Source organism: Corynebacterium sp. MSK158, from assembly GCF_030229085.1.
Classification (GTDB): Bacteria; Actinomycetota; Actinomycetes; order Mycobacteriales; family Mycobacteriaceae; genus Corynebacterium.
In genome coordinates this window covers 169,576-227,038 of sequence record NZ_JASPHJ010000002.1, presented here as the reverse complement: position 1 = coordinate 227,038, position 57,463 = coordinate 169,576, and the positions used below count along the sequence as shown (strand labels likewise).

Annotated in this window: 56 protein-coding genes and 1 tRNA gene (2 of these 57 running past the window's edge); 17 read left to right on the top strand and 40 right to left on the bottom strand. The window is 60.4% G+C overall.

Translation table 11 applies throughout. The annotated features are described in order from the left end of the window. On the bottom strand, positions 1-111 hold the beginning of the coding sequence (ftsE, locus tag QP915_RS03170; RefSeq protein WP_284767986.1) for a cell division ATP-binding protein FtsE. Its footprint begins 579 nt before the window's first position; only the first 111 of its 690 coding nucleotides appear in the window; the start codon lies at positions 109-111; its stop codon lies beyond the left edge, outside the window. 109 nt (positions 112-220) lie between these two features. On the opposite strand from ftsE, the gene QP915_RS03165 reads away from it, so the two are divergent. After that, on the top strand, positions 221-1,840 hold the full coding sequence (locus QP915_RS03165; protein WP_284767984.1) for an AbgT family transporter: 1,620 nt from the start codon (positions 221-223) through the stop codon (positions 1,838-1,840). A gap of 83 nt (positions 1,841-1,923) precedes the next feature. On the opposite strand, the gene prfB is transcribed toward QP915_RS03165, so the two are convergent. Further along, positions 1,924-3,027, bottom strand: coding sequence for a peptide chain release factor 2 (prfB, locus tag QP915_RS03160; RefSeq protein ID WP_284767982.1), 1,104 nt, complete (start codon positions 3,025-3,027; stop codon positions 1,924-1,926). 60 nt (positions 3,028-3,087) lie between these two features. On the opposite strand from prfB, the gene QP915_RS03155 reads away from it, so the two are divergent. Together QP915_RS03155 and hisN are read left to right on the top strand one after the other, a co-directional pair. Beyond that, a complete protein-coding gene (locus tag QP915_RS03155) occupies positions 3,088-3,924 on the top strand; it encodes an inositol monophosphatase family protein (protein WP_284767981.1) in 837 nt (278 codons plus the stop codon). Next, positions 3,917-4,699 carry a histidinol-phosphatase gene (gene hisN / locus QP915_RS03150; RefSeq protein ID WP_284767980.1) on the top strand — a complete coding sequence of 261 codons (783 nt, stop codon included), beginning with the start codon at positions 3,917-3,919 and terminating at the stop codon, positions 4,697-4,699. Before QP915_RS03155 ends, hisN begins: the two co-directional genes overlap by 8 nt. Here hisN and QP915_RS03145 read toward each other — a convergent pair. From QP915_RS03145 to QP915_RS03130, 4 genes are all read right to left on the bottom strand, one after another. Beyond that, positions 4,696-4,956, bottom strand: a complete 261-nt coding sequence (locus tag QP915_RS03145) for a MarR family transcriptional regulator (RefSeq protein ID WP_284767979.1) — start codon at positions 4,954-4,956, stop codon at positions 4,696-4,698. The genes hisN and QP915_RS03145 overlap by 4 nt on opposite strands. Next, entirely contained in the window at positions 4,953-6,875 is a 1,923-nt protein-coding gene (feoB, locus tag QP915_RS03140; RefSeq protein ID WP_284767978.1) for a ferrous iron transport protein B, read from the bottom strand. Before feoB ends, QP915_RS03145 begins: the two co-directional genes overlap by 4 nt. Continuing rightward, complete coding sequence (locus tag QP915_RS03135; RefSeq protein ID WP_284767977.1) at positions 6,875-7,120, bottom strand: FeoA domain-containing protein; 246 nt, start codon at positions 7,118-7,120, stop codon at positions 6,875-6,877. The genes feoB and QP915_RS03135 overlap by 1 nt, the downstream gene beginning before the upstream one ends. A gap of 262 nt (positions 7,121-7,382) precedes the next feature. After that, a complete protein-coding gene (locus tag QP915_RS03130) occupies positions 7,383-8,471 on the bottom strand; it encodes a S1 family peptidase (RefSeq protein WP_284767976.1) in 1,089 nt (362 codons plus the stop codon). Positions 8,472-8,620: 149 nt separating this feature from the next. Here QP915_RS03130 and QP915_RS03125 point away from each other — a divergent pair, with 149 nt between their 5' ends. Beyond that, entirely contained in the window at positions 8,621-9,061 is a 441-nt protein-coding gene (locus QP915_RS03125) for a DUF1990 family protein (protein ID WP_284767975.1), read from the top strand. A 304-nt stretch (positions 9,062-9,365) separates the two neighbouring features. Here the strand turns inward: QP915_RS03125 and QP915_RS03120 are convergent, their stop codons facing one another. The 7 genes from QP915_RS03120 to QP915_RS03090 all read right to left on the bottom strand — a co-directional run bounded on the left by QP915_RS03120 (position 9,366) and on the right by QP915_RS03090 (position 17,174). Continuing rightward, positions 9,366-10,187, bottom strand: a complete 822-nt coding sequence (locus tag QP915_RS03120; protein WP_239208864.1) for a kinesin — start codon at positions 10,185-10,187, stop codon at positions 9,366-9,368. 24 nt (positions 10,188-10,211) lie between these two features. Continuing rightward, the gene (locus QP915_RS03115) at positions 10,212-11,024 is read right to left on the bottom strand and encodes an ABC transporter ATP-binding protein (RefSeq protein ID WP_284767973.1); all 813 of its coding nucleotides are present in this window, start codon (positions 11,022-11,024) and stop codon (positions 10,212-10,214) included. Between the two features lie 2 nt (positions 11,025-11,026). After that, positions 11,027-12,010: a FecCD family ABC transporter permease gene (locus QP915_RS03110; protein ID WP_284767971.1), complete on the bottom strand. Its 984-nt coding sequence runs from the start codon at positions 12,008-12,010 to the stop codon at positions 11,027-11,029. Continuing rightward, positions 12,000-12,932: a FecCD family ABC transporter permease gene (locus QP915_RS03105; RefSeq protein ID WP_284767970.1), complete on the bottom strand. Its 933-nt coding sequence runs from the start codon at positions 12,930-12,932 to the stop codon at positions 12,000-12,002. The genes QP915_RS03110 and QP915_RS03105 overlap by 11 nt, the downstream gene beginning before the upstream one ends. Before the next feature lie 29 nt (positions 12,933-12,961). Next, entirely contained in the window at positions 12,962-13,837 is an 876-nt protein-coding gene (locus tag QP915_RS03100) for an ABC transporter substrate-binding protein (protein WP_284767968.1), read from the bottom strand. 151 nt (positions 13,838-13,988) lie between these two features. Further along, positions 13,989-14,065: transfer RNA gene (locus QP915_RS03095), tRNA-Met, on the bottom strand. A 151-nt stretch (positions 14,066-14,216) separates the two neighbouring features. After that, positions 14,217-17,174 carry a UPF0182 family protein gene (locus QP915_RS03090; RefSeq protein WP_284768010.1) on the bottom strand — a complete coding sequence of 986 codons (2,958 nt, stop codon included), beginning with the start codon at positions 17,172-17,174 and terminating at the stop codon, positions 14,217-14,219. A 123-nt stretch (positions 17,175-17,297) separates the two neighbouring features. On the opposite strand from QP915_RS03090, the gene QP915_RS03085 reads away from it, so the two are divergent. Both QP915_RS03085 and QP915_RS03080 read left to right on the top strand, forming a co-directional pair. Continuing rightward, positions 17,298-17,834, top strand: coding sequence for a PPA1309 family protein (locus tag QP915_RS03085; protein ID WP_005322346.1), 537 nt, complete (start codon positions 17,298-17,300; stop codon positions 17,832-17,834). Between the two features lie 46 nt (positions 17,835-17,880). After that, a complete protein-coding gene (locus tag QP915_RS03080) occupies positions 17,881-18,552 on the top strand; it encodes a beta-N-acetylglucosaminidase (RefSeq protein WP_284767967.1) in 672 nt (223 codons plus the stop codon). 5 nt (positions 18,553-18,557) lie between these two features. Here QP915_RS03080 and QP915_RS03075 read toward each other — a convergent pair whose 3' ends face one another. Next, positions 18,558-19,622, bottom strand: a complete 1,065-nt coding sequence (locus QP915_RS03075; protein ID WP_284767966.1) for a YlbL family protein — start codon at positions 19,620-19,622, stop codon at positions 18,558-18,560. 93 nt (positions 19,623-19,715) lie between these two features. Between QP915_RS03075 and QP915_RS03070 the strand changes: the two genes are divergently transcribed. Beyond that, positions 19,716-21,137 carry a zinc-dependent metalloprotease gene (locus QP915_RS03070; RefSeq protein ID WP_284767964.1) on the top strand — a complete coding sequence of 474 codons (1,422 nt, stop codon included), beginning with the start codon at positions 19,716-19,718 and terminating at the stop codon, positions 21,135-21,137. Here the strand turns inward: QP915_RS03070 and QP915_RS03065 are convergent. Then, complete coding sequence (locus QP915_RS03065) at positions 21,134-21,655, bottom strand: M48 metallopeptidase family protein (protein ID WP_284767963.1); 522 nt, start codon at positions 21,653-21,655, stop codon at positions 21,134-21,136. The genes QP915_RS03070 and QP915_RS03065 overlap by 4 nt on opposite strands. A 62-nt stretch (positions 21,656-21,717) precedes the next feature. Between QP915_RS03065 and QP915_RS03060 the strand changes: the two genes are divergently transcribed. Next, positions 21,718-22,605, top strand: coding sequence for a hypothetical protein (locus QP915_RS03060; protein WP_284767962.1), 888 nt, complete (start codon positions 21,718-21,720; stop codon positions 22,603-22,605). Here QP915_RS03060 and QP915_RS03055 read toward each other — a convergent pair. From QP915_RS03055 to QP915_RS03020, 8 genes are all read right to left on the bottom strand, one after another. Further along, positions 22,583-24,640, bottom strand: a complete 2,058-nt coding sequence (locus QP915_RS03055; protein WP_284767961.1) for an ATP-dependent DNA helicase UvrD2 — start codon at positions 24,638-24,640, stop codon at positions 22,583-22,585. The two genes, QP915_RS03060 and QP915_RS03055, sit on opposite strands and share 23 nt — an antisense overlap. Continuing rightward, positions 24,633-25,364: an NAD(+) diphosphatase gene (locus tag QP915_RS03050; RefSeq protein WP_284767959.1), complete on the bottom strand. Its 732-nt coding sequence runs from the start codon at positions 25,362-25,364 to the stop codon at positions 24,633-24,635. Before QP915_RS03050 ends, QP915_RS03055 begins: the two co-directional genes overlap by 8 nt. Beyond that, positions 25,365-26,480 (bottom strand): potassium channel family protein, encoded by a 1,116-nt coding sequence (locus QP915_RS03045; protein WP_502869311.1) that lies wholly within the window; start codon positions 26,478-26,480, stop codon positions 25,365-25,367. It abuts the gene before it with no gap. Between the two features lie 72 nt (positions 26,481-26,552). After that, positions 26,553-29,732, bottom strand: coding sequence for an ATP-dependent helicase (locus tag QP915_RS03040; RefSeq protein ID WP_284767957.1), 3,180 nt, complete (start codon positions 29,730-29,732; stop codon positions 26,553-26,555). Next, positions 29,725-32,832 carry an ATP-dependent helicase gene (locus QP915_RS03035; protein WP_284768008.1) on the bottom strand — a complete coding sequence of 1,036 codons (3,108 nt, stop codon included), beginning with the start codon at positions 32,830-32,832 and terminating at the stop codon, positions 29,725-29,727. The genes QP915_RS03040 and QP915_RS03035 overlap by 8 nt, the downstream gene beginning before the upstream one ends. 32 nt (positions 32,833-32,864) lie before the next feature. Next, positions 32,865-33,650: a hypothetical protein gene (locus tag QP915_RS03030; protein ID WP_284767955.1), complete on the bottom strand. Its 786-nt coding sequence runs from the start codon at positions 33,648-33,650 to the stop codon at positions 32,865-32,867. Positions 33,651-33,659: 9 nt separating this feature from the next. Then, complete coding sequence (locus QP915_RS03025; RefSeq protein ID WP_284767953.1) at positions 33,660-34,598, bottom strand: DUF3152 domain-containing protein; 939 nt, start codon at positions 34,596-34,598, stop codon at positions 33,660-33,662. 61 nt (positions 34,599-34,659) lie between these two features. Continuing rightward, the gene (locus QP915_RS03020; RefSeq protein ID WP_284767951.1) at positions 34,660-34,884 is read right to left on the bottom strand and encodes a DUF3107 domain-containing protein; all 225 of its coding nucleotides are present in this window, start codon (positions 34,882-34,884) and stop codon (positions 34,660-34,662) included. A 71-nt stretch (positions 34,885-34,955) separates the two neighbouring features. Between QP915_RS03020 and QP915_RS03015 the strand changes: the two genes are divergently transcribed. Next, positions 34,956-36,281: a DEAD/DEAH box helicase gene (locus QP915_RS03015; protein ID WP_284767950.1), complete on the top strand. Its 1,326-nt coding sequence runs from the start codon at positions 34,956-34,958 to the stop codon at positions 36,279-36,281. Further along, positions 36,278-37,516, top strand: a complete 1,239-nt coding sequence (locus QP915_RS03010) for an Rv3212 family protein (RefSeq protein WP_284767948.1) — start codon at positions 36,278-36,280, stop codon at positions 37,514-37,516. Before QP915_RS03015 ends, QP915_RS03010 begins: the two co-directional genes overlap by 4 nt. 72 nt (positions 37,517-37,588) lie before the next feature. Here the strand turns inward: QP915_RS03010 and QP915_RS03005 are convergent, their stop codons facing one another. Beyond that, positions 37,589-38,077 (bottom strand): hypothetical protein, encoded by a 489-nt coding sequence (locus QP915_RS03005; RefSeq protein ID WP_284767947.1) that lies wholly within the window; start codon positions 38,075-38,077, stop codon positions 37,589-37,591. A gap of 497 nt (positions 38,078-38,574) precedes the next feature. Here QP915_RS03005 and QP915_RS03000 point away from each other — a divergent pair, with 497 nt between their 5' ends. Together QP915_RS03000 and QP915_RS11770 are read left to right on the top strand one after the other, a co-directional pair. Next, a complete protein-coding gene (locus tag QP915_RS03000; RefSeq protein WP_005322377.1) occupies positions 38,575-38,835 on the top strand; it encodes a WhiB family transcriptional regulator in 261 nt (86 codons plus the stop codon). Positions 38,836-38,918: 83 nt separating this feature from the next. After that, entirely contained in the window at positions 38,919-38,993 is a 75-nt protein-coding gene (locus QP915_RS11770; protein ID WP_100067784.1) for a 50S ribosomal protein bL37, read from the top strand. A 266-nt stretch (positions 38,994-39,259) separates the two neighbouring features. On the opposite strand, the gene QP915_RS02995 is transcribed toward QP915_RS11770, so the two are convergent. Both QP915_RS02995 and QP915_RS02990 read right to left on the bottom strand, forming a co-directional pair. Beyond that, positions 39,260-39,532, bottom strand: coding sequence for an anti-sigma factor (locus QP915_RS02995; RefSeq protein ID WP_284767946.1), 273 nt, complete (start codon positions 39,530-39,532; stop codon positions 39,260-39,262). After that, a complete protein-coding gene (locus QP915_RS02990; RefSeq protein ID WP_284767945.1) occupies positions 39,532-40,134 on the bottom strand; it encodes a sigma-70 family RNA polymerase sigma factor in 603 nt (200 codons plus the stop codon). The genes QP915_RS02995 and QP915_RS02990 overlap by 1 nt, the downstream gene beginning before the upstream one ends. A gap of 37 nt (positions 40,135-40,171) precedes the next feature. On the opposite strand from QP915_RS02990, the gene ybaK reads away from it, so the two are divergent. Continuing rightward, the gene (gene ybaK, locus QP915_RS02985; protein ID WP_284767943.1) at positions 40,172-40,675 is read left to right on the top strand and encodes a Cys-tRNA(Pro) deacylase; all 504 of its coding nucleotides are present in this window, start codon (positions 40,172-40,174) and stop codon (positions 40,673-40,675) included. Here ybaK and QP915_RS02980 read toward each other — a convergent pair. Next, positions 40,661-41,308, bottom strand: a complete 648-nt coding sequence (locus QP915_RS02980; RefSeq protein ID WP_284767941.1) for an SOS response-associated peptidase — start codon at positions 41,306-41,308, stop codon at positions 40,661-40,663. The genes ybaK and QP915_RS02980 overlap by 15 nt on opposite strands. On the opposite strand from QP915_RS02980, the gene aroA reads away from it, so the two are divergent. Beyond that, the gene (gene aroA / locus QP915_RS02975) at positions 41,307-42,608 is read left to right on the top strand and encodes a 3-phosphoshikimate 1-carboxyvinyltransferase (protein ID WP_284767940.1); all 1,302 of its coding nucleotides are present in this window, start codon (positions 41,307-41,309) and stop codon (positions 42,606-42,608) included. The two genes, QP915_RS02980 and aroA, sit on opposite strands and share 2 nt — an antisense overlap. After that, on the top strand, positions 42,601-43,626 hold the full coding sequence (gene rsgA / locus QP915_RS02970; protein ID WP_269954201.1) for a ribosome small subunit-dependent GTPase A: 1,026 nt from the start codon (positions 42,601-42,603) through the stop codon (positions 43,624-43,626). The genes aroA and rsgA overlap by 8 nt, the downstream gene beginning before the upstream one ends. Here the strand turns inward: rsgA and QP915_RS02965 are convergent. Genes QP915_RS02965 through QP915_RS02955 form a run of 3 tightly spaced genes read right to left on the bottom strand, consistent with a single transcriptional unit; the run spans position 43,623 to position 44,814 of the window. Continuing rightward, a complete protein-coding gene (locus tag QP915_RS02965) occupies positions 43,623-43,871 on the bottom strand; it encodes a hypothetical protein (RefSeq protein ID WP_239278752.1) in 249 nt (82 codons plus the stop codon). The two genes, rsgA and QP915_RS02965, sit on opposite strands and share 4 nt — an antisense overlap. A gap of 17 nt (positions 43,872-43,888) precedes the next feature. Beyond that, positions 43,889-44,404 (bottom strand): DUF6912 family protein, encoded by a 516-nt coding sequence (locus QP915_RS02960; RefSeq protein ID WP_374048912.1) that lies wholly within the window; start codon positions 44,402-44,404, stop codon positions 43,889-43,891. Next, positions 44,404-44,814: an HAD-IA family hydrolase gene (locus QP915_RS02955; RefSeq protein ID WP_239278750.1), complete on the bottom strand. Its 411-nt coding sequence runs from the start codon at positions 44,812-44,814 to the stop codon at positions 44,404-44,406. The genes QP915_RS02960 and QP915_RS02955 overlap by 1 nt, the downstream gene beginning before the upstream one ends. A gap of 176 nt (positions 44,815-44,990) precedes the next feature. Here QP915_RS02955 and QP915_RS02950 point away from each other — a divergent pair, with 176 nt between their 5' ends. Beyond that, entirely contained in the window at positions 44,991-45,374 is a 384-nt protein-coding gene (locus tag QP915_RS02950) for a hypothetical protein (protein WP_239278749.1), read from the top strand. A gap of 22 nt (positions 45,375-45,396) precedes the next feature. Here QP915_RS02950 and QP915_RS02945 read toward each other — a convergent pair whose 3' ends face one another. The 9 genes from QP915_RS02945 to QP915_RS02905 form a co-directional block, all read right to left on the bottom strand. Further along, a complete protein-coding gene (locus QP915_RS02945) occupies positions 45,397-46,215 on the bottom strand; it encodes a hypothetical protein (RefSeq protein ID WP_284767937.1) in 819 nt (272 codons plus the stop codon). Between the two features lie 141 nt (positions 46,216-46,356). Further along, positions 46,357-48,942: a preprotein translocase subunit SecA gene (gene secA / locus QP915_RS02940; protein WP_284766733.1), complete on the bottom strand. Its 2,586-nt coding sequence runs from the start codon at positions 48,940-48,942 to the stop codon at positions 46,357-46,359. Positions 48,943-49,167: 225 nt separating this feature from the next. Next, positions 49,168-49,812: a ribosome hibernation-promoting factor, HPF/YfiA family gene (gene hpf, locus QP915_RS02935; RefSeq protein ID WP_284766734.1), complete on the bottom strand. Its 645-nt coding sequence runs from the start codon at positions 49,810-49,812 to the stop codon at positions 49,168-49,170. A 144-nt stretch (positions 49,813-49,956) separates the two neighbouring features. Beyond that, a complete protein-coding gene (locus QP915_RS02930) occupies positions 49,957-50,583 on the bottom strand; it encodes a ComF family protein (protein ID WP_284767934.1) in 627 nt (208 codons plus the stop codon). 36 nt (positions 50,584-50,619) lie between these two features. Next, the gene (gene lpqB / locus QP915_RS02925) at positions 50,620-52,353 is read right to left on the bottom strand and encodes an MtrAB system accessory lipoprotein LpqB (protein WP_284767933.1); all 1,734 of its coding nucleotides are present in this window, start codon (positions 52,351-52,353) and stop codon (positions 50,620-50,622) included. A 2-nt stretch (positions 52,354-52,355) separates the two neighbouring features. Beyond that, positions 52,356-54,134, bottom strand: a complete 1,779-nt coding sequence (gene mtrB / locus QP915_RS02920; protein WP_350309420.1) for an MtrAB system histidine kinase MtrB — start codon at positions 54,132-54,134, stop codon at positions 52,356-52,358. Positions 54,135-54,202: 68 nt separating this feature from the next. Next, on the bottom strand, positions 54,203-54,895 hold the full coding sequence (mtrA, locus tag QP915_RS02915; RefSeq protein ID WP_284767931.1) for an MtrAB system response regulator MtrA: 693 nt from the start codon (positions 54,893-54,895) through the stop codon (positions 54,203-54,205). A gap of 3 nt (positions 54,896-54,898) precedes the next feature. Then, a complete protein-coding gene (locus tag QP915_RS02910; protein ID WP_239193477.1) occupies positions 54,899-55,513 on the bottom strand; it encodes a dTMP kinase in 615 nt (204 codons plus the stop codon). 81 nt (positions 55,514-55,594) lie between these two features. After that, a complete protein-coding gene (locus QP915_RS02905) occupies positions 55,595-55,948 on the bottom strand; it encodes a DUF4259 domain-containing protein (RefSeq protein ID WP_179387511.1) in 354 nt (117 codons plus the stop codon). A 247-nt stretch (positions 55,949-56,195) separates the two neighbouring features. Between QP915_RS02905 and QP915_RS02900 the strand changes: the two genes are divergently transcribed. After that, a complete protein-coding gene (locus QP915_RS02900; protein ID WP_284767930.1) occupies positions 56,196-56,984 on the top strand; it encodes a hypothetical protein in 789 nt (262 codons plus the stop codon). Between the two features lie 242 nt (positions 56,985-57,226). Here the strand turns inward: QP915_RS02900 and manA are convergent, their stop codons facing one another. After that, positions 57,227-57,463: the 3' end of a mannose-6-phosphate isomerase, class I gene (gene manA / locus QP915_RS02895; protein WP_284767929.1), read on the bottom strand. It continues 993 nt past the right edge of the window; the window shows 237 of its 1,230 coding nt (coding positions 994-1,230); its start codon lies beyond the right edge, outside the window — the gene reads right to left on this strand; the stop codon is at positions 57,227-57,229.

Genomic DNA, 57,463 nt, shown 5'->3' with positions numbered 1-57,463 from the left:
CGGACCAATAAGGAAGGCGAATTCGCCATCCGCAATCTCGAAGGACACCCCGTCGAGCGCTGGGCGAGACTCGGCGGAGTAAGCCTTAGTCACGTTGTCGAATCTAATCACGCGAATCACTGTAGCAACTAAAGTTGACACCACGCTGTGAACTGTATTTAAGTAATGTGGTCTAAGACACTAATTTGTTCCGACCCAATCGACAGAAAGTGCCGATACAATGGCCGAAACCGAAACTAAAGAAAAACCACGTTCTGCAAGCGGCTTCCTGGGCACTGTAGAAAAGATTGGCAATAAGCTACCGGATCCATTCTGGCTCTTCGTCATCCTCGCAGCCATCGTCGCTGTGACCTCTTGGCTAGGACACCTCGTCGGCATGACCGCCGAGGACCCCAAGACCGGCGACACCATCGAAGTAGAATCCCTGCTGACCACCGAGAATATCTCGCGGATGGTTACTGATGCAGTGGAGAACTTCACCAGCTTCCCGCCGCTCGGCGTCATCCTTGCCGTCATGCTCGGCGTGGCCGTGGCGGAGCAGTCTGGCCTGCTTTCCGCTTTGGTGCGCGCGATGGTGACCAAGGTCAGCGCGAAAATGCTGACCTTCGTGGTGGCGCTGGCCGGTGTGACCGGCTCTGTGGCCTCTGATGCCATCTACGTCATCCTGATCCCGCTGGGCGCAATGGCCTTCCACGCCGTGGGCCGCTCCCCCATCGTCGGCGCGATGGTGGCCTTCGCAGCATCGTCTGCCGGCTTCAATGCCTCGCTGATTCTGAATATCACCGACCTCCTGCTGGCGGGTATTTCTACCCCGGCTGCACAGTTTGTGGACCCCGAATATGAGGTCAGCCCGCTGGCCAATATCTTCTTTGTCATCCCATCCGCAGTGGTGCTCTCCCTCATCATTACAGCGGTCACGGAATTCCTCATGGTCAAAAAGGCCCGCGAGCTCGTGGACCACGACCACATTAATTATGAAGAGGTGTCCTTTTCCAAGGCCGCCGGTGGGGCCACCGCGGACACAGAAGAGGATGAGGAGTACGACTTCACCGATGATGAAGAGGCAATGCGCATCAAGCCCAACGAGCAGCGTGGCCTGATCGCTTCCGGCATCGCGCTCGTGCTCTTCCTTGCCGCCTTCTTTGCCTTGCTATTTATTCCTGGCTCCCCGCTGGCGAGCCAAGGGGATAGCTTCATGGAATCGCCTCTGATTAGCGCCATCGCGGTGCCGATTGCCCTGGCTTTCTTGGTGTGCGGCATTGTCTACGGCCTGGCGGCAGGCACCGTGAAGTCAGCTGCTGATGTGCCGGAGTTTATGGCCAAGGGCATCGAGACCCTCGTTCCCATGCTGGTCCTCTTCTTCGCGGTGGCACAGTTCCTGGCCTGGTTCGAGTGGTCGAACTTGGGCGTGTGGACTGCGATTAAGGGCTCCGAATTGCTCCAACACTGGTCTTTGCCGCCACTAGTCATGTTTGCGGCATTGGTGGCCATGGTCGCACTGCTTAACCTCTTCATCACCTCCGGTTCCGCCCAGTGGGCCCTGATGGCCCCGGTCATCGTGCCGATGATGATGTATGTGGGCGTCTCGCCTGAGGTCTCCCAGATGCTCTTCCGTATCGGTGACTCCCCGACAAATATCATCACCCCAATGTCGCCTTACTTCGCCTTGGCGTTGACCTTCCTGCAGCGCTATTACAAGCCAGCAGGTGTGGGTACTTTGATGTCGCTGGCGCTTCCTTACTCGCTGTCCATGTTGGTGGGCTGGTTCGCCTTCTTCGTCATCTGGTATCTCATCGGCATTCCGCTGGGACCAGGCGCACCGATGGACTACGCGGGTTAAGTCCATAGAGATCAGGCCGAACTGAGGAGTTTCTCCCCTCAGTTCGGCCTTTTCGTGTTCAATTCAGCCCGATCAGTATGGACCTAATCTTGGTCTTCTTGCTGCTGCATGCGCCAGCGGATACCGGATTCAAGAAAGCCATCGATATCGCCATCGAGCACCTTGGAGGGATCGCCCACCTCGAAATTGGTGCGTAAGTCTTTGACCATCTGATACGGGTGCAGCACGTAGGAGCGCATCTGGTTGCCCCAAGAGGCGTTACCACCGGCGCCCAACGCATCGAGCTCAGCTTGTTCCTCCTGACGCTTGCGCTCCAGTAGCTTTGCCTGCAGCACGCGCATGGCCGAGGCCTTATTTTGGATCTGCGACTTTTCGTTTTGGCAGGTCACCACAATGCCGGTGGGAATGTGGGTCAGGCGCACCGCCGAGTCGGTGGTATTGACGGACTGGCCGCCCGGACCAGAAGACCGATAGACATCGACGCGCACGTCATTGTCCGGGATATCGATGTGGTCGGTCTGCTCCACCACCGGCAAAACTTCTACCTCGGCGAAGGAGGTCTGGCGCCGCCCTTGGTTATCAAAGGGCGAGATGCGCACTAGGCGGTGCGCCCCCTGCTCCACGGAAAGCTGGCCGTACATGTATTCACCGTGGACGACAAAGGTCGCGGACTTGATACCGGCCTCCTCTGCATAGGAAATGTCATAGACGTCAACCTTGTGGCCGTGCTTTTCTGCCCAGCGCGTGTACATGCGCATGAGCATTTCGGCCCAGTCGGCCGCGTCCACACCGCCGGCGCCGGAGCGGATATTGATAACCGCCTCACGCGGGTCATATTCACCAGAAAGCATGGTGGTGACCTCCAGCGATTCGATGGCCGACTCCAGGGAATCGAGCTCATCATCCGCCAGGGAGGTATCCCCCTCTTCTTCCGCGAGTTCGTACATCACGGGCATGTCCTCTAAGCGCCCGCGCAGCGATTCCAGCTTGCGGACCTTAGCCTGCGCTGCGGAAAGCTCGGAGGTGACTTGTTGCGCGTAGGCGGGGTCGTCCCACAAGGACGGGTCTCCGGCCTGGGCCTCTAGTTCCCGAATGCGGGCAGCCAAAGCCTCCGGGTCCATAACCTTCTCAATGGTGGTCAGGGTGGTTTCCAATTGCTTGAGCCGTGCTGTTACTTCGGGACGCATAGGCCCCAATCCTACCCACCCGGACTGCATAATTAGCCATCGGCCGCGTTTAGGGTGACAATGGTGGGCATGGATCAAAAGCCGAGCTTGCAGGAGATGATCGATGCGGTCATCAAGACCTTCATTGTCGCGCACGCGGATGACGGGGATGCGCACCTAGCGCAGGCCCTTGTCTATAACGCCGGCCGCCTGGCCTGGCGCTTGCGCGAGATGGGCGTCGACGTAGAGCACAAGACTTCTATCTCGGACGTTGTTACGGATGCGGACAGGGCGGCCGAGCGCTTCGTTGCGGGCGTGCTCGAGGCCGTGCGCCCAGAAGACGGCATCCTCGGCGAAGAGGGTGCGGCCCGCGAGTCCCAGTCCGGCCGCACCTGGGTCATTGACCCGGTTGATGGCACCTACAACTTCTCTTCCGGCTCCGATTATTGGTGCTCTGCCCTCGCGCTTACCGACGCCACCGGGATCATCCTCGGCGCCGTCCACCGCCCCGCCATGGGCTATACCTGGTTCGGCGGCCGGGACTACCCCACTTCCCTCGACGGCAAGGAGGTAGCTCGCCTGCAGGAGAAGCCGGCCGAACAGATTTCTCTATCCACGTATCTGCACCCAACCTCGCTGGTAGATGCGGATATCCGCGGGGCATGGCAGCGCGTGGCGGAAAACTTTGCTACAGTCCGTATGCTCGGTGCCGGTTCTGTTGACCTGTCCTCCGTGGCCGATGGCACATGGGGCGCATGGATGCAGCATTCGGTGGCGGATTGGGATTGGTTCCCCGGCAAAGCCCTCGTGGAGGCGGCCGGCGGTGCTGCCCGCAAGGTAGAAGCCGGCGGTGTCGAATGGTGCCTGGCCGGCAATAAACAGGTAGTGGATCAGATGGAGGATTGGCTCCGTGGGTAAGTTCAAAGAAGACTTGGGCCTCGCGCTCGAGCTGGCGGGCCATGCCGATGTAGTGACCATGCATCGTTTCGAGGCCTCAGACCTTTCCGTCAAGGAAAAGCCAGATATGTCTCCCGTATCGGATGCGGATCTCACCTGTGAGAAGCATATCCGCGAGTCCCTCAAGCGCTCCCGCCCGCGCGATGAAGTGCTGGGTGAGGAATACGGCGGCGAGGCCTGCTATAAGGGTCGCCAGTGGGTCATCGATCCCATCGACGGCACCAAGAATTTCGTGCGTGGCGTCCCCGTATGGGCCACGCTCATCTCCCTTTTGGAAGATGGCGAACCGGTAGTCTCGGTGGTTTCCGCACCCGCCCTGCGCCGCCGTTGGTACGCCGCCAAGGGCGCTGGTGCCTTCCGCGTTTTCGGCGGCGAGCCGAAGCGCTTGAGCGTATCCCACGTGGAAAAGCTCGCCGATTCTTCGCTGGCTATGAGCTCGCTGACCGGTTGGGCCGAACGCGGCCTGCGCGATCAGTTCCTCGCGCTCACGGACAAGACCTGGCGTCTGCGCGGCTATGGTGATTTCTGGTCCTACTGCCTCGTGGCCGAAGGCGCGGTAGACATCGCCGCCGAACCCGAGGTGTCCTTGTGGGACCTCGCCGCGCCTTCCCTCATCGTGACCGAGGCCGGCGGTACTTTCACGGACCTGGGCGGAAACCCCGGCCCGCACGGTGGATCCGGCGTCGCCTCCAACGGTCTGCTCCACAAGCACGCCCTTGCCGCATTGCAGGGCTAGGGATTTCTCCGCAGCTGGAGCAGAACTGGGCCGCGGCGCTCGGCAACCGCACCCGAACAACCACCCGCCTGCGCGCAATTCCCGCAGCCACCGCTAGGGCACGAGGTCAGCGATTCTTTCACTAGCTCCTCGCTGCGCTCGAGGTAGGCCAAGATTACCTCCACGGTCCCCTGCCCCAACCCCGCCGCCTGTGCAATGTCGGCAGGATTGGATTTTCCCTGTGTGATGGCCTCCTTGACCTTCTCCGTGGGGCTCATAGGAAGACCTTGAGGATTTGAAATACTCCTACCGCAAGGATCCAGGCGGTTGCTAGCTGCAGCGCAAACCCGATGAGGGTCCACTTCCAACCTATTTCTCGCCGCTGTGCGGCCACCGTGGCCACGCAAGGGGTATAGGCCAGAAGGAAGACCATATACGCCCACACCGCAGCCAGCCCGTGCCCGCCAGAGGCCGCATCGAAGTCGGCGCGAATATGGCTAGCCAACGGAGATTCTGCTTGCTCCTCTGGTGCATCGTCAGTGACGTCTTCTACCGCATACGTCTGAGCCCAAGTGGAAATGAGAGTCTCCTTCGCCACGAACCCGGTGACAAGCGGCCCGGTGAGGGACCAAGAATCAAACCCAGCAGGTGCAAAGACCGGGGACATCGCTTTAGACACCGCACCGTAGGCGGAATCTTGCGGCGCTACCGCCTCTTCGTTGAAGGAGTGCCCACCAGTGACCGGAATAGACATCAACAACCAGATGACCACGACCGTAGCCACAATGATGCCTCCGGCGGTGTGCAAAAATCCTTTGAGTCTTACCCACATGACCGACACGGTGAGTTTAAACGTAGGCAACTGATAAGCCGGAAGATCGATAACCAGGGCTTCGGATGGCATGGCGCGCCATACCGTGCGGCGCAAGGCGAGGCCTACCAACACCACCAGTGCGATAGACAGCACGTACATGGCGAATACCGCGGAACCAGCATGAGCGGGGAAAAAGACCTGCGCCAGCATCATAAACACGATGAGCCGGGCCGAACAAGAGGTGAAGGGGATAAGCAGGCAGGTGAGGATGCGATGGCGGACGTCGCCAAGCACGCGCGTAGCCGAAATCGCCGGGACATTGCAGCCATAGCCCACCACAATGGGGATAAAGGCCTTGCCGGGCAGGCCGATGGCGCGCATGACGCGGTCAGTGACCACCGCCGCGCGCGCCATGTAACCGGAATCCTCTAGCACCGCCAAGCACAGAAACATCAGCGCGAGGAGCGGCGCAAAGGTGAGCACCATGCCCACACCACCGATGAGCCCATCTACCAGTAGGCCCGTTACCAGCCAATGGTCTGGGAGGATACTGCGCGCTGCATCGGATACAGGGCCGGTAATGAACGCCTCCAATCCGTCCTGCAGCGGCCCTGCGACCGTAGTGGTGATAAAGAAGACGGCCCACATCACCGCCAGGAATAGAATCGGTCCGAGCACTGGGTGCAATACCAAGCGGTCTACGCGCTGGCTAAGTGGCTCCCCCACATTTTCATGGCTGACTGCAACTTTCTCGGCCGCATCCAGATCCGCAAAGCGCTGGTCCACATCGGCGTTGGGGCGGATAGTCTGTGGCTCCGTCTGCATTGCTTTTGCAACGGCGCCCTCCAGCGCATCGAGGTTTTCTCGGCGGCGACCATTGACGCTGACCACCGGCATGCCCACGGCGCGCGATAGCGCGGAGGTATCGATGCTAATGCCCTGCTGCTTGGCGACGTCCTCTTTAGTAACCCCCACCACCACTCGATACGGGTATTCCGCAATTTGGAATGCGAGGTTAAGCCCTCGCGCCGGCGCAGTGGCATCCACCAACACCACAACCACATCTGGGCGCTCACACGGTGGGCACTCAACGAGCATATCTCGGGTGAATTCCTCGTCCGGACTCATTGGTTCCAAGGAATAAGCACCGGGCAGATCGATGATGTCGAAGGCCTCTGGCCGCGCATTCCACAAACCACGGCTGACTTCTACGGAAGTGCCCGGCCAGTTGCCGGTCTGGACCTTCGCTCCGGTCAACGCGTTGAACAAGGTAGATTTGCCGGAATTTGGAGCCCCGACCAAGGCTAGGACAGGCGTTCCCTCCGCGGCGATACGCATGGAGGATGCGGAATGACAGCTTGGCGCTGCGGTTTTGCGTGCCATTATGCTGACACCGGGATAACTTCGAGCTGGCGCAGCGTATGCGCATCTACCGCATACCGAGCACTGCCGATAGTAACCAAGCGCGCCCCACCGGCCACCTTACGCCCGATCTGCACGCGCACCCCTGGCCGGAATCCCAGTTCACGCATACGCAGCGCCAACGCCGGCTGCGACTCAATCGCATGCCGCAGGCAGCATTCAGGTAGTTCTACCAATGCGTCCACTGGGGCTTGATCGGCACGCATACATTCAGACCTTTCGCCGGTCTGCTGGGTGCGGGTGCGGGACAATAAGGACAGCTGCAACATCGCGCGGTCACCTCGGTTCTCTCGGTCCGGCTCACGCCGGTGATGTTAGCCACACCTAAGTAGCTTCTAGATAAGCCTAACCTTAGTCCGCAAAAGGGTTTCACACAAGCGCCGATTAGTTGTGATTATCAGCACTAGACAGAGACATAAAAGTGCCCGCTCCCAGTACATCGGGAGCGGGCAAAGAGCAGGGACGAGGTTAGTCCTGCGGTAGCGCGAAACCAGCGCCTACGCCGCCACGGCGATTCATATCCTCCAGGACTGCATCCATGGTGGTTGCGGCGGTTGGGTTATGGACCGGCCCCTGCAATGGGGTACGGCACGGGAAATTCACCGGCAGGAAACCACCGGTAATCGAGCCAACTAGGCGGCCATTGACCAACAATGGAGCGCCGGAATCGCCCATCATGGCACACACCTGGTTAACCTGAATCTTCTTTGCCTGCTGATAGGTCATGCCGCAGGTCTTGCCGGTAGCGACACCCTGCTTGCACACCTGCTGCCCCGGCTTAACGCCACCACCCAACTCATTGACGGTCACGCCATTATACGAACGGGATACCTTGGCCTTAGAGCCGAACTCAATGACGGCGTAATCCAGGTCCTCGTTCTTAGACACTACGGTGCCCGTCGGGCCGATCTGCTCCGAATCGGCGGAGGTAACAGGATCTCCCACATTGCCGCAGTGCGCGGCGGTCAGACCCACCTTGCGGCCAGCATTATCCTTGCCCGCCACGGTCAAGGTGCACATCGATTCCTTATTGACATAGAGCGGGGTGCCTGGGCCGTAGAGCGACTCGCCCTCATTCATGGCCGCAACAGATTCTTCGGGAATGCGTGGGGCATCAAACATAGAGCCCGGAACGCGGTGCAATACGTAGTCAGCCTGTGGCTTGCCCGCAGCTACCTTGGAAAATCCATCATTTTTCCACTTGTAGTTCGGATTGGTGCCCTTAGGTTTAAATTCCGGCTGGGTAGCCTGCTCCGCTAGGCCGATGGGATTCGGGTTGGTCATTGGCTCCGCGTACTGCGCCTGCTGGGCCGTATGCTGCACGGCTTGCTGCGCGTTGTGCACAGAGGAATCTACGGCGTCGGTGACGTTCTTATCCACCTGCGGGGTTTGGATACCAACCCCCGCCAGGCCATCTCGGACCTGGTTAATAATCCCTGCGGAGTCGAAATCCGGTTGGGGCAATTCCTGGGCGCCTGCGGCCGGGGAACCCAGGAAAAACGCACCAGCGAAAGCCGAGCCCACCAGGACTTTCTTGAGGTGCGGTATGCGAAGCATCAAGGTACCTACTTTCAGTTGTCAACATCGTGCAAGCTCGATACTGGCACGAAAAAATTGTGGAAACAGCAAACTGCTGTGACTGTGTCCAAGCCGTTATATTTCTTCCAGAATTCGGGGGTGATCACCCCTCCCCTATCATTGGCCACATGGTCACACCGCTGTCTTATTCCGATACTTCTGACTTCCCGCAGCTGCACATGTCACGAGTCATCGACTCTGATTTTGATACCGCCGCACACCGGCTATTCCGCTGGTCAATCCAACGCAGCGGCCTTTTCCGCGTGCGCCCCACCCATGAGGTGGTAGAGCTCGGCGCGGAGGTCACCATGGGCCTCGGCCCATGGGATTTTCGCTGTCGCGTAGTCGATGTCTTCCACGAAGACGGCCGCTGCGGGTTCACCTACGGCACCCTTCCCGGACACCTCGAGCGCGGCGTAGAAACCTTTACCCTTGAGCGCCTGCGCGACGGTCGCACCCTGCTGCTTATCGACGCCGCCTCCGAGCCCTTCCTCCCCTTCCTGCGCCCACTCGTGGACGTGCCAAGGCGCCTGCTTATCAGCCGGCTATATCTCCACGCGCTGGACTAAGCGGCAACGATAGCCGCATTCATCTCGCCTTTAAGCTGTCCGTTCTACCTTTTGTGGTGCTCACCAGGAATTGAACATCAGGTCATGCTGGGAGCGGCAGCGGCTTAGGACAGCCGTGGGTTCGTTGACAAGCAGCACCTGTGGATCCTCTACTAAGGGTGCAACCTCTTCTCCCCCATCACGTTAAGAGAACTTTTTCCTCTACGGTATCCACAAAAGATCGGATGATTGCCGAGTATATTTCGATCAAATAAAGCCGCCTCCCTGTAAGGAGACGGCCCTTTAATCCGAAGAAAACGTGGATCTAATTCTTGCGTTTATCTTCGATGGATTCGCGTGCGTCACGAACAGCGCCCTTGACGCGATCGAAGAATCCGCCCTTCTTCGTGGTCTCTTCTTGGTACTCGTGAGCCTTATCTTCCACAAAGCCCTTAGCACGCTGGAAGGCATCACCTACGGCGCTACCTGCCTCCGATGCCTTCCCCTTCAGCTGGTCCAAACGCTCATTGCCAGCCTCGCCGGTGACGTCATCTGCTTCGTCTCGGTCATCGCCAGACATCTCTGGATCTACATCCAGATCATTGACAGAGGTTGGGGTCTCACCAGCAGCTTCTAGATCAATGTCTGGCTGCTGCGGGGCAGTTCCAATGTGCTCTTCTTTTGCTTCACCCACGATGTGCTGGCTAGGCGCGTAATCCGCGTTGTTCTCATCCAGCGCTTCCTGCAGGTCCGGCTGCTGTGGGGCGGAACCAATGTGCTCTTCCTTTGCCTCACCCACGATGTGCTGGCTAGGCGCGTAGTCTGCATTGTTCTCATCCAGCGCTTCCTGCAGGTCCGGCTGCTCGGCAGCCTTAGCCACATGTTCTTCCTCCGCTCCAGCGACAACGTGGTTCTGCGGCTCATACTTGCTTGCGGTGGACTCATCGCCATCCGCAGATGGCTTACCGACCGGCTTGGACAGGCCGGCAGCGCCTGCGGCACCCGCAGCAACTGCACCAGCAGCGGCACCTGCAGCCGCCCCAGAGGACTTGTCAGACTTAGCAGCTGAAGACACAGAATCCTCAGAAGCTAAGTACTTGTATTCGTTACGGTCCAAGTCGACCTCGTGGCCTAGATCGTTTGCCATTGCTACTTACTCCTTTTAATAGATTTATCTTCTTCCTTCTAGGGTTCCAGAAAGTTCAGGAGCGTGCACGGAAATGGGTATGGGAAAGCGTCGACCGGTGGATGGATCAGTCATCTCTAAACACTCAACATAGAAGGTTTCGCGTACGAGTTCAGCGGTCATTACCTCCTCGGTAGGCCCTTCGGCCACAATGCGTCCCTCACGCATGGCTACGATTCGATCGGCATAACGCGCGGCATGGACCATATCGTGGACCACCATGACCACTGTGGTCCCAGCGCCATTGAGGTCTCGAATCAGATCCAAAATGGACAATTGGTGCGCGGGGTCGAGGTAAGTAGTTGGCTCATCAAGCAAGGTAATTGGTGTTTCTTGGGCCAAGGTCATGGCGAGGAAGACGCGCTGGCGCTGACCGCCGGAAAGGTCTGCCGCAGGGGCGTCGAGAAGCTCGCTCACCCCAGCACGCGAGGCAGCACGCTCAACCGCTGCATGATCTCCGGCCCGCATCGTCGCTAGCGCCCCTGTATAGGGATAGCGGCCGTAACCGATGACGTCGCGCACTAGTACCCCTTCCGGAGCCACGGGATGTTGTGGCAGAAAAGAAACTTCACGGGCAAAGGCACGCGAGGAATACTTGCTGATATTTTGGTCCGAGAGGTACACCGCGCCTGCGCTGGGCGTAAGCTGGCGGCCCAATGTCTTGAGAAGCGTCGACTTGCCGCAGCCATTCGGCCCGATCAGAGCGGTTACTTGACCACTGGATAAGTGAAGATTTACATCCTTGACCACATCGGGGCCACCGTAGCCCACGGTTAATTCGCTACACGTCAGGGTCATGTCTAGCCTCCGTTTCGCACTCGGGTCAGCCGAGTCAATAGGAAAATGAAATACGGTGCACCGATCAGCGCGATGAGCGCGCCAACGGGGATTTCCGTGGGGGCGAAGGCCCAGCGACCGAGCGTATCGCATGCGGTCACAAGGACCGCGCCGCCCAGGGCCGCCACGGGTATTTGCCGGCGCAGGTTCGCGCCAACAACCAAGCGAGCAGCATGTGGGACGATGAGTCCGGCGAAGCCCAAGACTCCGGCCGCGGCGACTCCCGCGGCGCCGAGGATGACGGCTAATGCTACTGCTATTAGGCGCCACATCTTGGTGCTCACGCCGATGCCGGCCATGGTCGAATCATCCAGCGCGAGCATATCCAGGTGTCTTGCCACCACCATCGAGACGGTTAGGGCGAGAAGGATAAAAGGGGCGACAATGGTGGCATCGCCAAGCGAGCGGGCGTAAAGCGAACCTTTCAACCATGTCATGGCCGCTCCTGCCTCTGGGGCGGCCCGCACCAAGAGCAATTCGGTGATGGCGCCCAGCCCAAAGGATACCGCCACCCCGGTAAGCGGCAGGCGCACCGGATCACTTGCCCCGCGTCCGGCGAGGAGAAGAACCACCCCAGTTCCCGCCAACGCGCCAATAAAGGCAATAAAAGTCAGCAGGTGGGCCGGCAGGGCACCTGCTCCCATAAGTACCGCAACGGCCGCGAGTCCGCCGCCGGAGGTAATACCCACCGTATCTGGTGCGGCCAGAGGATTGCGTAGCGCGGATTGCAATAGACAGCCAGAAACGGCCATGGCAATACCTGCGTAGATTCCCACCAAGATCCGCGGGGCGCGGTACTTCCAGATAAGCGGCTCTCCGGTAACGAAGGCGGTAATCACCTCGCCCGGCGGTTTCATCACCGCACCGACGCCCATGCCGATTATTGCGCTCAACGCCAACGCCAAGATGAGTCCTACTAGCACGCCAACAAATCTCTTATGCCGCATGCTTCCTCCTCCCCAACGCATGGACGGACCACAACACTAATGGCATGCCAGCCAAAGAAGTCACGATGCCCACTGGGGTCTCGGCCGGCGCCCAGATTGCCTGGCCAACCGAGTCGGCCACCAGAAGCACCGCTGCTCCAACAATTCCAGCTACGCACAGCCCCATGCGGTGGTGCGGGCCGCACACCCGCCACGCTACGGTCGCGGCCATCAACCCCAAGAAGCCAATCGGCCCAGTTGCAGCTACGGCCGGAGCAATAAGCACTACCGCCGCCACAATGGCAGCCAACCGAATGCGCTCCGGCTTCGCGCCGACAGCACCGGCCACGGCATCGCTTGCTACGAGCAAGTCCAGCATTTTTGCACCGACTAAGGTCAAGGGAACCACGACCAGCACGGCAATCAGCGCGGGCATAATATCGCTTAGGCGTGCACCGGCAAGCCGGCCAGAAAGCCACGACATCACCGTCGCCAGTTGAGCTTCATCCACCACCAGGAAAATGGAGGTCAAGGCACTACACAGTGCGGAAACGGCAACGCCAACGAGTACCATGCGCTGGATCGCACCGCTCTTGCCGACGCCCACCGTCACCCCCACAGCAATCCCCGCACCCAGCAGCGCACCGGGCAGCTGGTCAACGCTCGAGGTTTCGCTTCCTAAAAACATTGCGGTTGCGACTGCACCGAGTGCCGCACCGGAGTTCACACCAGTGATGGACGGATCGGCGAGCGGATTCGCGGTTGCCGTGCGCAGCAATAACCCACCTACACCTAGTGCAATACCGACCACCGTGGTAGCAAGGAGACGGTCAAAAGCCACGCTATGCAGCTCTTCTTCTAACCACGGGGTATCAACTGGCACCTGAACATGGCGGAGCCGCCACCACCACACAAAGGCAGCGGCAGCGGTTGCAAGGACCAAGCAGACGCTGGCTTTAGTTCGAGGTGCCACTACTTTTCAGCGGCGATAATGTCATCGAGCATATGCTCGGCAGATAATGGCCCGCGGGCGCGCGACCAGATATCTTGGTCTACCTCTACGATGTCACCGCTGCCCTTGGCATAGGGCGTCTTTTTAAACGCTTCGACGTCCTTGTACATAAAGACTCGGTCAGCCTTCATTCCAGGGAGCTTATCGCCGGTCAGTTCCGCTACATCAGTCTTAGATTCGATAGAAGACTTCTCGCCGTCGAAGGCATAGTCATAGCCCACTTTACTCAGTAGCGACTGAGGGAAAGAGGGGTTGACCCAGGTATAGAGCATCTCGCTGGACCAGCCAGCCACGACCGCACGACTCCCCGGCTTTACCGTGTCCTTGGTCTGAGCAATCTTGGCCTCGATGCGCTGACGGACTTCTTTAGCCTTTTCCTCTTTGCCGAGTTTGGCCGCGATCTCATCCATCGAGTCCAACACGTCCGAGTAGGTTTCATCTGGGTAGGATTCCGTCTGCGCAATCTCTTCCAGTTGCGGCATGATATCAGCTTGACGGGTAGGGCTAGCCAAAATCAGATCTGGTTCCAAAGACTGGATAACTTCTAGGTTCGGCTGCTTGGCTTGGCCCACGGAGGTCGCCTGACCTAACTGTCCCTTCAACGTAGTTGGTGCCTCCGACTTACCGATTTCCACGATTCCCACTGGGTCCACATCGAGGGCCTTGAGAATTTCCTCGTAGCGCCAATCAAGCGCCACAACTCGCTCGATCTTCTTTTCTCCGTTTCCTTCCTTAGAAGAAGAATCAGAAGAACACGCAACAAGGCCTGCGCCTAGGGCTAGAGTGGCTACGAGTGCGATAACTGCACGCACATTCATGAAGTCTTTCTTTTGCATAGGCTTACCTTACCTAGGTAAGGGTTTGCTGTCTAGAGCCTGATTGCTACTTTCCCGCTACAGACCATGTCGCCGCACGTTCACTAGATTCCGCCCAGTAAGCAAAAATAAAAAATGGCCCTCACCGGCGAACCGATGAGGGCCTGGAAGTTGGTAGCGGGGGCAGGATTCGAACCTACGACCTCTGGGTTATGAGCCCAGCGAGCTACCGAGCTGCTCCACCCCGCGTCGAGATGACTTCCATCATCTGCGCTTTAACAGTGCGTTAACACAAAGTGTATTCGCTCTGTCCTGGCGACTCATGTAACTATACATAGAGAAAGGCACCTACCCAAATCCGCTGGGCAGGTGCCTAATCCATCGCGATTATAAGCCGGAACTACTTCTCCGTCGACTGGTAGGACTCGACTGCTTTGTCGAGCTCATCCAAGGCGCGTCCGTATTCCTCGAAGGAACCATCGCGTGCATCCTCAAGGCCCTTCAAAGCCTTGTTGATGTCATCGATGGCGCCGGCCTGGTCGGAAGAGGAAGGCGCAGAGGCCGGGGCCGAAGGCTTGTCCTCCTTGGCATCCTTCTTATTCTTGTCGTCCTTGGCGCCATCCTTGTCCTCGGAATCGCCCTCGACTTCCTCAATGTTTTGGGCAGCCTTGGCATCGATTCCAACTTGTTCAAGCGCATCACCAATAGTCGGAGCGTAGCCTACGCGGCCCTTATAGGACACGAGCACGCGCAACAGCTTCGGGAAGGCAGAGGCCTGGTCCTTGCGCTGCGAGTAGATCGGCTCGAGGTACAGGATTTCGCCGCCACCTACTGGCAGGGCTAGCAGGTTGCCATTGTGCAGGTCGTTAGTGCCCTCCCACAGGGTACGGTCGCGGGCGACCTGGTCGGAGGACATCATCGCATCCTGGGCCTGCTTCGGGCCCTGGGTCTGCGTATTGGTGGGCAGCACTCGCACGGTGATATCGCCGTAGTTTTCCGGATCGGAGGATACGGCCATGTGCGCAGACAAGAACTCGCGGTTGAGGCCACGATAGGACGTGGTTAGCTGGAAGGTCGGCTTGCCGGTCTTCGGATCTGCGGCCATTACGTAGTACGGCGGCTGATTGAGCTGGCGGGATTCCTCCGCAGTGGGGTCATTCGGCACGGACCAGAAAGCATCGTTATTGAAGAAGACGTTCGGGTCATCCACGTGATAGCGGGCCAACAGGTCACGCTGCACCTTGAACATATCCTCCGGGTAGCGGAAGTGCTCGCGCAGCTCATCGGAGATCTCCGCCTCAGGCTTAACGACGTCCGGGAAGACGCCCTGCCAAGCCTTGAGCACCGGGTCATTCTTGTCGAACTCGTACAGGTCCACAGTGCCGTCATAGGCATCGACGGTGGCCTTGACCGAGTTGCGGATATAGCCGACCTTGTCATTGACCAAGCGCTGGGTGGTGCCATCGGGATTGAGGGTGTCCTGGGTGGCGTCGGAAAGCGAGGCACGCTGGGAGTAAGGCAGGGACTCCAAGGTGGTATAGCCATCCACAATCCACTTCAGGCGGCCATCAACCACTGCCGGGTAGGTAGCAGAATCGGTGGTCAGCCACGGAGCAACCTTTTCCACGCGTTCGCGCGGGTCGCGGTCATACAGCAGCTTCGATTCGCTGCCGACGCGATCCGAGAGCAGGAAATTCAGCTCACGGTACTTGGCGGCGTACATGGTGCGGTCAAAGATATTGCCAATGTCAACGCCGCCCTTGCCGTCATAGGTGTAGGTGGAGCTATCGGTGTCATACTCGACCGGATTATCGCCGGTCTGGCCGGTGATCGCGTAGTCCATTCCGTCGGCCGCGCCGGCAATGACCGGGCCGTAGTAAATGCGCGGCTGGTCTACCTTAATGCCAAGGGACTTCTCTGCGTCCTGGGTCTCGCCTTCGCCCTCAGACTCGCCGGCCTGGGTCTGTAGGTCAGACACGGTAAAGATGGGGAAGCCACCGCGGGCAGACCCTGCATCGCGAGCTACCTCGTCGACCTTATTGGCCTGGGCTGCCACAAAACCGTTGCCGTGGGTGTAGACGGTGTGGCGGTTAATCCAGTCTGACTGGTTCTCTCGCAGCTCGTTCGGATCCAGCTCGCGGGCGGCGACGACGAAGTCGCGCTTCTTGCCGTCGATCTTGTAGCGGTCCATCGACAACGTCTCTGGGAAACCATAGAAGTTCTTCAGCTGCTGCATCTGAGTAAAGGTAGGAGAAAGGATCTCCGGATCCAGCAGGCGGAGGTTATTGATGGTGGCGTTATCAGAGGCCACCTTGTCATCGGAGACATCATCTCCGCCCCAGTTGTCTTCATAGGTGACGTGTTCATCCGTGAGCCCATAGGCAAAGCGCGTGGCCTCGATATTGCGGGCGATGGATTCTTCTTCCTTAGCCTGGCGGTTGGGCTGGACGGAAAAGCGTTCCATCAGCAGCGGCCATGCCTGGCCAATGACCAGCGAGGACAGCAGCATCAGCACCACGGCCAGGCCGGGGATGCGCAGGTCCTTGATGACAACGGCCATAAACAGGGCCACGGCCACAAAGACGCCAATGATCATCAATATGATCTTCGCCGGCAAGTAGGCGTGGATATCGGTATAGGAACCACCGGTGAAGAGGTCGTGCTGGGTATTAAGCAGCTCATAGCGCTCCAACCAGTAGCCAATGACCTGGGCTACCATCCACAGGCCGGCGGTTACCGCCAGCTGCAGGCGGGCTGGGTGGGAAATGGATCCGCGCACACCGGCGGCCTTATTGCCAATGCGGATGCCGCCCAGCACGTAGTGGCCGAAAAGCGCGATGAGGAAGGCCAGAATCAACAGGATGGATAGGGTGCTCACCACCATCTTCAGAACTGGCAACGTGAAGGCATAAAAACCTAGGTCGTGGTGGAACTGGGCGTCTTGTTCGCCGAATTCCTGGCCGTTGAGGAAGAGCAACACCGTGCGCCAATTGGCCTGACCGATGAAACCGGCGATGACGCCCACGACGGCGGGGATGACCTTGAAGAAGACGCCCATGGACTTCTCAATGGACTTGCGGTATTGATACACCGGCGAGTTCAGGTCCCCAAGGTCGAGCGAATCCGGGCGCCCGCGCCAGGCAAAGTAGCCGGCGGCCCACACCACTGCGGCGGCAATAAGGCCAAAGATGATAAAGAGGACTATTCGCGCAATAATCGCGGTGGTGAAGACGTTCCGGTATTCAATCGCACCAAACCACCTCCAATCCGTGTACACGCCCACGAGCATGGGGCCGAAGAACAAAAGGACGGCAATGATGGCCGCAATGATTGTCGCGACCCGCGGGGGCCGCTTCAACGGGGCGGCTGGTGTGGATGACCCTAAGGACAACGCCAGCTCCAATCAACTAGTGCGAATTTAAAACCTGTAGACTTCTTCCAGCTTAAGGAAGCAATACACAGATAACGAATAAGGATGTTCATGAGTTCCCCCGAATTATCACAGCCAGCTTTAAACCGCGCGATGACCGAAGCCGTGGAATTCGTCCACGCGGAAGGCTGGGACGCTCGGCCCACCATCTTCGCGCTGGTTCCCACCCACTTGGTAGCCGATCAGCTTGCCGCGCTCGATGAAGAGGACGCGGCGCCGCTTACCCTCATCGTGCAAGATAATGTGCCCGAAAACATTGAGCCCGGTTCTGAACAGCTGGCCGATTATGTCTCCCGCCTGGCCTGGCCCCGGGAGGTTGCCGGCGTCATCTTGGCCCAAGAAATTAAGTTCCGCGATACCTCTAGCGAGGACCCCTCCCCTCGCCCGGCGCGCCTTTATTCCGGGGCACTGCGAGAGGAAGGCATCGAAACCACCTTGCTGCAGCTGCGCCCCACCGAGGAAGAGCTGGAAGCGGCCGGACCGTTCGCAGAAGATGACATCCAGCTGCGCGGCGGCCCCCAGGTAGCTCCGGGGGTCATTGCGGCCTTGCGCTATGGGCTGAACCAAGACCCGGATGAGCTAGATTAGACTGAAGTGACAATTCTCGCCTGCGACTAAGGAGCATTTTCCTACCGTGCGACGCATTACTCTCACTCGCCTGACCGCCACCCGCGCCACCGCAGCAGCGCTTCTGCTGGGTGTAGGCGTGAGCACTGCCGCTTGTTCCTCGGACGATGCCGCGCCTGCCGACGCCCCCGCGGAGACCTCCCCTGCCGGCGCCGAGTCCACCGTCCCTGCGGCGGATACCGCTGAGGAAACCAGCACCGCCTCTAGCTCCTCTTCCACCGTTGCGTCCAGCGCGGAATCGAGCGCGGCGGAAAGCTCGGAGGCGTCTGAGGGGGCGTCGGCAAGCAAGGAGCCCGGCAACGAAAAATTGGAAAAGTCGGTGGCCAAGGCCTATGACATCTTTGCGCCGGTAGCGCCCAAGGAGCTCTTCGCGCACTTCGACCGCTGCGATTCCACGGGCGGGGACGATTCCTATAACTGCTCTGGGCCGGAGGTAGGCCAGTTCCAGTTCTTCCGCTCGCATTCCAAGGCCAAGCAAACCACGCAGGTGCTCACCGAGCTGCGCAGCTCGCAGGTCATTGAGGATGACGGCGACCGCGTCGTAGGCTGGTCCACCTTGGGAACCACCGCGGTTATCACCGTGGTGGACAACAAAGAAGGCATGGTTATGCAGCAGATGATCTCCTCCGACCAGGAGGACCCGGAAGAGAAGATCAAGGAGCTGGGCCTAGCTAAGTAGGCCGGCTACTGGCAGGTTTTAATATCCTTGCCGTCCGCGAAGTCCTTCATCGTGGACACCGCCTCATCCAAGGTGGAAACTTCCGCGATGGGCATATCGCCGTGGTCGCTCGCGGCGGCCTCGGAGCAATTATCCTTCGGCGCGAGGAAGAGCTCCGCTCCGGCCTCGTGCGCCGCGGCGATTTTATGTTGGATGCCGCCAATGGGGCCCACTTTGCCATCTTCCTGAATCGTGCCCGTACCGGCCACGAACTTGCCGCCGGTGAGGTCTTCCTCGTTGAGCTTATCGATGACCGCCAGGGTAAACATCATGCCGGCGGAGGGACCGCCAATATCCTGCAGGTTGTATTTGACCTTAATATCATCCTGCGGGACCGAGAGCATGGCGATGCCCAGCATTGCCCGCCCCTTCTGCTTCGGGTTCTCCCCTAGCTCTATTTCTTCTTCTTGCTCCTTGCCGCCCCGCTTGACTGTCAGCGTGACCTTATCGCCAGGGCTTTTCTGCTTGATGACGTCTTGGACCTCGCCCGGCTCCGAGACCTCCTTGCCGTCTACTGCGGTAATGACATCGTCCTTCTTCAGCGTGCCCTGCGCCGCGCCCTCATCCATGACTTCCGCGATGGTGATCTTTACCGGCAGGTGCAGGTAATCCATTGCCGCCACGGTGGCTGCAGACTCGGACTGGGTAAAGGCCTGCTTATTGGACTCTTCTACCTCTTTATCGCTCATATTCTGCGGAATGACGGTATCGATGGGCACGATGGTGTCATCGGTCATCATCCAGCGGCCCAGCGCCTGCGCGAGGGTCATATTGGTGCGCACGGAGACCGTGGTCATGTTGAGGTGGCCGTCGGTGTCATAGGTGTTCGGCGCTTGAACGTCAACGACCTGGGTGCCGTCGACCTCCCCCAACGTGTCCACCGTGGGTCCTGGGCCCTCGGCGGCATAAGGCACGGTCAAAGACACATCGGTGCCGGGGATATGGTCAAGCGATACCAACGCACCGGTGAGGACGACGGGGATGGCACCCCAGGCAATGGTGCGGACGCGACGGCTAGCAGGAGAATTCACGGATCAATACCCTACAACCTTTGCCGTAGTGTTCGCTGTCAGCGTAGCGGGGATCATGGAAAGTAGCCGGATGGTGCCGGTAGATTAGGACGCATGAGCAACGGATTCGGTTTTTCTTTCCCCAATAACGATGACGACGATAATGACGGACGTCGTGACCAGAACCCGTTCGGCGCATTCGGCGGCGCTAATGGTGGCGGCCTCGGTGACATGCTGAACCAGTTCGGTCAGATGCTGTCCGGCATGGGCTCTTCGATGAATTCGCCGGAAAACTCCGGCCCCGTTAATTACGACATGGCTAAGCGCATCGCCCTGCAGCAGATCTCGCAGTCCAAGGCGGTAAGCGCGGACGATACCAAGGCTGTGGAGGAATCCGTCCGCTTGGCGGAGCTCTGGCTTGATGACGCCACCTATTTGCCCACCGCCTCTGGCACGGCCAAGGCTTGGGATTCCAAGCAGTGGTTGGAAGAGACCATGCCGGCGTGGCAGCGCATGGTCACCCCGGTGGCAGAGCACATGAATGATGCTCAGCTGGACTCCATGCCGGAAGAGGCCCGCGAGATGATGGGCCCCATGACCAAGATGATGAACCAGATGTCTGGCATGAACTTTGGCATGCAGCTTGGCCACGCCTTGGGCGATTTGGCCTCCCAGGCGCTGACCGGCTCCGATTTCGGCCTGCCCATCGCCCCAGCCAATACCGTGGCACTGTTGCCACAGACCATCCAGAAGGTCGCCCGCGAGCTTAATGTTCCTGGCCAGGAAGTGCTGGTTTATATTGCCGCCCGCGAGGCTGCCCGCCAGCGCCTGTTCAAGCACGTGCCCTGGCTGGTAGAGCGCATCGTCTCCTCTGTAGAGGAATATGCCATCGGCCTGGTTATTGATACCTCCCATCTGGAGGAAGTCACCCGCGAGCTCAACCTCGAGTCCGGCGATCCACAGGCGATCCAGGACGCGATGAGCAAATTGCAGGGCATGGACCTCTCCCCGCGCATTACCTCCAAGAACACTGCGGCCGCATCCCGCCTCGAGACCCTGTTGGCACTGGTGGAAGGCTGGGCCGAGCACGTCGTTACTGAGGCACTGGGCGAGCGCATCCCGTCGACCTCGAAGCTGACCCAGGCATGGGCGCATCGCCGCAACACCGGCGGTTCCGCCGAGAACGCCTTCAGCAAGGTGGTCGGCATCGAGCTCAATGCCCCGAAGGTCTCTGAGGCCGCTGAGCTATGGCGTCGCGCCACCGTCGCCGTGGGCGCAGAAAAGCGCGATAAGGCTTGGGATCACCCGGACTTCCTGCCCACTGCGGAGCACCTCGATAACCCGGCCGCCTTTATCGATTCCCTGCTGGACGAAGGCCCGGATGAGGGCTTTGAAGAAGAGTTTGCCAAGCTGGAGGAAATGCTGAAGAACGGCGAGGATACCTCTGCGGCGCAGGGCGACGACTCCAAGGAGTCCGAGAATCCGGAAGCCAAGGACGAGAAGAAGGACAAGGGAAACGAGGACGAGGAGAACTAGCAGCCCCAGCGCTGATAGGCCTCAAGATAGCCCTTCGCCCGCTCGGCGTGGGGCGCCCTGTCCGCCCATTGCCAAAAATCCCGCCCATGGCGCGGGATGAAGGTGTGGGTGAGCTCGTGAATAATCACTGAATCCAGCACATAGTCCGGCACCTGTTGCAGCCGGTCACTGAGCCGAATATCCGCGGTGGAGGTAGTACAGCTACCCCACCGCGTATTTTGATTGCTCACCCACCGAATAGAGCCGATGGTTGCACGGCCATCTAAATACGCCGCGTTAAGCCGCCGCGCACGTTCTTCGAGTTGGGCGTCCGTGCGGCGGCCACTGCCCTGTTTCTTTTCCACCCGCGCCAACATGTCTGCGACTGCTTCGCGCTCATCACGCGCGGACATCCACGCGGGAATACGTACCTCGAGCACCCCGGATACCATGCGCGCCTGCACGGTTTTCTTCCGCTTGGCAGAGCGAATGACTTTGACCTCTGGGGGCTGCGGTGCGGTTTGCTGCGTGCTCGACATGACAGGTGATTGTACCTGTGGTGCAATGGAGACCACATACTTCGGGGGAAGGGGTTAAAGGCGTGGGGATTTCTGCCACCCAGGTGGTCTTGGCGCCAGGCAGCGCAGTGTTTTGCCGCGAGGAAACGGTGATCCAATTTGGCATGGATGCCACCCGCGTTGGGGTTGCGGAAACTGGAAGCGCGCTCGCCGTCGCGACAGCTTTCAACACCGCTCGCGAGCCAGTGGCCCCGGAGGACTTGTCCCACCGGCTGCGTGCCGCAGGGCTTGAGGATGCGGCGGCGCTGAGCCTCATTGAAGATGCACTGGACTATGGCATCCTCTGGCCACACAACGAAGCCGATGACAAGGCAGACACCATTGTCCTCATGGGCGAGTCCGCCCTGGCACACAGCCTTCGCGCGCGCCTTGAGGCGGATGGCTTCCAGGTGCGCATACCGCTGGAGGAGGACAATGTCTTTTCCTATATCCACGACCTCGACGGCATGTATCCGGTCCTCGCCGTGGACCAGCTGCACTGCCCGCTGGACTGCGCGAATGCACTCGCGGGCACAGCAACCACGTGGATTCCGGTGTCTTTGCTGGACAATCGTGGCGTCATCGGACCGGTACGGCTGCGGGGCCAAGGACCGTGCCCATTGTGCGCGCACTTGGCGCGCGTGGATATGGACCCGCTTTGGAATATCATCAGCACCCAGCTCACCCGCGTGCGCCGCACGCCAGAAGCCGTGGTGCTCGATGCGGTTGCGGCGCATACGCAGGTGATAATCCGGCGGCTGATGGGGCGGCCGCTGCCGCCAGGCGCACCGACCGCAAAGCCGCGCCCCGGACAGCAATGGGAGGTCGATATCTACGGACACCACCAGCAGCGCACCGTCATAGCGCATCCACGCTGCCCGGTGTGCTTCGGCGGCAAGACCAACCTGGCTAGCTACGAACCGAACGAATAACCTCTAGTACCTGGGCGCCGTAGCGCTCCAGCTTGCTAGGGCCTACGCCGGAGATGGAGAGCATCTCTGCTTCATCAGAAGGCAATTCCTCCGAAATCGCCTGTAGGGTGGCATCGGAAAAGATGACATACGCCGGTACCTTTTCCTGACGCGCTACCTGGGAGCGCCACGAGCGCAAGGCGGCAAAAACCTCTTCATCGCCGCCGCCTTCACAATCTTCATGGCGGCCGATGACCTTTTCCGCCGGTGTTCCCAGCGGGCCAGAGCACACGCGGCAACGCTTCGGGCGGCGCGAGCGAGCCCCACCGCCGGAGGAATCCTCAGCCGCCGGGACGATGCCATCGAGGAAGCGGGTGCGCTCGCGCGAAGCCCGCGAGCCGGTAGTCTTCGCCAGCGCCCACGACAGCGCGAGGTGCTCACGGGCGCGGGTAATGCCGACGTAGAAAAGGCGGCGCTCCTCTTCTACCTGCTCGTCGCCGGCCTTGATGGCGTGGTTGATGGGCATGAGCTTTTCTGTCAGCCCCACGAGGAATACCGCATCCCATTCCAAGCCCTTGGCGGCGTGCACGGTAGCCAGCGTCACGCCTTCCATGGCTGGGGCCTGCTTATCGGTAGAGCGCCGGCGCAACTCCCCCAGCACCCCGTTGAGATCGATGCCAGGAGTCGATTCCACAATCTTTTCAATGAGCCCTACCAGTGCGTTGAGGGACTGCCAGCGCTCGCGGGCCTGGGCACCCTGCGGCTCGGTGGAGCTCAAGCCCAGCTCGACAAAGGCGGCCCGGGCAATAGCCACCGGGTCATCCGGCAGGTCCTCGCGGCGCGTTGCGGCGATGAGCACGCGGATAGCCTCCAGGATTTCCGGGCGGCGGAAAAAGCCCTCGCCGCCGCGGACTTGGTAGACCACTCCGGCGTCGGCAAGCGCCTGCTCAAACTGCTCCGACTGGGCGTTGATGCGGTAAAGGATGGCAATTTCGGAGGCCGGCACACCCTGATCCAGCAGGGTAAGGACCTGGCCGGCCACCTCCTGGGCCTCGATTTCTTCGGACTCATAGGCCTTGAAGGTGGGCTCGGGGCCGGGCTCGCGCATGCCCTGCAGCTCCAAGCGCGTGCCCGCCGCGCGGCCGGTGGCCTTGCCAATGACCCGGTTGGCCAGGTCCGTTACCTGCGGCGTGGAGCGGTAGTCGCGCTGCAGCTTGACCACGGTGCCATCCGGGTACGTGCGGGAGAAATTGAGCAGGTAGTCCGGGGAGGCACCGTTGAAGGAATAGATGGTCTGGTTAGCATCGCCCACCACGGTAAGGTCATCGCGATCGCCCAACCAGGCGTTGAGCACTCGCTGCTGCAGCGGGGTAACATCCTGGTACTCATCGACGACAAAGGTGCGGTACTGCTCGCGGAAGGTCTCCGCAATCGCCGGCACATTCTCGATGGCACCCGCGATGTGCATGAGCAGGTCATCGAAATCCAGATGCATCATGTCCGGCGTGGCCTTGGACTGCTCGTAGCGGCGGAAGGCCTCTGCCACCTTGGCCGGATCGGCCGGCGCACTGCGGTCCGTATTCTCGATCACGGACTCATAATCCTCGGCGCTGACCAGCGCGGACTTAGCCCACTCGATCTCCGCCAGGACGTCTCGAATCATGTCCTTGGAATTATCCAGCCCCACCGAGCGCACCGCGCGGGCAACCAGTGGGAATTTATTATCCAGCAGCTGCCACGGAAGGTCTCCTGCTACCTGCGGCCAGAAATACTTCAACTGGCGGCGCGCGGCCGCGTGGAAAGTCTGCGCCTGCACGCCGGCCACGCCCATGGTGCGCAGGCGATCGCGCATTTCTCCGGCCGCTCGTGCCGTGAAGGTCACCGCAAGCACGCGCTGCGGGCTCACAAAGCCTTGGTCGACCAAGTTGGCAATGCGATAGGTAATAGTGCGGGTCTTGCCCGTACCCGCGCCGGCCAAGATGCACACGGGCCCGCGCGGCGCCGTGGCCGCACGCAGCTGATCTTCATCCAGCAGGGACAAATCCGGCTTAGTCACCGTGATACCACTCCATAATCATCGTGTGTGCAATTGAACCCGGACGAGGAAGCTTAAGCTCAGGCAGCTCGGCGCGCTCCACCCACCGGATTTCTTCCAATTCCCCATCAGTATGGCAGGTGGGGTGGACATCAGCCGTGCGCGCACAAAAGCCCAGCATAAGGGAGCCACTCGGCGGCCACGGCTGCGAGCCCCAATAGCGAATATCCTCCACCCTGCGCCCGGTTTCTTCCAGGGCCTCGCGTGCAAAAGCAGCCTCCGCGGTCTCGCCCGGCTCAACGTAGCCGGCGATCAGAGAAAAGAAGCCAGTGCGGCGGCGATTGCGCGCCAGCAAAATCCGGTCGGTGCCGCTGAGGCGAATAAGCCCGATAACGGCAGGATCTAGGCGTGGGAAAACCATTCGGCGCTCGTCCACAGGATCGCGACCAACGATTCCCGGTGCTGGGTAGTCCAGTTTGTGACCGGTGCGCGGATCAAAGCGCTGCTCGCGCCGGTTGCGGATCAGCGCAATGGCTTGCAAAATCACTGGCTGGTCCGCAAAGAACGTTGCGCTTTCCAGCTGGCCCAGCTCGCTAGCACCGTCTTCCGGATACGCGCACGCCTGCAGGGTACCTAGGTCCACTACTGCGTGCTTGCCGACGCCCCCGGGAACCTTCTCCACCAGCACCGGCTCCCCCGCTGCCGTAACCGGTACCTGGCCGTTAGGGGTTACTGGGAGGAACATTTAGTCCTCATCATCATCCATGACCTCGATGGGCTGTTCCATCTCATGCTTGATGTAGAGCAGGCGGTCGCCCGGCTTCAGCGCGGAGGCATCCGCGGTATCCACGCGGTGCAGCTCGTTATTGCGCAAGACAGCCAGCACGATATCTGCCAGGTGGCGTGGGTTGGAGCCCACCTCGAATTCGCGCACGGCGCGCTCGGCTACGGAGAAACCCTCATTGGGTGAGAGCAGGTCTTCCATCATCTCCACCACCGTCGGGGTCACGGTGGCCAGGCCCAGCAGTCGACCGGCCGTCTCCGCAGAGGTGACCACGGAATCCGCACCGGATTGGAGCAACAGGTGACGGTTCTCGGACTCGCGCACCGACGCCACGATCTTGGCCTTGGGTGCAAGCTCTCGCACGGACAGGCAACACAGCACCGCGGTATCGTCCGTGGATGGGGTAACGACGATGGAGCTGGCATGCTCTACCCCAGCGATCTTGAGCACGTCCTGCTTGGTGCCGGAACCAAAGATGGTGACCAGCCCGTGGTGCTCGGCGTGAGCGAGGGACGCACGGTTGGTATCGATGACCACGATCTGGGAGGACGGAACATCATCGGCCAGCAGCGCGGCCACGGCTCCGGCGCCCTTGGTGCCATATCCGATAACGACGGTGTGGTTACGCAATTGCTTTCTCCAGTTCTGGATTTGGAAAGTGCGGCGGGCCTTATCCGTCAACACGGACAAGGTCGCGCCAACCAATAAAACAAGGAAGATCAGGCGGGCGGGGGTAATAAGCGTTAAGTTAATGAACCTGGCCTGCGGGGACACGGGCACGATATCGCCATAACCCACGGTGGTCAGCGACACCGCCGCATAGTAGGCAGAGTCCAATAGTGACATGTCCTCGCTATACCCACTGCCGTCCACATAGACCACGGCGGTCACGAAGACAACAATGCCAAAAGCCCACAGCACACGCTTGCCCAACTGACGCCACGGGCTGGAATTTTCATCCCTCGGCACCGTAATGACATCAATGAGCGCGTGGTCTGGCTGCGAGGACAGCTCAACCTGCGGCAAGAAGCGACTTCTAAAGCGTGACTTCATTGCCTGCGCACGTTTTTTGGCCACTAGCCCAGCCTTCTTTTCTGGTCTCGAATGATTGCTCAAGAGATTGCGCGCTTACGCAACCGCCCACATACCTTAGCCCTTGTGGTGCTCAACTGACGATTCAAGGAGTTCCTTCAGCTCTTCCCCACGCGGCAGGCGGGCAGGCTCGAAGGTATAACCATCGTGCACATAATAAAATGCGGCACGAATCTTTTCCCCGCCGTAGATGCGGCGCCAAGCCTCTGCGTAGACCGCTAGCTGTATCTTGGCAGCATCCATGGCTTCTCCCTGGGGTGGGCGGCCGGTCTTCCAGTCCACCACCATCCAGGTGCCATCCTCCAAGCGGAATACCGCATCCATGCGCCCGCGCACCACGGACTCACCAATAGTAATTTCAAAGGGCGCCTCCACGTGCTCCGGTTGACGTTCGGCCCACTCGGAGTTCAGGAAGGCCTGCTTGAGCTCTTCCAAATCAAAGTCCTCCGGTTCATCGATTCCCGGAAGTTCTTCCTCGCCCAATAGCGCCGGGCTGCCGAAGCGGTCCTCCAACCACGCGTGGAAGGCGGTACCGCGCTTGGCATAGGAATTCGGCTTAAACGGCACGGGGCGGCGCTGCCTGCGGGCAAACTGAAGCGGGTCGGCCCGCAGCGCAACCATGTCGGAGGCGGTCAGCTCGCTGGGTAGCTCAACGTCTACCACCGGCTGTTGCAAGGCCTTGTACTCCTCAATGAGAGCGCCAGCTTCCTGCTCCCATAACTCAAAGGTTTCACCCCGGCTCAAATCTGGAAGTTCCTCCATTGCTGCAAGGACTAGGTCCGCACCGGCGACTGCCTCTGGGCTGGCCTCAAGTGCTGGGAATTGTGCGCTCTCTCCAAAATCATCCTCGGAAGGCTCGTCGGGGACGGACCACTCCACCACGTACTGCGGGAATTGCTCTTTCAGGCGCTCTAGGTATTCGTAGGGAACTTTCTTGTTCTTTCCATTGCCGTTATTGGTGCCCGAGCCGGTAACGGTCAGGGTAGATTCGGTACGCGTCAGCGCCACATAAAAAAGGCGCGCCGATTCTTCCGCCTTGATGGCGCTATCTGCTTTCTTAAACTCCTCGCACGCGTTTTGGAAATGCGAGCGCTTTTGGGCATCCTCTGGAACCTCAATATAGTCATCGTCTCCCGGGACCTTATCGATCCTGGACAGGAAGGTCTCTGCTTGTGCGCTATAGCTAGACGAATCCGCATGCACCACGCAGACGTGTTCCCATTCCAAGCCCTTGGCCTTGTGCGCGGTCATAATCTGCACGCGGTCAGTGGCGGCGGGAACCTCGCCGAGGTCTAGGCCATCTTCCTTTTCGAGCGCTAACGCAAAGTAATCCAAGAGCGCATACAAGGAATCACCGTGGAAGCCTGCGACGATATCGGCAAATTTATCCAGATGTGTCGCGCCCCCTGCGCTTCCACGAGCTAGTACCTCGGTGCGGATATTAAACAATGCTTCAATATCGGCGAAGATGTCCACCAGCGGTTTGGAAAGAGAATAAGTGCGCAGGTGTCGCAGTTTGGCAGAAATCTCTTCCATACGGGCGAGGCCTTGCGGGGTATAGCGGTCTCTTTCACCCAAATCTGCCAGGGCGTCAGCAAGGCCGACGCGCTGATCCGGCTCCTCAGCGGTGACATCTTCCAGCTGCGCACGCAAGTATTCTTCCGGGTCCATCCCCGGCTCCCAGCGCAAGCGCTCCTCCCTCGCGCCGGCCAGGTTTCGTTGGCGGGAAGCGAGCGCTTGAATATCACTGATTCCCAGGCCACAAATCGGCCCTGCCAGCACCCGCACTGCCGCAGGCAAGTCTTCTGGGCGCACGAGCATGGTGGCAATAGCTACGAGGTCCTGGATTTCTGGCTGCCACAGCAGGCCACCGAGACCGATGATTTCATTGGGTACGCCCGCTTTGTCTAGGGCCGCAGCGATGGGTGCGGAGTGCCTATTTTTGCGCACCAAAACCGCCGCGCTGAAGGTATCTCCCTCGCGCTTTTCCCACTGCTCTTTCAGGTACTCGGCAACGAATTCACGCTCGCGAACCTCGCTGTCGAAGTACGCCAACTGGATATCGCCTTCGCCCTTATGCGGGGCGGCAGACAGCTCGTCCACGGGACGTTCAACGCCTTCGAATACTCCCTCCGCCACTGAGTTAGCCAAATCCAGCGCACCAGAGGGGTTGCGCCAAGAGGTGGTCAACTGGTCCTTCGGGGCGGGTGTGCCCGGCGCGACTGGGAAGTCTTCCACGAAGGCAGTGAGGTTTTCAGAGGTAGCACCACGCCACCCGTAGATGGCCTGCATTGGATCGCCCACGGCCGTAACCGACAGGTCCTCTTGGTCCCCTCCGAATAGGCTGCGTAGAAGCACGCGCTGGGCATAGGAGGTGTCTTGGTACTCGTCTAGCATGATGACCTTATAGCGCTGGGACTGCTGCTTTCCCACCACAGGATGGTCGCGCGCGACGCGGGCGGCGACGGCCATTTGCTCGCCAAAGGTGATGACTTGTCGCTCAGATTGTTCCTTTTTCAGGGCCTCCAGCAGCGGCACGTACTGCACGCGGCGTTCCTGTGTTTGGATATATTCCAGCAACTTTTGCGAGTATTCGGGGCCATTCTTTTGGGATTTATCGAGGTTATCGATGTCCGCCCGAAAATCGCGGGCATGCTGGGCGATGTGACTCGTGTCCTTGAGCCCGTTATCGATGTCCTGGCTGAATTTCAGCAAGGTCTCGGTAATCGTGGCTAGGGCGCGGTCGTCTTCCAGCTGGCCGGTGTAATTGCGCACCACATCGTAGGCCAAGGAATAGCGCTCGGCCTCGGTGATGATGCGTGCGGTGGGCTCTACTGGAACCAAGAGCCCGTATTCGCGAACGAGTTCTCCCGCGTAGGAGTCATAGGTGGCTACCTTCGGCGCAATGTTTTCTAGCGCTTCTGCCACCTCACCGCCTGGTGGGATGAGGCCGGAATCGCGCAATTTAATCAGCTGCCGGCGGATGCGCTGCTCCAGCTGCTGCGCGGCCTTACGGGTGAAGGTCAGGCCGAGAACCTGCTCCGGGCGCACATAGCCATTGGCTACAAGATAGACCACGCGCGAGGCCATGGTTTCTGTCTTGCCGGCACCAGCGCCGGCAACCACGAGTTTGGGGCTAAATGGGCCTTCGATGACGTGGGCTTGTTCCTCGGTAGGCGGAAAGTCCTTGCCCAAGGCTGCAGCGATCTGCTGTGGGGAAAAATTGCTCTTAGGCATCGGTGGTCATCCTTCCTTCTTCCTGCACGGGGCAGATAGAGCGAATTGGGCATTTATCGCAGTCTTTATTGGTGCGCGCAGTGATGCGCGGGCCACGCATCTCCTCCACCAGCGGAGGCAGAAGTGCGGCGAATTCTTCCAGGGCCTCCGGCGACTTATCGCTTTGCCAAATCTCACCAATCTTTTTGGTGGTCACCCCCGGATACACCAGCACACCGCCCTGGCGCGGCATGCCTTCGCCGTCGTGAACCTGGTGGCCGTCAAATGCGCCGTGGGCAAGCGCGAGCTGATAGGTCATCAGCTGCACATGGTCTTCGCCTTCCTTCTTAGCCGGCGTGCTTCTACCCGTCTTGAGGTCCACCACCAAGTAATTGCCCTCTTCATCGCGAAGCAGACGGTCCATATAGCCGCCGATGCGCACCTCCTCGCTGACGCGTACGCCTACGGGGATTTCCACACCGGCAAGCTCTTGATTAACCTCGGATTGGCGCGCCCATTCCCGGGCGCGGTCCAACAGGGTGGAAAACTCATCGAGCTTGAATCGCAATTGCCACTGCGGTACATCCTGAATGCGCTCGAAAGCCTCCATCACCAATAGCTTGGCCTTTTCCGCGTCCATGCCGCGGCCAAGGGCTTCAAAGAAGGCGTGCGCCAACGTACCGCGGAGCAGGTGTTCCTCGGTGCTTGGGTCCTCGGCCACATTGCCGAGCACGGCCTTGAGCGGACAGTTGAGCAATGCTTCCACACGGGAAGGCGACAAGCTACCGCTGGTATGCAGCGGCAGTTCAGCCGCAACGGAGCGCGCAGACCACCACTGCTCTGGGTGGGCGCCAGGGATATCGGCTGCCGCTAACCGAGCGAGCTGGCGCGCTGCTTGTTTGCGCTCAACCTCACCGGATTCCGGATTGGTAACTACGCGGCGCAATTGTGCGACAAAGGCCGGCACGGACAGCACCGCCACATCAAGGGGATCCACTTCGAGCCCATCGCGCAATGACACGGGTGCGGGTTCGGGCACATCGAGGCCCAGTTCGCGCGGGAGTTGGGTGCGGCGCAGCGCCCGCTTTGCTTGCCGACGCGCAGCTTGGCCAGGCACGTCCACGCCACGGCCGGCGAATTCGCTGATGAAGCGAGAAGGCTCAGAGACCGTATCGCCCTCTGGGTTTTCCACGGCGGCAATGAGAAGGCGCTGTCGGTGGCGCGTGGTAGCGACGTGGAAGAGACGTCGCTCCTCTGCCAAGCGGGAGGCAACGTGGCTGACGGGGGTATCGGGATCAATATCGTGGTCGAGGAGATCGATGAGATCTTCTTGCCCAAAGATGGAGCCGGTCTCCCCTAGCGAAGGCCAGCTTCCTTCCTGCGCGCCGGCCACGATGACGGTATCCCATTCGCGGCCCACGGCACCGTGTGCAGTCAGGATCTCTACTGCCTGCGGAATGGCGGTGCGGCGGTCGCGCACACCGGTGGGAAGTTCTTGTTCGGTGATATGCGTCAGGAAGGCACGCAGCGAGGAATCAGGGCGACGCTCGACGTAGTCGCCTGCGGCGTCAAAAAGCGCCATCATTGCATCCAAGTCGCGGTCGGCCTGCGAGCCGGTCGCACCACCGCGCAGCGCCGAAGCCTGCAGGCGGTTATCAAGCTCAGTTGCGCTCCACACGGCCCAGAGGATCTCCTCCACAGAGTCCCCGGAGGCGAGTGCGTCCCGGCCGGCACTTAGAACCGCGCGTACACGCTCCAGGATGGAGTATTCGCGCTCAGTGAGTTGTCCATTAAAATCTGGGAGCTCGCCGTAGAGAAGACCGCGCAGGCTATCGATGCCCCGGGTGGTGGAATCCCAGCGGCGCAATCCACGGATCAGGCGGCGCAGGGTGACGGGATCGGCGCCACCCACGGGACCGGTGAGCAATTCTTCCAACTCCGAGTTTGATAGGTCTTCCTCCAAGGCACGCAGGGCGAGCAGCACGGCGGAAACCAAACGCTGTTCGGCTAAGACGACGTCGGTAGGGCTAATGTGCACGGGCACGCCGGCGGACAAAAGGGTGCGGCGCATCTGGCCGATATCACCGGTTGAACGAACGATGACGGCGATATCGCGCCAGGGCACGCCGTCTTCTAAGTGACGGCGCCGCACGGTATTGGCTACGACGTCACGCAGCCTGCCGTCCGAATCCACGATGGAGATGCACGCCGGAGCGGGTGTGCGGTGAGGCTCGGTAAGCTCAATGTCGTGGTCAGCTGGGAAGTCCCGCAGGAAACGCGAGCTAGCACCACGGAAGGCAAAGACGGATTGATCGGCATCGCCACCCACCACCACGAGATTAGCCTGCGGGGCCATTTCGCGAATGAGCTTGCCCGCAGTGGGATCGAGCAATTGCGCATCATCGACAATGATGGTGTGGAAGGGGTGCTCGCGCAGTAGCTGGGGGCGCTGAAGAACCGCGGTAACCAATTCCGCAGCGGAATAGGAATGGGCGCGGGAAAGGAGCTGCACGCGTTCGTACTCGCGCAGGAATTCACCCGCCGCGGACCACATGGGGCGGCCGTGCTCGGCGCCGAGGCGCTCTAGGTCGCCCGGACCCAGGCCGCGTTCAATGGAACGCAAAAGGAAATCGCGCAGCTGCCGGGCGAAGCCCACATATTCCAGCGCGGGCCGCATCTCCGCGGGCCACGAGCCATGTCCGTCTTCTGCTTGGCCAGTGAGCAGCTCGCGGATGACGGCGTCCTGCTCGGCACCGGTAATAAGTCGCAGCTCCTCCTCGGCCGCTGTGCGCAGCAACGCGAATGCTAGGGAGTGTACGGAACGCACCATGGAGGTCTGTGCGGCGTAATCCTCGAGGCGCTCAGAGAGCTCGCGGCGCAGCCGGGCGCCGGATTCCTTCGAGGGAGCGATAACGAGGATGCCGGAGGGATCCGCGCCGGTCTCCCGGGCTTTATCCAAGGCATGAATGACGGTATCGATAAGGAAGCTGGACACACCGGTGCCAGCGGCACCGGTTACCTTCCAGGTACCGGATTCGGGCAGGTCAACAGGCCAACTGCGGGTCGTGGCGGACTGGGTACGGGAAACGAGGCGCACCTGCGGGGACGGTGGAAGGACCACTCCCGCACGCGCGGTGGAATGGGGGTCGTAACTCACCGCTCCAGTATGGCAGATGCCCGCGACACCAGATGCTGCTCCACCCGCTCAATGTGCGAACGCGTGTTTGAACGCGAGGCGGGATGCAGGTCATTGATGTGTCGGCGATACGACACCGCGCGCAAAAGCAACTCCGGCATACCGGGTACGTGACTAAAGCGCTGGCAGATCCCATCATCAACCGCTTGGGCAATGAGCCCATCCACAATAACTAAAGCGGCGGTCCAGCCGGCTGGGCGTGGGGATTCGCTCGGCACAATGTCCACAATGCCCGGCGGATTGGAGCCGTGGTAAACCGTGGTGGTAAGAAGAGCGGTGTGGGCGGGGATAAGGGGGACGTCGGCAAGCAGGGCTGGGCGATAAGCCTCGCCCGTCTCCTCCCAGGCGGCGCGCTCTGCGCGAGCGAAGGCATCGCTGCGCTGCCCGTTGGGAAGGGGCACCTCGGCTATAGCCGCGTCGAGGCGCAACGCCATCTGTGCGGTTTCATCAATTCGCCCGCGTACATGGCCCGGAATAAACTGGGTAGCCTTCCATCCAGCGGCCGTGTGCCGGCCATCGCTAGACAGTACCGGCCGGGAAACGCGGGCCCCCTGCACGCTGAGGCGCTCGCGCACCTTAGCGGACCAGGCGGCAAACGGACCGGCCTGCGAATAGACCACGTCGCCCACCTTGATGCCGTTATCCCACACCGGGCCCAATTGATCGCCCTGCGCGCGGCGGGTACCAGTGGCACCGGTTTCCGCGTGGAAAGCGCTTAAAACATGCTCTGGGGGAAGCGGCATCCTGAACTCCTATTCGGGTTGGTGGGGATCCTTATTATCCGGATTCGGATAAGGCCACGGGTTCGGTGAGCAGGTCACGTCCTCATCAGGATAGACCTCGCTGGGCTTGCGATCGTGCAATTTTTTGTTGTTAAGGTCCAAGGTCTGCTGCATCATGACCGGCGCTAGCTTGCCTTGGCCGCCACACGGCTGGTGGGCCGCATAGCCAATGGCATGGCCCAACTCGTGGTTGATGACGTACTGGCGGTAGTTGCCCATATCGCCCTCAAAAGGCGTGGCACCGCGCACCCAACGTGCCTCATTGATGATCGTGGTGGACTCGCCCGTAATGGTGGTGTGGCAGGAGGTTTCCGTTTCAATCTTCTCGCCGCAACGCTCTGCGGCGGTGCCCAGGGAGGTCAGCTGGATGCGGGTATCCGGTTCCGCGTCGGCCGCCACGTGCTCGAACTCAAAGTCCTTATGCGCGGTCCAGCCGCGCGGGTCAGACAAGGTAGCCTCCACCATGGCGGCAAAAGACTCATCGCCGCCATACGGTGCGGTATTAAGACCATCTTCTACCTCGATGGAATAGCGCACCTTTTGCTTGCCGCCCTTACCCGTGACGGCGCCAGGCTCACCTACCTCGTGGAAGGTCCCCTTGCCTTGCTTGGTATAAGAACCACCGGGCGGCATCTCGCTGATTTCCCGCTTGACCGCTGCGGCATCGGCAGGATCAGGGCCTACCTTTTCCGTACTCGTTGGGGCAGGCGCGCTAGTGCCTTCCGCCTCTTCTTCAGAGGAATTTCCGGTAGCAATATCGACGACGAACCAAATGGTCAGCGCGATCATGAGGGGGATAGCCACCACGCGCCACCAGCCATATTGACGCGCAAACCGGACCACCGCATTGGGGTGGTCCGGCGTATGGCCCTGACTCCGGTGAGCGTGGCGAGTCTCCCTTTTTTCCATGGGGCCTTAGGTTACCCGTTTGTATTTAAAAAAGCTGAATCAGCAGCCCTATGCGCTCGCCTTAGACTCCGGCGAATCCCACGGCGTGCTTCTTGGCAATGCCGACCTCGACGTAGACCACGCGGTCAGTGCGCACGAGGTACTTGCGGCCCTTGTCATCTTCCAATTCCAGGGTGGAGTTATCCGCCAGGGCACTGTTGATCTTCTGCGTCAGCTCGGCCTGGTCACCTGCAGCGCTAATGACCAGCTCGCGAGCGGTATCCGCGAAGCCAAACTTGATATCCATGAAGATTCCTCCTCTAACTAGAGTTTTATTGTCAATGGCCCCACTATAACCATCCCGGCTACTATCAAGGTGTGTCTGACATAAAATCCCAGCCACCGAGCTTCGCGGAACTCGGCGTTGCGGCCGAAATCTGCGATGGTCTCGCCACTCGTGGCATCACGCGTACTTTTGCAATCCAGGAATTAACCCTGCCCATCGCGCTATCCGGCCAGGACTTGATTGGCCAAGCGCGCACCGGCATGGGCAAGACCTATGGCTTTGGCGTGCCGCTTTTGGACCGCGTCTTTGATGACGCCGATATCGACGAGCTCGATGGCACCCCGCGCGCCCTCGTGGTGGTCCCCACCCGCGAGCTTGCCCAGCAGGTCACCGAGGACCTGCAGGTGGCTGCCGCCCACCTACCCGTGCGCTTAGCCTCCATTTACGGCGGCCGTCCCTACGAGGAACAGATCAAAAAGCTCAACAAGGGCGTCGATGTCATCATCGGCACGCCTGGCCGCTTGATCGATCTCCACGAACGCGGAAATCTGCAGCTCGATCGCGTGGCTATCTTGGTGCTCGATGAGGCCGACGAGATGCTGGATCTGGGCTTTTTACCCTCGGTGGAGGCCATCCTCAAGGCACTCGATGGCAATGCGCACCAGACCATGCTCTTTTCCGCCACGATGCCGGGCGCGATTTTGACGCTTGCCCGCCGTTTTATGGAAAAACCCATCCATATCCGTGCCGAATCCGGCGAGCAGGAATTCACCCATTCCTCCACCCGCAAGGTCACCTTCCAAGCCCACCGCATGGATAAGGTTGCCGTTGTCGCCCACGCCCTGCAGGCCGCCGACCGCGGACGCACCATCATCTTCGCTCGCACCAAACGCGCGGCCGCCCAGCTGGCCGATGACCTAGCCCGGCGCGGCTTCCATGTGGGCGCGGTCCACGGCGATCTGGGGCAAAAGTCGCGCGAGAAGTCGCTCCATGCTTTTCGCACCGGCCAGGTGGATATCTTGGTCGCCACTGATATTGCCGCCCGCGGCATCGACGTTGATGATGTCACCCACGTCATCAACTATCAGGTTCCGGATGATCCGATGACCTTTGTCCATCGCATCGGCCGCACGGGTCGCGCCGGCCATACCGGCACCGCTATCACCATGGTGGGCTATGATGAGCTGGCCAAATGGCAGGTTATTAATGATGAGCTGGATTTGGGTGAGCCGAATCCGCCGCAGTGGTTCTCCACGTCCCCGGAGCTGGCCCAGGCTCTAGACATCCCCGCGGAGGTAGAGGAAACTGTCGGCCCTGAGACCAAGGTCGTGGGCCAGGTGCCTGTCCGCGAAAAATCCCCCACCCGTACCACCGCGCGCCGCGGCAGCTCCCGGCGCCGGCGAGGAGGCCGCCGATGACTAAAGCTCCCATTTTGCGCTCGACGCCCGCCGATTGGAAGGCTACCGGCATTATTGCCGTGGTCTGCGCCATCGCGGTCGGCGGGGCGGCTATTACCGCCAATATTAATCAAGCGCATCTCAGCCAAGCGGCCGTTCCTGGGGATGAGGATGCACCCGCGCTTGCCGACATCCCCGAGGCACTCCACGAGTCCTTCAGCCTCCCCAACGAACCAGTACCCGGCCAATACCGGGCGGTTTCGGCGCACGGCCTGACCATCACGCACGCCGATCACACGCTCACTGCCACCAACCCGGACGGCTCCGAGGCGTGGACTTATGAGCGCACGGACGCGGATCTGTGCTCGCTGTCTACAGCATGGGGCAAGATCGTGGCGTCGTATAAAACCGGAGTGGGCTGCGGGGATACCGTGGCGATAAACGCCGCAACTGGCGAGTATGACAGCACCCGCAGCGCCGTCAGCTCGGAAGAGGTAGTACCCGTTTCCTCCAATGACCGGGTAGGAACAGTCTCCACCGACCGCATCGATCTGTGGCGCTCCGATATGGTGCGCACCGTGGAATACGGTGATGTGGAGGCTAAACAGGAGCCGGACAAGCAACCGCATGAAGAATGCACCATTAGCTCCGCCCTTACCCGTACCGAGAATTTGGCACTGACCGAGTCCTGCCCCGATAAGCCGGACACCACCTGGCTGCGCTTCCAGGACACCACCCCTGATGATTCCCGTGAGCCCGATATCGCTGCCGATGTGGACATAGCCACCGACGGCGCCCGGCTTGTCGCTGTGGGGCAAAAGGCCGCCGCCGTCTACCGTCCAGGCCCGAATCCCACGATCGAGTCCTATGACAATAAGGGCGAAAAGCTGGACTCTACTTCGGCAGAGCCCTCTCCAGATATTGACGCAGGTGCTTCCCCATTCGCCCCGGCAACCGCGGACCTGCCACACCATATGACCTGGTTTGATGGCTCCCGCCTCTACCTCTTCAAGCCGAGCGACCTCGCAGTGGATCACGTGGTAGACGATGCCATCGGCACCCCCATCGCCGTCGACGAGCACATGTTGGTACCTACCCAAGAAGGCATTGCTGTCATGGATTGGTCCGCCGGCAAAACTCTGCGAACCATCCCGGTTGATCGCGGCAGCTACCGCGGTCCCGTTTACCTCACCTTGGCGGGCGACACCATCGTGGAAACCCGCGGCGATCAGGTCGTGGGCCTAAGCGCCGGTTAACACCCTCCGCTACAGAAAGGGCCGCGCCTTCCGGATTTACCCGGGGCGCGGCCCTTGTGCGTGGCAGCGAATTTAGAAGTTTGCTGCCGCCCACTCCGTGGAAGCGCGGACGAACATCAGCAGGAAAATGACTACTGCGGCGCTCGCCAAGGTCACCGCACCCAGTAGCGGCGATCCGCCGCTGAACATCTGGAAGGAGCTCGCTGCCAAGATGAGCTCCACCAAAATAATGGCTCCCCTACCCCAGCGCTTTCCCTTAACCATGGCCCAAGCACCGACAATGACAAAGCCAAAGACAATAAAGATAAATAGTGCGGTGCCCAGCCCCACAAAGCTCCCGGAGCCCGAGTCCGACACCATGGATTCATTTTCTGCGCCGGTCGCCTCGCGCACAATCAGGAAGATACCGAAGCAGATCACGGCGATGGACTGAACCACGGCGAGCGCTGCGGCCACCAGGACCGGCTGTGGCGCGCCCTGCTGGGTCTTCGCTTCACGCGCCGGCTGCGCCGAGGTCGCACTTTGCTTTTTGTTTACCTGCTTTTTCTTCTGCTTAGACACAAACCCACAGTCTACTCACCGGTCAAGGGCATTTCCTTGTGCGCCACTCAGGTTTCGCGGGGGCAGGGGTTAGCCGGGTAGATTTGACGCCTCTTCAGTCACCGCACTCAATGATTTTTGGACAATACGCCAGTTCAGCGCGTTTCTCACAGGCTTCTTTCAACTTGATCGTGAACCCAAATGACCCCCACACCAGTTTCATTCAAGTGAGGTTGACCACAATTTTGCCTCTACCCCTAGCGGAGTCTGAGTAAACATGTCATGATTCTGGGGTAGCAAAAAGAAAGAGGACGTAAACCTCTTCTTAACTTGAAGGAAACTTCAAGCAACCACAATGTGAACCATTGGCGGCGGCGACGCTGGCCCGACCTCGAGACCGGGCCCCACTGCACGCAGACCAGTTCACACAACCACCCACCCTGGCATTGGTTGCTTTTCATTTTCGTGAAAAGCGCTTGTGCTTACTGCTGTCGAATTTTTGTTAGGAGATATCAATCATGGATTGGCGCCACGAAGCTGTTTGCCGCGACGAAGACCCCGAGCTGTTCTTCCCAGTAGGCAATTCTGGTCCTGCACTTACCCAAATCGCTAAGGCCAAGCTGGTCTGCAACCGCTGCCCTGTTGCCTCTTCCTGCCTGAAGTGGGCACTGGAATCCGGCCTGGACGCCGGCGTCTGGGGCGGCCTATCTGAAGAAGAGCGCCGCGCCCTCAAGCGTCGCCGCAACCGCGGCCGTGGCCGCGCTCGCGTTTCCGCTTAATAAGCAGCCCCCAATTTTCGTTTCGGCGCCCTTAGCCGCTACAGTTGAATAGAGTTCAGATACCCTCAACGAAGGAGTGCGCAATGAGCAAGCGTGGTCGCAAGCGCAAGGATCGCCGCAAGAAGTCCGCTAATCACGGCAAGCGTCCTGGCGCATAACGCACAGCATTACTCAAAGCCCGGTTCCCTCGGTCACTTCGACCGTAGAACCGGGCTTTTGCTATGTCAGACGCACATCGGTGTCGTCTCCCAGCTCCCCGCTTGACCTCTCCGTGCCTTAAGTCGAATGTGATCGGGCCGAATTGAACACATTGGGGTCTCAATTCGGCCCTTCCACCCTCAATTCGGCCCGATCAGTATGGACTCAAGCAAAAAGTTGGAAGATCATGAGACCAGACCCCACCACAGCGGGTGAGCAACAGTGCCTACCACGCCGTTTCGATGCGGGTAATCTCTACCGAAATGCGGCGGCGCAGCGCCTGCGGCGCCTTGGCCTGGCCGTTACAGCAATTACGCACCAGGGAGCGGATAATCTCCTCGCTCTCGAGGCGCTGTTGACAGAAATCGCACTGGGCGATGTGCTCGCGGATGGCGAGTGCGCGGGCATAGGTGGTGGATTCATCGAGAAGCTCGCACAGGAGGGCCTGTACCTCTGGGGAGCTACACGCACCACAGTTGTGTTCCGTTGCGCGGTCCATTACTTCTCCTCCATGTCTGGGTGTTCTAATCCAATGCCTTGTTCTCGTGCCACGTCTTTCAACGCTTTCCGGAGCAATTTTCTTCCCCGATGCAAGCGAGACATCACGGTACCTAGCGGAGTATCCATGATCTCTGCAATCTCCTTATAGGCAAGGCCTTCAACATCCGCGTAGTACACCACCATCCGGTAGTCATCGGGCAGGTCATTCATGGCCTCTGAAATGGTGGCGTCCGGCATGTCCTTAAGCGCTGATACCTCTGCGGATTCCAGGCCAGTGGAATCGTGCCCAGCAGTGGTATAGAGCTGAAAATCGCTCAGTTCATCGGCCGAAGACTCCGTGGGCCGGCGCTTCGCCTTGCGGTAGGAGTTGATGTAGTTATTGGTCATGATGCGATACAGCCAAGCCTTAAGGTTTGTACCTTGCTTGAAGGAATGGAAAGACTTATAGGCCTTGAGGTAGGTCTCCTGCACGAGATCCTCAGCATCTTGCGGGTTGCGCGTCATGCGCAGGGCACCGCCGTAGAGCTGGTCTAGCAGGGGCAGCGCTTCCGCTTCGAAGCGGCGCTGCAGCTCCTTTTCGCTGATTGTTTCTTTAGCCACAATTTCTATCCTAACGCGTAGCGTTAGAATCCCAGGCATGTCTAAAAAGTCCCCGCATGCAGCTACCCCAGCGCTCAAAGTAGTGGAAGACGCCGGCGTAGACCACCACGTGTATACCTTTGAGGCGGGCAAGGATCACTTCGGCGATCACGCCGCGGCTGCCCTAGAGGTAGAGCCGGATCGCGTGCTCAAAACCCTGGTCATCGATTTAACTGCGGGCAAGGGACCAAAGCGCAAGCTGGCAGTCTGCGTCATCCCTACCACCCATCACCTGAGCCTCAAGAAGGCCGCGGCCGCCCACGGCGTTTCTAAGGCCGCCATGGCGGATCCCCATGACGCATCCAAGTCATCCGGATACATTCCCGGCGGCATTTCCCCGCTGGGCCAGAAAAACCCGCTGCCCACGGTCATTGAGGAAACCGCCGTCCTTTTCGATACTGTCTTTATTTCCGGCGGGCGCCGCGGGCTCGATATCGAACTCAGTGCGGAGGACCTCGCAGAGCTGTGCTCTGCTAGCTTTGCCGATCTACTCGCCGAGTAGCTCCGGATAATCGTTGGATACGCTGCCCACAGCCTTGTCGGCGGGGTGAGTGTGGAAGCCACGCAGAGGCGTCGGCAAGAGCAGCTCAGCAGCTTCCTCGGGGCTGCCCTCCAGCCAGGTACGCATTTCTTCGGCCGCCAAGAAGCGCGGCAGGCGGTGGTGCAGCCACTCCATTTCTTCCGTGGCGGCGGTGGTGACAATCGTGGCAGACAGGCGATCCAGGCCGGTGTCCCACAGGCCTGCCGCCCACAACAGGCCCTCTTCCGCGCGGACGAAATAGGGCTGCTTGCCGCCTTCTTCCTGGTGCCATTCGTAGTAGCCGTTCATGGGGATAAGGCAGCGCGGCCCCTTAAAGGCATGCCGAAAGGAGGGTTTGGTGGCCACGGTCTCCGCCCGGGCGTTAAACAGCGGCGGGCCGTCCAGGTCCTTCTTCCAATGCGGCAGCAGTGCCCACCGTGCAGGGTCGACTTGGGCGAGACTTTCACGCACGCGCACTATCGCCACCGGTTGGGTGGGCGCAATATTGTAGCGCGGGCCTGGCGTGCCTTGAGGGGCATGGACCTCAGTAACTCCGGGCAGCGCGCCCACTTCATCGAGAAGGGACTCGGTAAAAAGAACGAATCTTCCGCACATGCCCTCTATTATGGACGATATGTCTCAACCTTGGTCCGCCCCGCAAGCGGCAGGCCCCATAGCGTGGGCCCAACACGTGCCGGGCTCGAAGTCTATTACCAACCGCGCTTTCATCTTGGCTGCATTGGCCAATGGCCCCTCTACCCTGCGCGCGCCGCTGGTCTCCCGCGATTCGCAGCTGATGGAAAAGGCCCTGGAATCTATGGGCGTGCGCTTCGAGCACGATGGTGAGGATATCCACGTCACCCCCGGCCCGCTTAAGGGCGCCACGGTGGACTGCGGCCTGGCCGGCACAGTCATGCGCTTTATCCCGCCGGTTGCGGCCTTGGCGGACGGTGCCGTGCTTGTCGACGGCGACGAACAGGCCTACGCCCGCCCCATGTCCACCACCCTGGACGCACTGCGCCAGCTCGGCGTCGAGGTGGACGGCGATAGCCTGCCCTTTACCGTCCGCTCGCACGGAGTGCCGGAAGGCGGCGAGGTCACTATCGACGCCTCTGGCTCCTCGCAGTTCGTCTCCGGCCTCCTGCTGGCCGGCGCATGCTTTAAAAAGGGCATCACCGTCACCCACGAGGGCGGTCCCCTGCCCTCCATGCCGCACGTGGAGATGACCGTAGGCATGCTGCGCCAAGCCGGCGTACGCGTGGACTCCGGCGAGAATACCTGGACCGTGCACCCTGGCCCGATTGCCGGGCGGGAATGGGCAATCGAGCCGGATCTGTCCAATGCCACGCCCTTCCTTGCCGCCGCTGCCGTCACCGGCGGCCGGGTGACCATTAAGCGCTGGCCTGCCAATACCACCCAGCCGGGCGACGCCATTCGCCATATTTTGGTGGATATGGGTGTCATGGTCACCCAAGAGCCGGGCTTTGTCACTGCCAAGGGCGCCAAGGACGGCGCGCTGCAGGGCATCGCGCGCAACATGGGCGACATTGGCGAGCTCACCCCCACCGTCGCGGCGTTGTGCGCCCTGGCGGACACCCCCTCTACCCTCACCGGCATTGCGCACCTGCGCGGCCATGAAACCGATCGTTTGAAGGCGCTGGCGGATAATATCAACGCCCTCGGCGGCAAGGTCACCGAGCTTGCCGACGGCCTGCACATCGACCCCGCCCCTCTCCACGGCGGGGAGTGGCCGTGCTACGCGGATCACCGCATGGCCACCGCGGGCGCGATTATCGGCCTGCGGGTACCGGGCGTAGAGGTAGAAGACATTTCCACCACTGCGAAGACCCTGCCCGGCTTCGACCGCATGTGGGAGACGATGGTGGACCCCGAGCAACAGGAGAGCAATGGCTAGGCGTTTCGGTTCTTTCGATGAATCCGACGTGCGCGTGCGCCCCGGCAAGGGCTCGCGGCCGCGTACTAAGGACCGCCCCAAGCACAAAAATGCCAAGTTTGGCATGGTCATCACCAAGGACCGCGGGCGCTGGGGCGTAGCGCTAGACGACGGCCCGCGGGTCACCGCCATGCGCGCCCGCGAGCTGGGCCGCACCGCCATCGAGGTAGGCGACCGCGTGGGCGTGGTGGGCGATACCTCCGGCAAGAAGGACACCCTAGCGCGCATTGTGAAGCTGGAAGAGCGCACCTCCGTCCTCCGGCGCACGGCCGATGACACCGACCCTTATGAGCGCATCGTGGTGGCTAATGCGGACCAGATGCTCATCGTCACCGCCGTGGCCGATCCGCCGCCGCGCTCTGGGTTTGTCGAGCGCGCCCTCATCGCTGCGTTTGTGGGCAATATCCACCCCATCCTGTGCCTGACCAAAACCGATCTCACGGATCCTGCCCCCTTCGCGGCCGAATTCGCCGATCTCGATATCACGGTGGTGGAAGCCGGCGTCGAAGACGGACTTGAGGCGGTGCGCAACCACATCGACGGCCACGTCACCGCGCTCATCGGACATTCCGGCGTGGGCAAATCCACCCTGGTCAACCGGCTGGTACCGGATGCGGATAGGGAAACGGGGGAAGTATCGGGCGTCGGCAAGGGCAGGCATACCTCCACCCAATCGGTGGCGCTCCCCCTCCCCGCCGAGGATGCATTCACCGGCGGCTGGATTATCGATACCCCAGGCATCCGTTCCTTTGGCCTCGCACACGTGGATGCCGATGACGTGCTTGGCGTCTTTGAAGACCTTGCCGCCGCCATCGAGGACTGCCCCCGCGGTTGTACGCATATGGGCCCGCCTGCGGACCCAGAATGCGGCCTCGATGATCCTGCGCTGATTCCCCCTGATACCGCCAGTGCGCGGCGGCGCGACGCGGTGCGCGGCCTACTCGAGGCCCTGCGCACCAACGTGGAGTGGGAAAATTAGAGGTGGAAGCCGGTATCGGCCATAACACCCAAAATGCCATCCACGATGCCGAAGAATACATCGAGGATCTGGCCCCAGGTGCCCTGGGACGAAGTCTCTAGCAGCGCCAGCCACGGGGTGGTGGGCACGGCGTCGGCAGCCGCATCCGCAGCTGGGGTGGTATCTGCCAGGGCGGCCGGCGCGGCACTGAGGGCTGCGCCTGCGGTAACGGTGGCCGCAGCGAGGTTCTTGAAGCGCTGAGTCATATTGTCTCCTTAAGTAATTAGAGCAGTTCTACGAGGAACGGCAGCTCGGTCGGGTGATAAAAGGCCATGAACTTATCCAGTGCATCGCCCACGGCCAGCTCCGCATCCTCATCACCAAGGTCGGCGGTATCGATGGCCTCGATGGCCTTTGCGGTGGTTTCCTCGGACTCCGCAATATCCACGTGGACGGCCGCTAGGTCGTCCTTGCTGAACTGCGCTGGCTTAAGCTCTACCACCGGCTCGCCCATATCCGGGCGCGGGGTGAGGACAGAATCATCGAGGTCCACCGAGATAACCACGCGGCGGTGCGGGAACTTCTCTTCATCGCCAATGGCCAAAAGGCGCATGGAGGCCATAGAGGCCTCAAGGAAGGCCGAGTAGGCAATTTCTTCTTCATCGCCCTCGGTATAAAACTCCTGCAGCGCAGGGGTCACCATAAAGCCCCAGCCGGAGCGCGCGGACAGGGAGCCGGTTTCTTCCAGCTCCGCCAGCATGGCGTAGGTCGCAGGGATGTAAACGCGGGCTTTAGCCACTAAAACTCACCTTCAATATCGAAGACTGCCTGGATTTCTACGGACACGCGGTCAAAGCTGGTGTACAAAAAGCCCACCATGCCTGCCTCTACGGCCGCGCGAACGTTGAGAATGGAATCATCAACCATGACACAATCATTGAGCGGCAACTCAAGGGCATCCGCTGCCGCTTGGAAGGCTGCAACCTCTGGCTTTTCCGCCCCCACCTCGCCGGAGAGAACGACTGCGTCGACGTTTCCACGGTACTCCCACTCGCGGATGTGCTCCGCGCCTGGTCCGCCTGGGTCATTGGACAGGATGGCGGTTGCTGCGCCATTTGCCTTGGCGGCGGCCAGCAGCGCCTTCCACCGACGGTTGTCTTCTTCGGTGCCATCAAGGACGCCGACATAGTCAACGATTAGACCACGCATGTACTTAAATCCTTTGGTTACGATTCTCTTTAACTCCCCGAGAGTATAGCGAACCACGCGCGCATTCGCGCCCACCCCTTTCAGGAAACCCTCAGAAATGGCGGGGTTGGGGCGGGCATGAGACAATTATCACGCGTCCGCCTCCTGTCCTTATGCAGGAGCATTACTTCCCCACCATGTACGAGCCCATCCCCGGCTACTCGCACCTCAAACTCTTCATTGCGCCCCACCGCGTGCGCTATGGCCGCTTGCCGACGTCCGCGGAAGTCGCCGCCCAACACCGCATCCAAGGCTGGGTAGTCTTTGCGCTCGAGGTAGCCGCCGGCTATCGCCCACTAGCCCATCTCAATTCCGCGCGCTATTCCGATGCCATCCGCCTGCACATTGGATCGTGGGTGCGGCGGCGCACAAGCCCCTATGCCACGGACAGACTGCAATTGACCAGCCTGCACGCGCGGTCCAATGGCGAGTACTTTGGCTCCGCCTACATAGGCCAACAGCAGCATGCATTTACGGGATCGGCAAGCCCCACCGGTTTAACGTCGTTCCGCTTACTCTAACTCAGCGGGCAGGGCTTAGCGCCTAGGAAAAGAACTGGCCCAGGTGAGAAAGGATGTCGGACCAATCGAGCGCGGACCATCCGAATCCGGCGGCGCTGGTCAGCGCCGCTAAACCGGTGGCTAGGAGGCCGCCTTCAAAGGCGGATAGACCGGAATGCTCGTCCGCCGTCGCATCCGCGGGCACGGATCCTGCAGTATGGTGCGACGCGGCGGCCCACTCTAGGGGTGCATTGACCTGCTTGGTGATGGTGACAATATCGCGCAGCGCCGCCGCATAGGCCGGAAACTCATCTGGGAAGGCGGAGCCTGTATCCCCGATGGTCGGCAGCTGGGCACGCGGAGAGGGCGCCGCTTTGCCGGCGGGGGCCTGCGGCACTTCCTTGGTGAATTCACCCAGCTCGGCGCGAATTACCGCCTGGGTGTAATTGGCACCCAGCTTGTCGAGGTAATCCAATACGGCCGCTTCGGTGTACTGCTTGCCGTCCAGGGATTGCGTCCGCTCCTCTGGTTCCCACGGGAAGTCCAGCGGCGTGGAATAGATATTGCCATCGGTGCGCGCGGTATTGAGCCGGGCTTTGCCAAAGTAGTACTCGAAGGCGGCGTCCGCCTTATCCTGGGACAAAATTCCATCGGCCACCAATGCTTCCTTGCGCTGGGTAGCAATGGCCAGGATGGCCGCAGCTGCGTTATCCTGCTCAATTTTTTCGCCCGAATCCAAAATGATGCGCAACGAGGTGGCAGAATCACGCTGCACCTCATAGGCCACGGCCGGCGTGGCGCCACCGAGCAAGGTGGCAGACAGGAGCGTCGTAATACCGAGACGCAAAGAGCGGCGGCGCATCGTCAGTGGAGCTCCTCACAGGAAATAAGCAGGATGGACAGGTTCCTTATATTCTACTCATTTTTTCCTGAAAAGAAACCCGCCCCGCTCCCACTATCACAAGCGGGGGCGAGGCGGGGTTGGGAGGAAGGACGCCGAGGCCTAGGCTTCTACGGTGCCCTCACCGTTGCCGGAAGCGGTAGCAGCGGATTCGCCGGCCTGCTCCTCTTCCTGCTGCTTGAACTGCTTGCGCAGCATAAACAGCTGGCGGACGGTCTCTTCCTTCACGCCATCGTTCATGGCGTTGAACATCTCGCCGCCCTCCTTCTGGTATTCCACCAGCGGATCACGCTGCGCCATCGCACGCAGGCCAATGCCCTCCTTGAGGTAGTCCATCTCATAGAGGTGCTCGCGCCACTTCTGGTCAATAATCGGCAGAATGACCATGCGCTCGGTATTGCGCATCTGCTGTTCGCCGCCAATAGCGGTCACAGATTCTTCGAGCTTGTCGTACTCATTATTGGCGTCCTGCACCAGGGCGTCGCGAAGCTGCTCGGCAGAAAGCTCGCCTGGGGAACCATACTCGGAGCTTTCCACCAGCTCCTCATGGGAAATGGTGGGGCCGTAGAGGGAATCCAGCGCATTCCACAGTGCGTCTAGATCCCAGTCCTCGACGTAGCCGGTGGAAGTAGCACCGGCGACATAAGCGGACACGGTGTCATCAATCATGCCGCGAATATTGTCCTGAATATCGCCGGCATCAAGGATGTCGTGACGGGTAGCGTAGACCACCTTGCGCTGCTCGTTAAGCACCTCGTCGTACTTGAGGACGTTCTTACGCATCTCAAAGTTCTGGTTCTCCACCTGCGCCTGGGCGCCCTTGATGGAGTTGGAGACCATCTTGGCCTCGATGGGGACATCGTCCGGCACGTTGAGGCGGTTCATCATGTTTTCCATGGACTGGCCCACGAAGCGCACCATCAGCTCATCGCGCATGGACAGGTAGAAGCGGGTCTCACCCGGGTCACCCTGGCGGCCGGTACGACCACGCAGCTGGTTATCAATGCGGCGGGACTCGTGACGCTCGGTACCCAGCACGTAGAGGCCACCGGCCTCGCGTACCTGGTCACCAAGCCTCTTGGAGCGCTCCCTCTCGGAATCGATTTCTGCTTCCCAGGCTTCCTGGTACTTCTCTTCATCCTCGAATGGATCGAGGCCGCGCTCGCGCAGCTTCTCATCGAGGATGACCTCAGGGTTGCCACCGAGCACAATATCGGTACCACGGCCGGCCATATTGGTAGCCACGGTAACGGTGCCGGGACGGCCCGCACGGGCGATGATCTGACCCTCTTCCTCGTGGTGCTTAGCGTTGAGCACGTTGTGCTTAATGCCGCGCTTAGACAGCAGCTGGGACAGGTACTCGGAGCGCTCCACGGAGGTGGTACCGACCAGAACTGGCTGGCCGGACTCGACGTGCTCTGCAATATCGTCCACTACGGCAGCGAACTTAGCTTCCTGCGTCTTGTAGATGCGGTCAGAGTGATCAGCACGCTGATTCGGCTTATTGGTAGGAATCGGCACCACATCCAGGCCATAGATGGAGTGCAGCTCGGCAGCCTCGGTTTCTGCCGTACCGGTCATTCCGGAGATCTTCTCGTACAGACGGAAGTAGTTCTGCAGGGTAACGGTAGCCAGAGTCTGGTTCTCGTTCTTGATCTCCACCTGCTCCTTGGCCTCAATGGCCTGGTGCATGCCCTCGTTGTAGCGGCGTCCGGCCAACACGCGGCCGGTGAAACCGTCCACGATCATGACTTCGCCATTGCGAACGATGTAGTCCTTGTCGCGGGTGAACAGCTCCTTGGCCTTCAGGGCGTTGTTCAGGTAAGACACCAGCTGGGAGTGCTCGGGGGCGTACAGGTTATCGATGCCGAGCTGATCCTCTACGAATTCCACGCCCTCTTCCAGCACGCCGATGGTGCGCTTCTTGTGGTCCACCTCGTAGTGGATACCCTCGCGCATGCGCGGGGCCAGCTGGGCGAAGACGCCATAGAACTGGGAGGAACCATCTACCGGACCGGAGATGATGAGCGGGGTACGGGCTTCATCGATAAGAATCGAGTCGACCTCGTCCACGATGCAGAAGTTGTGGCCGCGCTGCACCACATCGTTGAGGGAGCGGACCATGTTATCGCGCAGGTAGTCAAAGCCGAGCTCATTATTGGTGCCGTAGGTAATGTCGCAGTCGTAGGCAGCCTTGCGCTCTGGTGGGCGCATCTCGGACAGAATGACGCCCACGGACAGGCCAAGCCAGCGGTGGACACGGCCCATCATCTCGGCGTCGCGCTTTGCCAAGTAATCGTTAACGGTGACGATGTGGACACCCTTGCCATCAAGGGCATTGAGGTAGGCCGGCAGCAGCGAGGTCAGGGTCTTGCCCTCACCGGTGCGCATCTCGGCGACGTTGCCGAAATGCAGGGCCGCACCGCCCATGATCTGCACGCGGTAGTGCTTCTGATCGAGGACGCGCCAGGCAGCCTCACGGACGGTCGCAAAAGCCTCGAGCAAGATGTCATTCATCTCTTCGCCGTCTCGCAGGCGAGTCTTGAACTCGTCGGTCTTTGCCTTAAGTTCGTCGTCCGAAAGCTCCGCGTACTTATCCTCAAGGGCAATTACATCGTCTGCCATTTTGCCCAGGCGCTTGACCGTACGGCCCTCGCCCGCGCGCAGCAGCTTGGAAAGTCCAAACACGGTTAGTTAGTCCTTCTAGTCGCGACAATAAAGTTAACTCGTCGCTATTGTACTCACTCGCTTTCACAAAGCACCTCCCGCCTAGCACATAGGGCAGGCGCACAGCCTCCGTTCAGCCTGTATATCCCCCGGAACCTGCTTGCCGACGCCCCCTCCCCCAACCAAAAAATCGACCCCACTGCATACACGCAGCAGGGTCATTAACTAAGAGAAGTAGAAGCTTCTTTAAGCTTCAGCGTCTTCCGAGAGGGAGATAATGCCGTAGTCGTAGGCATGGCGGCGATACACCACGGACGGCTTATTGTTTTCCTCATTGATAAAGAGGAAAAAGTCGTGGCCCACCAGCTCCATCTCGCTCAAGGCATCATCCACGCTCATCGGGGTAGCCGGGTGCTCCTTAGTACGGACGATCTGGCCTGGCCGAATGTCCTCAACGGTCTCAGCATAAGGGTCAACGTAGCGCTCTTCCTTTGCACGCTCAGCCTCGGCCTGAGCTACCATTTCAGCGGCAATCTCACCGGTGCCCTTCTGCGCACGGTGACCGCTCTTGACGTTTTCGCGGCGCACCTTCACCTTGCGCAGGGAGCGCTCCATCTTGCCCAAGGCGGTTTCGAGCGCTGCGTAGAAGGAATCTTCCTTGGCTTCAGCGCGGGCAATGTGACCCTTACCGGTAGCGGTGATCTGGATGCGCTCCGCTTCGGAGTCACGGCGCGGGTTTGGTTCGTGCTGTAGCTCCACATGGAAGAAGGTCAGGGTGGGGTCAAGGCGTTCAATCTTGGCCAGCTTGTCATTGACTCGCTCTTGGAAGTGATCGGGGACCTCGACATTGCGGCCCGTAATCGTTACCTGAGCTTTGTTTGGCTGGGACATTGAGATGCCTCCCTTGGGTAGTGGGGACTAGAATCAATCACAGTAACTATCTCTCTGTGACACTCCTCATGATAGCACTGGTTATGACCTTTGCGGGAAATTTTTTGGCGACTCCCCTACCTCGAGGGTGGGCACCACCCCTATCTAGGCATCCGCAAAGACCAATGCCCCGCAGACTTCTACACCCGTGGCCTGCAGGGCGGCGATGCTGGCGGCAAGGGTGGCGCCGGTGGTAACGACGTCGTCGGCAAGCAGCGCAGGCGCCCGAGCAATAGGCACGCGCACGCGGACTCGGCCCTGCAGGTTGGCCCACCTATCCTGCGCGTTGAGCTCGGACTGGTCCGCGGTGGACTGGCCCATAGTAAGCGCCGCGCACACGCCCACGCCCTGGTGCTGCGCCGCAGCGTGACACACAGCGGACACCGGATCTCCCCCGCGTGCCCGCGCCGAACGCGGCCGAGTAGGAGCGGGAACGAGAGTGAATTCGCGCGGGATATCGCCGCGGGCGCTCAAATGGGCCAGCCCGGCCGCGAAGACGGCCCCCACATACTCGCGAACCGGCCGATTGCCTCGCTCCTTCATGCCAATGATGATGCGGCGTCGAATATCGGAATAGGAGCCGAGAGCATAGACGGGCGCGCCCAGCGGCCGGGGTCGCGCCACCATGTAGGGCGGCTGCCGCAAGTGATCGCGGCACCGAGAGCACAAAACCTCGCCCGGCGCGCCGCACCCAGCGCACGCGCGCGGAAAAATAAGCTCCCCCAAGCTCATAATTGCCTCTCCCCAGCCGCACAGGCCCTCTGGCGGCTAATTAGAAACGATAGGGGAAGAACGCCGACCCTGCAGACCGGAGACCTCGCGCCAATTGGTTTCGTCCATGACGGTGGAGGGAAGCTCCAGCATGGCGTGCGAATCAGTAATAAAGAGCTTGGTAGGCGAGGTTGCCACGGCCACCACGGGGGCGGTGATATTGCCGGTAGGCATGGTCGAGGCCGAGGAACCATCCTGCTCGATGCGCCATACGGGCGACTGGCTCGAGGAAGTACCCACGATGAGCGAGCCATCCGCATTCCAGTCCAGCGATAGTGCCGAACCGGATACTTCGGGGCCAACCTCGCGGGCGTTGACGATGCGCTTATCGCCGCTGCTGGATTGAGCAACGGCCGCGATATACACGTGACCATCAATAATCATGGCCACGCGTGCACCGCTATGGGACAAGCGGATAACGGAGATTTCACCCTCAATATCGTCGATGCTGCGGGCATCCACCTCGGATTCGGAGATGCGGCCCGTCGTCTTGGAGCGCACCACGCGCACGATACGATCGCCATCGACCACGGTCCAGGCGGCTTGCCCGTTGTACTCGAAGGTAGGCCGTGCCAGCGTGGGGCCATCCACCGAATCCTGTAGCTGGCCGTCAAGCTCGCCAATCTGCAGCGAGAAGTCACTATTAGACTTGCGGCGCACGGCCGCAACGAGACCGCTATCGGCAACATCCACGGATTGCACGTCACCGCTGCTGCCCAGCGTGGACTTGACCGGCTCGGCCACACCATCGTCCACCTCGAGCAGGTTGCCCTCATTGAGGGCGTAGAGCTTAGACAAAGAGGTGCTGCTTTCCTCCGGGTTATAGTCCGCGAAGTCATCCACGTTCAGGCTATCCATGCCCTCCACCAAGTCGCCGCCATCGGCCTTGACCTTGAAGGGGCCGGTATGGCCGGCTTCCGTAAGCGTCCACACCAACTGGGCCGCAAAGAGCGTGCGATCATGGGTGTCCAAATCAGCGAGGCCCTCGAATTGGTAGCCCTGTTCGCGGTCATAGCCGGCGAAAGTGACATTCTCACCCGCTGCGCGGCGAGTAGCGGGCGCAATGCTGGCTGAAGGTCCCTCCATCAGCAGCGTAATGAGCGTCGACTCCGATTGTTCGCCGCCCTTATATAGCCAGCGGCGGTCTGGAACCAGCACATCGTTGCTTTGCTTAAAAAAGTACAGCGATTGCGGGGTGTAGTGATTGCGCATTTCATTGCGCTCCATTACTACTCCGGCCGGCAAACCATCGACGCGCCACCTATCGTCTTGCATTTTCATGTAGATGACGGCCTCGTAGCCCTCATTTTCCGGCACGTACGCACCGCCGGATTTCAGGCGGCCGATGATGGTGCCGCGCACCGTGAAAGCGCGCTCATTGTCCCTCGAGCTTTGCTTACTTGCGGGAGCGGTAACGATATCCAGGCTATCGACCACCATCACGTCACCGCTGGCGTCCCAGGCTTCGCGAGCGTTATCGGTCAAAAAGCCGCGCGCGACCTCATGGTCGTTTCCCGGCACGGCGGAAGCCTGGTAGAAATCGCGCAGCGTCAAGTCTGGGTCATCGCCGGGTTGCGGTGCAATGACTTCTTCAGGGCCATCCTCTTGCTGTTGGTAGGTACCGACTACTTGCGGGCCGGTGTTATTCGGCAGCGTGGAACAACCGCTGACGAACAGCACGGCCGCTGCGGTGCCGACAACCGCGGTCTTGCGATAGTTCGCTCTCAACACGCTTATTTCCTCCTACCCTCAAAGTCCGGGGCCTTATAGGCGCGCCTGTCTGGGGCGGCCGCGCCGCGGTTCAGTTCGCGTTCCGAAGGCCAGAGGATGCCATCGCCCTCTACCTCGCCATCGGTGCCTTTTTCGCTCTTGTCGACGTGCGGCGAGCTCATGCCCGATGAAATGGCCGGCGTTGCAGCGGCGGGCCCTGCATCCGGCTCGGCGGCGCCAGTGTCCTCTGCTTCTGTAGCTTCAGCTTCGGGTTCTGCCAGCTCGCTACCGTCCGCAGTGCTGGAGACGGGTGCGCCGGGAATCTCCACAGCGATGGGGGCCTCGCCCACCTCGGTATTCGGGGTCCGCGGAATGATGAGGCGGAAGCGGGACCCAAAGCCCTCATAGCCGGTGGCATCTAGCGTGCCGCCGTGCAGGACGGCATCCTCGCGGGCGATAGCCAGGCCCAAACCGGTGCCGCCGGAATGGCGTTTGCGGGAGGAATCCGCACGCCAGAAGCGGTTGAATACCAGCTCTTCCTGGCCAGGCTTTAAGCCCACGCCATGGTCCGTAACGGTAACGCCCACCGCAATGTCCGTGGCTGCGACGTCTACCGCCACTGGATTGCCTTCCGAGTGGTCGATGGCATTGGCCAGAAGGTTGCGCAAGATGCGCTCGAGGCGGCGGGAATCTGCCTCGACTCCGATGCGCTCCTCCGGCAGGTTGAGCTGGACCTCCACGTCGAGCTCGCGGGCCAAATGCTCCACCTGCCCGTAAGCCGCCTCCACACAGGAGCGCAGATCAATGGCAGCCGTGGAGAGATCCGCCACACCAGCATCGTGGCGAGAAATCTCCAGCAAGTCCGCGAGCAATTCCTCGAAGCGGTCGAGTTCGCTCGACATCAGGCGGGAAGCGCGCTGGGCGCCGTGCGGCAGGCTATCGCTTTCGGCCTCAATCATGTCCGCGGCCATGCGCACGGTGGTCAATGGGGTGCGCAGCTCATGGGAGACGTCGGAAGTAAACTGCCGCTGCAAATCACCGTACTCCTCCAGCTGCGCAATTTGGGAGGAAAGCTTATCGGCCATGTTATTGAAGGACGCGGCCAAGCGACCCATCTCATCATCGCTATCGACGGCCATGCGCTCCTTCAAATGACCCGCCGCCAAGCGCTGTGCAATCCGCGAGGCCGAGCGAATTGGCGTAATAACCTGCTGGGTGGCTAGCCAAGCAATGCCCACCAGCAACACCACGACCACTACACCGGCTGCCGAGAGCAGACCGCGCATCAGCGCCATGGTGGATTCTTCCGATTCCATGGACAGCGCCAAGTAGACCTGCGTATGGGGAATATCGGTATCGGTAGGCGTGCCTACCAGCAAGGCGTTGTAGTGATCACCATTTTCGCGCGGCGCTGGGAAATACTGCTGCGCAATCTGGCCTTGATCCACCATTTCCCGCAGCTGATCCGGCACGGGGAAATCCTCGGGCGAAGTGGTAACAGAGCCATCCTGATTTTCCACCACGATGACTGGCTCATAGACCGTCTGGGCGTCGCCCTGTTGGGCGGAGAGCTGGCCCAACGCAGCACGCGCAGAGTTGATGCGCACCTGGACGGAGTTAGCAGAACTGGTGGCATCGATCTGCTGCTCCACGGCCGTGCGGGCGCGCTCCAGCTCCTGCTGAGCCACGTCCTCCTTCTGGCTGACCAGGCGCTGGGTAAGCACGGACACTAGCGCGTAGGCCAAGATGATCATGACCACCGAGGAGGCGACCAAAATCATGCCAATGACGCGCGCCTGCAATGAGGTGCGCCACGTTGTAATGAAGGCGTCTCGAATGCGCCTTAGACGCTCAATGATGCCGATGGTCCTTACTCTCCGGCGCCGGCCTTGCCGGTCTTATATCCCACGCCGCGCACGGTCAGCACGATCTGCGGGTCTTCCGGATCGTGCTCGATCTTGGCGCGCAGGCGCTGGACGTGCACGTTAACCAGGCGGGTATCAGAAGCATTGCGATAGCCCCACACGGATTCCAGCAGCGATTCACGCGTATGCACTTGGCCGGGGCGGCGCGCCATTTCCAGCAGCAGGTCAAACTCCAGCGGGGTCAGGTTCAGCTCGGTGCCATCGGTGCGGCGCACGGTATGCTCCGGCACGTCGATGACAAGATCCGCAACCTCCAGGATTTCAGCTTCCGCAGAATCGGTGCGGCGCAGGCGCGCACGGATGCGGGCGATGAGCTCCTTGGGCTTGAATGGCTTGGTGATGTAATCATCCGCGCCGGATTCAAGGCCGAGCACCACATCAACCGTATCGGTCTTGGCGGTCAGCATAACGATGGGCACGGAGGATTCGCGGCGGATGGCACGGCAAATATCTACGCCATTCATGCCCGGAAGCATGAGGTCCAGCAGGATGAGGTCCGGCTCGTGCTGCTCAAAGGCAGGAACAGCGTCATTGCCGTCCATGACCGGAATGGGCTTGAGTCCTTCGGACTCGAGCACAATGGTCAGCATCTCTGAGATAGCCGGATCGTCATCGACAACCAAAATCTTGGGCGCCACGTTCTATTCTCCTACAAGGTCTTTTATCGCTGAAATAATAGTATCCGCATCGGCGGTAGCGATCCAGCGTCCACCCCAGCCCGCATCTGCCAAGCGCCGGTAGGCTGCGGCGGTGCGTTCTTGCAACCCACCATCGCGTTCGTAGCGGTCGCGTTCCCGGCTGGCGTCTGCTTGGGCTCGTGCCTGCGCTCTTTCCGACGCCACCTCTACCGCCGTATCCAAATACACCTGCAGGTCCGCCTGCGGCAGGCCGAGGGTGCCAAATTCCAGATCGTGCACCCACTCCATCACCGCATCGTCTTCGAGCCGCGCCGCCGAATACGCGGCATTGGAAGCCACGTAACGATCCAGTAGCACCACAGTGTCGGATTCCTTGGCGCGCTGCAGCTGGTCCTTTACGCCATAGCGATCCAACGCGAATAGCGTCGCCATGGCATAAGCCGAATCCGTGAGGTCCCCCATCTTTCCGTAGAGCGCCTTTTGCGCGAGTTGTGCGTGAATCGAGTCCGCATAGCGCGGAAAGGCAATAACCTCTACGGGCCGGTCCAACGACTCCTTAAGTGCGGAGACCAACGTATTTTTACCGGCACCGTCGATGCCTTCAATGCTGATCAGCATAGGTGTGGGCTATCTTCCCTTCTGTTATTTCTCCCGCAGGGCCACTGCCGCGCGGCCGTTGCCGCAAGCAGTGGGTGCGACTTAGGACAGGGCCTCAATGAATGGCTCGAGGTCATATTCTTCCTCGACGTTTTCAAGCACCTCGAGGGCATTTTCCGTCAGGGTCTCGCTGCCAGAGCCCACCAGTTCCCTAATATAGGGGTAGTCTTCGACTACTTCGCCCGCGCTAAAGGGCGCACCAGCCCAAATGGCAGCAATGGTGGCCGCCGCTTGAGCATTCTGTTCCTCTTCTTCGCTGAGTTTTGGCTTGCTGTGCGCGACCTCGCAGGCATCCTCGACGGCGCGAATTACCCCTTCTTCATCGAGGTTTGCCATCTCGTCCAAGAAATCGACGTTGAGGTCCGTGCTGAAAATATTTTCGTCCCAAGTACTCACTTTTTGACTCCTTCGGTGCTTTCAGCGCCATTTATACACGCTTTCTTAGTGAAAGAAAGCAGACGATGAAAAGGTTTGCATGGCCTTCTACACCCGCGAACTGCCTTTTTGTTTACTTATCACAGAATTGCGACGCCGTCGCAATGTTTCCCAAACATGATAGTCTCGTTACCAACTTGTTACCGGGGCGCTGTATCGCCCTCCTCTTTGGGCTGAAACCGCCCACCTCATAGAAAGGACAGCCACGATGAAGCCAGATTCGCGCCGCGTCTACGTGTTCATTGTGGCCGGACTGATCGCCGCGGCCGTCGTCGGAGTCGCCGTCTGGCGCATGAGCTCGCCGAGCGCTAACTATTCCAACGCCGCGGATCAGTCCGCGACCACCTCCGTCTCCCCGACCCACACCGCGGCCGAGGAGACCACCACTTCTTCCACGGACCGTTCCCCTTCAAAGCAGCACTCCACGCACGCTACGAGTTCCACCGCCTCGTCTGGCGATTCCAAGCATCAGCAGCCGCACAACAACGATCCGTTTCTCGCCCCTAATGCGGTAGTGCGCCCACAGGCAGCAACCCAGCCCACCAAGGTCTACCGTCCAGAAAACATCTCCCCGCAGGGCACCACCTCGCAGGGCAATACCACCACCCAGGGTGGTCAGGGCACCGGCCAGGGCAATCAGCGTCTGACGCCTGATTACCCGAGCAACCAGAACGGCTCGCAGACTACTGGTGCCCCGCAGAACAACCAGGGCGGCACCACCCCGCCGGCCACCACTGGCCCGTCCACTCCGCAGCCCTCACCTGAGGCGCCTGCCTCGCAAGATAACTCGGGCAAGGATTCCGACGCCCCGGCCCATGAACCAGCCGGCACGGAGCAACACACGGTCGAAAAGGCAGAGGAAGAAAAGCTCACCGGCCATGCCGCTGCGAAGCGACCTTCCGCCGATCAGAACCAGGAGCCAACCGACCTGGTGCCAACCAAGCAGGCACCGGCCACGGCCAAGCAGGCTCCGAGCGAAGCGGCGCCTTCGCGCTAATTCGGAGTCGGTTCTCGACGTAGACGAACAAAACAAGCACGTTTCCTCGATTCTGAAGTCAGAATTCCGGGAAACGTGCTTGTTTTGTATGCGCTGGAATGCGGTCATTACGACGCAGCCACAATATGCGCCAAGAATTGAGCAGAGCAGGCCGCAACGCGGCTGTAATGAAGACTGAAAAGCACGCTTCGCTTGAAACCGGAGGGCGGCGGCGAAGCGTGCTGGTGTGGGCTAAACGCGGACTAGGCGCGGGCGACGAAGAGGTCCGCGGTGTCGGATTCCGCAGTAGCAGTAACGAGGCCCTCGGCAGCTGGCAGCCAGACGGCTTGGCCTGGGGTCGCGGTGAGGGTCTTGCCCGCAGCATCGGTAAAGGTTACGGAACCTGCGGTGCACAGGACGATGGTCGGGCCATCGTAATCAAGATCCACAGAAGACGAACCGGTGAGCTCCACGCGGTCCAGCAGGAATTCCTCGATGGG

Bases quoted from the DNA above. Each gene is read 5' to 3' on its own strand.
- QP915_RS02965 (WP_239278752.1), bottom strand. From the start codon at position 43,871: ATGACTCAGCGCTTCAAGAACCTCGCTGCGGCCACCGTTACCGCAGGC.
- aroA (WP_284767940.1), top strand. From the start codon at position 41,307: ATGCCCTCTATTATGGACGATATGTCTCAACCTTGGTCCGCCCCGCAA.
- QP915_RS03115 (WP_284767973.1), bottom strand. From the start codon at position 11,024: ATGACCCTGACGTGTAGCGAATTAACCGTGGGCTACGGTGGCCCCGAT.
- QP915_RS03000 (WP_005322377.1), top strand. From the start codon at position 38,575: ATGGATTGGCGCCACGAAGCTGTTTGCCGCGACGAAGACCCCGAGCTG.
- QP915_RS03110 (WP_284767971.1), bottom strand. From the start codon at position 12,010: ATGCGGCATAAGAGATTTGTTGGCGTGCTAGTAGGACTCATCTTGGCG.
- QP915_RS03040 (WP_284767957.1), bottom strand. From the start codon at position 29,732: ATGCCTAAGAGCAATTTTTCCCCACAGCAGATCGCTGCAGCCTTGGGC.
- QP915_RS03145 (WP_284767979.1), bottom strand. From the start codon at position 4,956: ATGAGCCCCACGGAGAAGGTCAAGGAGGCCATCACACAGGGAAAATCC.
- QP915_RS03135 (WP_284767977.1), bottom strand. From the start codon at position 7,120: ATGCGTGCCGATCAAGCCCCAGTGGACGCATTGGTAGAACTACCTGAA.
- QP915_RS03020 (WP_284767951.1), bottom strand. From the start codon at position 34,884: ATGGATATCAAGTTTGGCTTCGCGGATACCGCTCGCGAGCTGGTCATT.
- QP915_RS02980 (WP_284767941.1), bottom strand. From the start codon at position 41,308: ATGTGCGGAAGATTCGTTCTTTTTACCGAGTCCCTTCTCGATGAAGTG.
- QP915_RS03155 (WP_284767981.1), top strand. From the start codon at position 3,088: ATGGTGGGCATGGATCAAAAGCCGAGCTTGCAGGAGATGATCGATGCG.
- feoB (WP_284767978.1), bottom strand. From the start codon at position 6,875: ATGGCACGCAAAACCGCAGCGCCAAGCTGTCATTCCGCATCCTCCATG.
- QP915_RS03050 (WP_284767959.1), bottom strand. From the start codon at position 25,364: ATGTTCCTCCCAGTAACCCCTAACGGCCAGGTACCGGTTACGGCAGCG.
- QP915_RS02995 (WP_284767946.1), bottom strand. From the start codon at position 39,532: ATGGACCGCGCAACGGAACACAACTGTGGTGCGTGTAGCTCCCCAGAG.
- QP915_RS02955 (WP_239278750.1), bottom strand. From the start codon at position 44,814: ATGCGTGGTCTAATCGTTGACTATGTCGGCGTCCTTGATGGCACCGAA.
- QP915_RS02930 (WP_284767934.1), bottom strand. From the start codon at position 50,583: ATGAGCTTGGGGGAGCTTATTTTTCCGCGCGCGTGCGCTGGGTGCGGC.
- QP915_RS03025 (WP_284767953.1), bottom strand. From the start codon at position 34,598: ATGGAAAAAAGGGAGACTCGCCACGCTCACCGGAGTCAGGGCCATACG.
- hpf (WP_284766734.1), bottom strand. From the start codon at position 49,812: ATGTCCCAGCCAAACAAAGCTCAGGTAACGATTACGGGCCGCAATGTC.
- prfB (WP_284767982.1), bottom strand. From the start codon at position 3,027: ATGCGTCCCGAAGTAACAGCACGGCTCAAGCAATTGGAAACCACCCTG.
- QP915_RS03130 (WP_284767976.1), bottom strand. From the start codon at position 8,471: ATGCTTCGCATACCGCACCTCAAGAAAGTCCTGGTGGGCTCGGCTTTC.
- QP915_RS03125 (WP_284767975.1), top strand. From the start codon at position 8,621: ATGGTCACACCGCTGTCTTATTCCGATACTTCTGACTTCCCGCAGCTG.
- QP915_RS03070 (WP_284767964.1), top strand. From the start codon at position 19,716: ATGAGCAACGGATTCGGTTTTTCTTTCCCCAATAACGATGACGACGAT.
- QP915_RS03120 (WP_239208864.1), bottom strand. From the start codon at position 10,187: ATGGCAAACGATCTAGGCCACGAGGTCGACTTGGACCGTAACGAATAC.
- QP915_RS03100 (WP_284767968.1), bottom strand. From the start codon at position 13,837: ATGCAAAAGAAAGACTTCATGAATGTGCGTGCAGTTATCGCACTCGTA.
- ybaK (WP_284767943.1), top strand. From the start codon at position 40,172: ATGTCTAAAAAGTCCCCGCATGCAGCTACCCCAGCGCTCAAAGTAGTG.
- QP915_RS02945 (WP_284767937.1), bottom strand. From the start codon at position 46,215: ATGCGCCGCCGCTCTTTGCGTCTCGGTATTACGACGCTCCTGTCTGCC.
- QP915_RS02910 (WP_239193477.1), bottom strand. From the start codon at position 55,513: ATGCTGATCAGCATTGAAGGCATCGACGGTGCCGGTAAAAATACGTTG.
- rsgA (WP_269954201.1), top strand. From the start codon at position 42,601: ATGGCTAGGCGTTTCGGTTCTTTCGATGAATCCGACGTGCGCGTGCGC.
- QP915_RS02900 (WP_284767930.1), top strand. From the start codon at position 56,196: ATGAAGCCAGATTCGCGCCGCGTCTACGTGTTCATTGTGGCCGGACTG.
- QP915_RS03085 (WP_005322346.1), top strand. From the start codon at position 17,298: ATGAGTTCCCCCGAATTATCACAGCCAGCTTTAAACCGCGCGATGACC.
- QP915_RS03010 (WP_284767948.1), top strand. From the start codon at position 36,278: ATGACTAAAGCTCCCATTTTGCGCTCGACGCCCGCCGATTGGAAGGCT.
- QP915_RS03030 (WP_284767955.1), bottom strand. From the start codon at position 33,650: ATGCCGCTTCCCCCAGAGCATGTTTTAAGCGCTTTCCACGCGGAAACC.
- QP915_RS03065 (WP_284767963.1), bottom strand. From the start codon at position 21,655: ATGTCGAGCACGCAGCAAACCGCACCGCAGCCCCCAGAGGTCAAAGTC.
- QP915_RS02950 (WP_239278749.1), top strand. From the start codon at position 44,991: ATGTACGAGCCCATCCCCGGCTACTCGCACCTCAAACTCTTCATTGCG.
- QP915_RS03165 (WP_284767984.1), top strand. From the start codon at position 221: ATGGCCGAAACCGAAACTAAAGAAAAACCACGTTCTGCAAGCGGCTTC.